44 protein-coding genes and 1 riboswitch are annotated in these 41,483 nt (G+C 67.4%); of the genes, 21 read left to right on the top strand and 23 right to left on the bottom strand.

Annotated features, from left to right (window positions below; all coding sequences use genetic code 11):
- From AWB94_RS04440 to AWB94_RS04425, 4 genes are all read right to left on the bottom strand, one after another.
- The coding region (locus AWB94_RS04440) for a transglycosylase family protein (protein WP_165605346.1) at nucleotides 1-506 on the bottom strand (506 nt) is incomplete at its 3' end.
- 9 nt (nucleotides 507-515) lie between these two features.
- Nucleotides 516-694, bottom strand: a riboswitch (cyclic di-AMP (ydaO/yuaA leader).
- 247 nt (nucleotides 695-941) lie between these two features.
- Entirely contained in the window at nucleotides 942-1,196 is a 255-nt protein-coding gene (locus AWB94_RS04435) for a MoaD/ThiS family protein (protein WP_062657551.1), read from the bottom strand.
- A gap of 1 nt (nucleotide 1,197) precedes the next feature.
- Nucleotides 1,198-2,247 (bottom strand): GTP 3',8-cyclase MoaA, encoded by a 1,050-nt coding sequence (moaA, locus tag AWB94_RS04430; RefSeq protein ID WP_062657550.1) that lies wholly within the window; start codon nucleotides 2,245-2,247, stop codon nucleotides 1,198-1,200.
- Nucleotides 2,244-2,636 (bottom strand): YccF domain-containing protein, encoded by a 393-nt coding sequence (locus AWB94_RS04425; protein ID WP_062657549.1) that lies wholly within the window; start codon nucleotides 2,634-2,636, stop codon nucleotides 2,244-2,246. Before AWB94_RS04425 ends, moaA begins: the two co-directional genes overlap by 4 nt.
- Nucleotides 2,637-2,753: 117 nt before the next feature.
- Between AWB94_RS04425 and AWB94_RS04420 the strand changes: the two genes are divergently transcribed.
- Together AWB94_RS04420 and AWB94_RS04415 are read left to right on the top strand one after the other, a co-directional pair.
- On the top strand, nucleotides 2,754-3,164 hold the full coding sequence (locus AWB94_RS04420) for a cold-shock protein (RefSeq protein WP_062657548.1): 411 nt from the start codon (nucleotides 2,754-2,756) through the stop codon (nucleotides 3,162-3,164).
- Nucleotides 3,165-3,259: 95 nt separating this feature from the next.
- The gene (locus tag AWB94_RS04415) at nucleotides 3,260-4,246 is read left to right on the top strand and encodes a glutathione S-transferase family protein (RefSeq protein WP_062657547.1); all 987 of its coding nucleotides are present in this window, start codon (nucleotides 3,260-3,262) and stop codon (nucleotides 4,244-4,246) included.
- Nucleotide 4,247: 1 nt separating this feature from the next.
- On the opposite strand, the gene AWB94_RS04410 is transcribed toward AWB94_RS04415, so the two are convergent.
- Complete coding sequence (locus AWB94_RS04410; RefSeq protein WP_062657546.1) at nucleotides 4,248-4,736, bottom strand: DUF2771 domain-containing protein; 489 nt, start codon at nucleotides 4,734-4,736, stop codon at nucleotides 4,248-4,250.
- Nucleotides 4,733-6,307, bottom strand: a complete 1,575-nt coding sequence (locus AWB94_RS04405; protein ID WP_084395236.1) for an MFS transporter — start codon at nucleotides 6,305-6,307, stop codon at nucleotides 4,733-4,735. The genes AWB94_RS04410 and AWB94_RS04405 overlap by 4 nt, the downstream gene beginning before the upstream one ends.
- A gap of 150 nt (nucleotides 6,308-6,457) precedes the next feature.
- Here AWB94_RS04405 and AWB94_RS04400 point away from each other — a divergent pair, with 150 nt between their 5' ends.
- Entirely contained in the window at nucleotides 6,458-7,318 is an 861-nt protein-coding gene (locus AWB94_RS04400) for a DUF3027 domain-containing protein (RefSeq protein ID WP_062657544.1), read from the top strand.
- On the opposite strand, the gene AWB94_RS04395 is transcribed toward AWB94_RS04400, so the two are convergent.
- Nucleotides 7,315-7,779 carry an SRPBCC family protein gene (locus AWB94_RS04395; protein WP_062657543.1) on the bottom strand — a complete coding sequence of 155 codons (465 nt, stop codon included), beginning with the start codon at nucleotides 7,777-7,779 and terminating at the stop codon, nucleotides 7,315-7,317. The two genes, AWB94_RS04400 and AWB94_RS04395, sit on opposite strands and share 4 nt — an antisense overlap.
- A gap of 9 nt (nucleotides 7,780-7,788) precedes the next feature.
- Complete coding sequence (locus tag AWB94_RS04390; RefSeq protein WP_062657542.1) at nucleotides 7,789-8,052, bottom strand: DUF2530 domain-containing protein; 264 nt, start codon at nucleotides 8,050-8,052, stop codon at nucleotides 7,789-7,791.
- Nucleotides 8,053-8,109: 57 nt separating this feature from the next.
- On the opposite strand from AWB94_RS04390, the gene AWB94_RS04385 reads away from it, so the two are divergent.
- The 3 genes from AWB94_RS04385 to AWB94_RS04375 all read left to right on the top strand — a co-directional run bounded on the left by AWB94_RS04385 (nucleotide 8,110) and on the right by AWB94_RS04375 (nucleotide 9,649).
- The gene (locus AWB94_RS04385) at nucleotides 8,110-8,547 is read left to right on the top strand and encodes an Rv0880 family HTH-type transcriptional regulator (protein WP_062657541.1); all 438 of its coding nucleotides are present in this window, start codon (nucleotides 8,110-8,112) and stop codon (nucleotides 8,545-8,547) included.
- A 104-nt stretch (nucleotides 8,548-8,651) separates the two neighbouring features.
- Nucleotides 8,652-9,356, top strand: coding sequence for a TrmH family RNA methyltransferase (locus AWB94_RS04380; RefSeq protein ID WP_234811621.1), 705 nt, complete (start codon nucleotides 8,652-8,654; stop codon nucleotides 9,354-9,356).
- The gene (locus AWB94_RS04375) at nucleotides 9,356-9,649 is read left to right on the top strand and encodes a DUF2537 domain-containing protein (RefSeq protein ID WP_062657540.1); all 294 of its coding nucleotides are present in this window, start codon (nucleotides 9,356-9,358) and stop codon (nucleotides 9,647-9,649) included. Before AWB94_RS04380 ends, AWB94_RS04375 begins: the two co-directional genes overlap by 1 nt.
- Before the next feature lie 87 nt (nucleotides 9,650-9,736).
- Here AWB94_RS04375 and sepH read toward each other — a convergent pair whose 3' ends face one another.
- The 4 genes from sepH to AWB94_RS36045 all read right to left on the bottom strand — a co-directional run bounded on the left by sepH (nucleotide 9,737) and on the right by AWB94_RS36045 (nucleotide 12,937).
- Complete coding sequence (gene sepH, locus AWB94_RS04370; protein ID WP_062657539.1) at nucleotides 9,737-10,573, bottom strand: septation protein SepH; 837 nt, start codon at nucleotides 10,571-10,573, stop codon at nucleotides 9,737-9,739.
- Nucleotides 10,574-10,649: 76 nt separating this feature from the next.
- Nucleotides 10,650-11,756, bottom strand: coding sequence for a phosphoserine transaminase (gene serC / locus AWB94_RS04365; protein ID WP_062657557.1), 1,107 nt, complete (start codon nucleotides 11,754-11,756; stop codon nucleotides 10,650-10,652).
- Nucleotides 11,757-11,805: 49 nt separating this feature from the next.
- Nucleotides 11,806-12,759: an SPFH domain-containing protein gene (locus tag AWB94_RS04360; protein ID WP_062657538.1), complete on the bottom strand. Its 954-nt coding sequence runs from the start codon at nucleotides 12,757-12,759 to the stop codon at nucleotides 11,806-11,808.
- Between the two features lie 43 nt (nucleotides 12,760-12,802).
- Nucleotides 12,803-12,937: a hypothetical protein gene (locus AWB94_RS36045; protein WP_264021029.1), complete on the bottom strand. Its 135-nt coding sequence runs from the start codon at nucleotides 12,935-12,937 to the stop codon at nucleotides 12,803-12,805.
- Nucleotides 12,938-13,091: 154 nt separating this feature from the next.
- Here AWB94_RS36045 and AWB94_RS04355 point away from each other — a divergent pair, with 154 nt between their 5' ends.
- Nucleotides 13,092-14,108 carry an AurF N-oxygenase family protein gene (locus tag AWB94_RS04355; protein ID WP_084395234.1) on the top strand — a complete coding sequence of 339 codons (1,017 nt, stop codon included), beginning with the start codon at nucleotides 13,092-13,094 and terminating at the stop codon, nucleotides 14,106-14,108.
- Nucleotides 14,109-14,125: 17 nt separating this feature from the next.
- Nucleotides 14,126-15,808, top strand: coding sequence for an FAD-dependent oxidoreductase (locus AWB94_RS04350; RefSeq protein ID WP_062657536.1), 1,683 nt, complete (start codon nucleotides 14,126-14,128; stop codon nucleotides 15,806-15,808).
- A gap of 11 nt (nucleotides 15,809-15,819) precedes the next feature.
- Here the strand turns inward: AWB94_RS04350 and AWB94_RS04345 are convergent, their stop codons facing one another.
- Entirely contained in the window at nucleotides 15,820-16,269 is a 450-nt protein-coding gene (locus tag AWB94_RS04345) for a VOC family protein (RefSeq protein ID WP_062657556.1), read from the bottom strand.
- Nucleotides 16,270-16,434: 165 nt separating this feature from the next.
- Here AWB94_RS04345 and AWB94_RS04340 point away from each other — a divergent pair, with 165 nt between their 5' ends.
- Nucleotides 16,435-17,850: a cytochrome P450 gene (locus AWB94_RS04340; protein ID WP_064961323.1), complete on the top strand. Its 1,416-nt coding sequence runs from the start codon at nucleotides 16,435-16,437 to the stop codon at nucleotides 17,848-17,850.
- A 10-nt stretch (nucleotides 17,851-17,860) separates the two neighbouring features.
- Here AWB94_RS04340 and AWB94_RS04335 read toward each other — a convergent pair whose 3' ends face one another.
- Nucleotides 17,861-18,976, bottom strand: a complete 1,116-nt coding sequence (locus AWB94_RS04335; RefSeq protein ID WP_062657535.1) for a citrate synthase 2 — start codon at nucleotides 18,974-18,976, stop codon at nucleotides 17,861-17,863.
- Nucleotides 18,977-19,079: 103 nt separating this feature from the next.
- Here AWB94_RS04335 and pdxH point away from each other — a divergent pair, with 103 nt between their 5' ends.
- The 6 genes from pdxH to AWB94_RS04305 all read left to right on the top strand — a co-directional run bounded on the left by pdxH (nucleotide 19,080) and on the right by AWB94_RS04305 (nucleotide 25,273).
- The gene (gene pdxH, locus AWB94_RS04330; RefSeq protein ID WP_062657534.1) at nucleotides 19,080-19,742 is read left to right on the top strand and encodes a pyridoxamine 5'-phosphate oxidase; all 663 of its coding nucleotides are present in this window, start codon (nucleotides 19,080-19,082) and stop codon (nucleotides 19,740-19,742) included.
- 112 nt (nucleotides 19,743-19,854) lie between these two features.
- Complete coding sequence (locus AWB94_RS04325; RefSeq protein ID WP_062657533.1) at nucleotides 19,855-21,138, top strand: MFS transporter; 1,284 nt, start codon at nucleotides 19,855-19,857, stop codon at nucleotides 21,136-21,138.
- Between the two features lie 20 nt (nucleotides 21,139-21,158).
- Entirely contained in the window at nucleotides 21,159-21,812 is a 654-nt protein-coding gene (locus AWB94_RS04320) for a TetR/AcrR family transcriptional regulator (protein ID WP_062657532.1), read from the top strand.
- Between the two features lie 185 nt (nucleotides 21,813-21,997).
- Nucleotides 21,998-23,302 (top strand): citrate synthase, encoded by a 1,305-nt coding sequence (locus tag AWB94_RS04315; RefSeq protein WP_084395233.1) that lies wholly within the window; start codon nucleotides 21,998-22,000, stop codon nucleotides 23,300-23,302.
- Between the two features lie 134 nt (nucleotides 23,303-23,436).
- Nucleotides 23,437-24,867, top strand: coding sequence for an MFS transporter (locus AWB94_RS04310; RefSeq protein WP_062657555.1), 1,431 nt, complete (start codon nucleotides 23,437-23,439; stop codon nucleotides 24,865-24,867).
- Nucleotides 24,857-25,273: a MarR family winged helix-turn-helix transcriptional regulator gene (locus AWB94_RS04305; RefSeq protein WP_062657530.1), complete on the top strand. Its 417-nt coding sequence runs from the start codon at nucleotides 24,857-24,859 to the stop codon at nucleotides 25,271-25,273. The genes AWB94_RS04310 and AWB94_RS04305 overlap by 11 nt, the downstream gene beginning before the upstream one ends.
- On the opposite strand, the gene AWB94_RS04300 is transcribed toward AWB94_RS04305, so the two are convergent.
- The gene (locus AWB94_RS04300) at nucleotides 25,262-26,809 is read right to left on the bottom strand and encodes a phytoene desaturase family protein (RefSeq protein WP_062657554.1); all 1,548 of its coding nucleotides are present in this window, start codon (nucleotides 26,807-26,809) and stop codon (nucleotides 25,262-25,264) included. The genes AWB94_RS04305 and AWB94_RS04300 overlap by 12 nt on opposite strands.
- A 16-nt stretch (nucleotides 26,810-26,825) precedes the next feature.
- Nucleotides 26,826-27,074: a DUF2630 family protein gene (locus tag AWB94_RS04295; RefSeq protein ID WP_062657529.1), complete on the bottom strand. Its 249-nt coding sequence runs from the start codon at nucleotides 27,072-27,074 to the stop codon at nucleotides 26,826-26,828.
- A gap of 32 nt (nucleotides 27,075-27,106) precedes the next feature.
- On the opposite strand from AWB94_RS04295, the gene AWB94_RS04290 reads away from it, so the two are divergent.
- The 3 genes from AWB94_RS04290 to AWB94_RS04280 all read left to right on the top strand — a co-directional run bounded on the left by AWB94_RS04290 (nucleotide 27,107) and on the right by AWB94_RS04280 (nucleotide 28,947).
- Entirely contained in the window at nucleotides 27,107-27,469 is a 363-nt protein-coding gene (locus tag AWB94_RS04290) for an FKBP-type peptidyl-prolyl cis-trans isomerase (protein WP_062657528.1), read from the top strand.
- Nucleotides 27,470-27,596: 127 nt separating this feature from the next.
- Nucleotides 27,597-28,250, top strand: coding sequence for a hypothetical protein (locus AWB94_RS04285; RefSeq protein WP_062657553.1), 654 nt, complete (start codon nucleotides 27,597-27,599; stop codon nucleotides 28,248-28,250).
- 130 nt (nucleotides 28,251-28,380) lie between these two features.
- Nucleotides 28,381-28,947, top strand: coding sequence for an LppU/SCO3897 family protein (locus tag AWB94_RS04280; RefSeq protein WP_062657527.1), 567 nt, complete (start codon nucleotides 28,381-28,383; stop codon nucleotides 28,945-28,947).
- A 3-nt stretch (nucleotides 28,948-28,950) separates the two neighbouring features.
- On the opposite strand, the gene AWB94_RS04275 is transcribed toward AWB94_RS04280, so the two are convergent.
- Nucleotides 28,951-30,321, bottom strand: a complete 1,371-nt coding sequence (locus AWB94_RS04275) for a sensor histidine kinase (RefSeq protein WP_062657526.1) — start codon at nucleotides 30,319-30,321, stop codon at nucleotides 28,951-28,953.
- Nucleotides 30,322-31,032: a two-component system response regulator PrrA gene (prrA, locus tag AWB94_RS04270; protein WP_024452022.1), complete on the bottom strand. Its 711-nt coding sequence runs from the start codon at nucleotides 31,030-31,032 to the stop codon at nucleotides 30,322-30,324. It abuts the gene before it with no gap.
- Nucleotides 31,033-31,229: 197 nt separating this feature from the next.
- Here prrA and AWB94_RS04265 point away from each other — a divergent pair, with 197 nt between their 5' ends.
- Complete coding sequence (locus tag AWB94_RS04265) at nucleotides 31,230-33,122, top strand: ABC transporter ATP-binding protein (protein ID WP_062657525.1); 1,893 nt, start codon at nucleotides 31,230-31,232, stop codon at nucleotides 33,120-33,122.
- The gene (locus tag AWB94_RS04260) at nucleotides 33,119-34,939 is read left to right on the top strand and encodes an ABC transporter ATP-binding protein (protein WP_062657524.1); all 1,821 of its coding nucleotides are present in this window, start codon (nucleotides 33,119-33,121) and stop codon (nucleotides 34,937-34,939) included. Before AWB94_RS04265 ends, AWB94_RS04260 begins: the two co-directional genes overlap by 4 nt.
- A 76-nt stretch (nucleotides 34,940-35,015) precedes the next feature.
- On the opposite strand, the gene AWB94_RS36040 is transcribed toward AWB94_RS04260, so the two are convergent.
- Both AWB94_RS36040 and AWB94_RS04255 read right to left on the bottom strand, forming a co-directional pair.
- Nucleotides 35,016-35,150: a hypothetical protein gene (locus AWB94_RS36040; RefSeq protein ID WP_264021030.1), complete on the bottom strand. Its 135-nt coding sequence runs from the start codon at nucleotides 35,148-35,150 to the stop codon at nucleotides 35,016-35,018.
- A 311-nt stretch (nucleotides 35,151-35,461) separates the two neighbouring features.
- Entirely contained in the window at nucleotides 35,462-36,124 is a 663-nt protein-coding gene (locus tag AWB94_RS04255) for an LpqN/LpqT family lipoprotein (RefSeq protein ID WP_084395232.1), read from the bottom strand.
- Nucleotides 36,125-36,923: 799 nt separating this feature from the next.
- Between AWB94_RS04255 and AWB94_RS34515 the strand changes: the two genes are divergently transcribed.
- Nucleotides 36,924-37,157, top strand: coding sequence for a hypothetical protein (locus AWB94_RS34515; protein ID WP_131805318.1), 234 nt, complete (start codon nucleotides 36,924-36,926; stop codon nucleotides 37,155-37,157).
- Nucleotides 37,158-37,206: 49 nt separating this feature from the next.
- On the opposite strand, the gene AWB94_RS04250 is transcribed toward AWB94_RS34515, so the two are convergent.
- The 3 genes from AWB94_RS04250 to AWB94_RS04240 all read right to left on the bottom strand — a co-directional run bounded on the left by AWB94_RS04250 (nucleotide 37,207) and on the right by AWB94_RS04240 (nucleotide 41,347).
- Complete coding sequence (locus tag AWB94_RS04250) at nucleotides 37,207-39,435, bottom strand: hypothetical protein (RefSeq protein WP_084395231.1); 2,229 nt, start codon at nucleotides 39,433-39,435, stop codon at nucleotides 37,207-37,209.
- 62 nt (nucleotides 39,436-39,497) lie between these two features.
- A complete protein-coding gene (locus AWB94_RS04245) occupies nucleotides 39,498-40,472 on the bottom strand; it encodes a hypothetical protein (protein ID WP_062657552.1) in 975 nt (324 codons plus the stop codon).
- 260 nt (nucleotides 40,473-40,732) lie between these two features.
- Complete coding sequence (locus AWB94_RS04240) at nucleotides 40,733-41,347, bottom strand: MspA family porin (protein WP_109762339.1); 615 nt, start codon at nucleotides 41,345-41,347, stop codon at nucleotides 40,733-40,735.
- Nucleotides 41,348-41,483: the final 136 nt, after the last annotated feature.

Here is a 41,483-nt window from a genome sequence, read left to right as displayed (position 1 = left end):
GCCTCGGGCAGTGGGGCGGCGAGCGCGTCGAAGGGGGCCGGCTCGGGAGCGGGCGGCGGCGGCAGCTCACCGTTGACCGCGGGGTTGTCGATCGGGTTGTCCAGCGCCTGCGGGGCGGGATCGTTCACCACATTGCGCGGGGTGGCGGCGCCGAGGCCGCGGCCGCATACCGGCCACGCGCCCTTACCCTGGCTGGCCAGGACGCGCTCGGCGACGGCGATCTGCTCTTCCTTGGTGGCCAGGTGTGCGGCGGGGGCGTACTCACCGCCGCCATGCGACGACCACGTGCCCGGCGAGAACTGCAGCCCGCCCTGGTACCCGTTGCCGGTGTTGATCGCCCAGTTGCCACCGGATTCACAGCGGGCGACCTGGTCCCACTGGCCGTCGGTGGCGGCGCCGGCCTGACCGGCAAGAGCGAGGCTTCCGCCGCCGAGAACCGCTCCGGTGACGGCGATCTTGGCGACGCTGACTGAGGATGACGTGGGCTTGCGGTGCCGTCCACTCATAGAAAAAAACAGTCCTCTCGTGAACGCCTACGAGGTCAGCTGTCGGGTTCGGGCTGGAGAGGTCGCCCGGCCTGCGTCGTTGCCGACGCCGGCTTCACCCCGAGGGCTCAGACTGCGAGCCCTGGTCTGCTTTCGGCGGACCGGTGGGTCCCCCGCCTCCATCCAAGGTTGTTCGTCGGTGGCAGTGCCCTGGGTGGATGGAGCTCGGCGTACTGGGCACAGCGGGCTATCTGATAGAGGTCAGATGGCTTGGGCAAGACGGTAACTGTTCGGCGCGTATGCGTCACTTCGGCCCGTCTTCGGCGTTTTCACAGGCAGCAAATCTTGTGAGAACTTTAAAGGCGCAGGACGCCCGGGCGTTTCCGCAGGTGTTTGCTGCAGTCAAACCACAGGTGGCCTCATTGTGACCGTTTCGTTATGTGACACAAATCACTGCTACCCGCCGGCGAATGGGGGTAACACATCGACCGTCTGATTTGTTTGGAGCGGTCTGTCGCGGTCGCGCACCGCGACCTCGTCGCACAAGAACGAGCAGCGTGCCAGCACTTTCGCCAGTTCCGGGCCGCGGGCCGACAGATGCCGGACCAGCCCGTCCAACGTCAAGCCTTTTTGCAGGTGCAACATTTCGGTCTCGGTTCCGGCCGCGGCCCGGGCCGCGGCGAAGTACCGCACGGTCACCGTCACGGTCATCTCAGCCGCCGATCGCGCTCATCGGCCGGGCGGGCTGGACGAAGCTCGGGTCGTTGATGCCGTGCCCGGCCGGCTTGGCCCACATCGTGCGGCGCCAGGCGGCCTCGATCTCGCCGTCGTCGGCACCGTCCCGCAGCAGCCCGCGCAGGTCGGTCTCTGCGGTGGAGAACAGGCAGCTGCGGATCTGCCCGTCGGCGGTCAGCCTGGTCCGGTCGCACGCCCCGCAGAACGCCTCGGACACCGACGCGATGATCCCGACGGTGGCCGCGCTGCCGTCCACCCGCCACAGCGCCGCCGGCGCCGAGCCCCGGGGCGCGGGGTCCGGCCGCAGATCGAAGTGCCGGCGCAGGGTGTGCAGCACCGTGTCGGCGCTGACGGCCCGATCCCGGCTCCAGACATGTCCGGCGTCCAGGGGCATTTGCTCGATGATCCGCAGCTGATAGTCGTGCTCCAGGCAGAACCGCAACAGCGGCACCACGTCGTCCAGGCCGGTGCGCGGATCCAGCACCGCATTCACCTTCACCGGCGCCAGGCCGGCGGCCGCCGCCCCGGCCAACCCGGCCAGCACGTCGTCGAGGCGGTCGCGGCGGGTGATCTCGGTGAAATGCGCGCGGTCGACGGTGTCCAGGGAAACGTTGACGCGGTCCAGCCCGGCGCGCTTGAGCCCCGCGGCCCGCGCCGCCAGCCCGATCCCGTTCGTCGTCATGGCGATCGTCGGCCGCGGCGTCAGCGCGGCCGCCGCCGCGATCACCTCTTCCAGATTCCGGGAAACCAGCGGCTCACCGCCGGTGAAGCGGACGTTGGTGATGCCGAGCCGGGTGACGGCGATCCGCAGCAACCGGCTCAGTTCTTCGGCGCTGAGCAGTTGGCTACCCGGCAGCCAGTCCAGCCCCTCGGCCGGCATGCAATAGGTGCAGCGCAGATTGCACCGGTCGGTCAGCGACACCCGCAGGTCGGTCGCAATCCGGCCGTAGGTGTCCAGCAGCGGTCCGCTGGTCGGCATGCCGGGCCGGCTGCCCAGCGTGGGCAGGCCGAGTTCGGTGACGGTCACTCAGGCACCCGCTTCGCGTCGACGGGCACGATCTCTTTGCCCAGCGGCATCAGCGACACCGGGATCATCTTCAGATTGGCCAGCGCCAGCGGGATGCCGATGATGGTGATGGCCATCGCGATGGCGCTCACCACATGTCCGATCGCCAGCCAGATCCCGGCCACGATGAGCCAGATGATGTTGCCGATCAGCGCGCCGGGACGGACCCCGGGCTTGTCGACGACGGTGTAGCCGAACGGCCACAGTGCGTACAGCGCGATGCGCAGCGCGGCGAAGCCGAACGGGATGGTGATGATGAGCACGAAGCAGATCAGGGCCGCGAGGAGATAGCCCAGCGCCAGCCACAGCCCACCGAAGATCAACCAGACGATATTCAGTACCAGTCGCATGTCTCCTCCAGCGGTCGTTACAGACTACCGAGCAACTAGTAAGCTCTTCCACATTGCGTCCTGCGCAGGCGGGACGCATTACTTATGTGATCGATGAGAACGAGCGGGTGAACAGCAGTGCCGACCGGCAAGGTTAAGTGGTACGACGCCGAGAAGGGCTTCGGCTTCCTGTCCCAGGAGGACGGCGAAGACGTCTATGTCCGGTCTTCGGCGCTGCCTTCGGGTGTTGAGGGGCTCAAGGCCGGGCAGAAGGTCGAGTTCGGTCTGGCTGCCGGGCGCCGCGGTCCGCAGGCGCTGAGCGTCAAGCTCATCGACCCGCCGCCGAGCCTGTCCCGGACGCGCCGCGAGGCCGCCGCCGCCGAGCACAAGCACAGCCCCGACGAACTGCACGGCATGATCGGTGACCTCATCACGCTGCTGGAGAACACCATCCAGCCGGAGCTGCGCAAGGGTAAGTATCCCGACCGCAAGGTGGCCCGGCGGGTGTCCGAGGTCGTCAAGGCCGTCGCTCGCGAGCTCGACGCCTGATCCTCGGCCGCGCCGAGACTGCGGTTGTTGGCGCCGATCGGCCGTTCCCGCGCCAGAAAGCGTAGTTTCGGCGCCAGAGTGGGAAGACTGTAGGCATGGCCTACGTGAATCCCCAAGGCGAGTTCAACCGCGACACCAACTACATCACCACCCGGATTACGTCGCGCACGCGAGGAGCAGAACAGGGTGAGGACGGTCGTGACGGCTATCCCGTCGAACCGGGGCGCTACCGGCTGATCGTGGCCAGGGCCTGCCCGTGGGCCAACCGCGCCATCATCGTGCGGCGCCTGCTGGGTCTGGAGGACGCGCTGTCCATCGGCTACTGCGGGCCCGTCCACGACGAGCGCAGCTGGACCTTCGACCTGGACCCGGGCGGGGTGGATCCGGTGCTGAAGATCCCGCGGCTGCAGGATGCCTACTTCAAACGCGACCCGAACTATCCCAAGGGCATCACCGTGCCCGCCATCGTCGACATCCCCACCGGTGCCGTCGTCACCAACGACTTCGCCCAGATCACCCTGGACTTCTCCACCGAATGGGCCGCCTTCCACCGCGAGGGGGCGCCGCAGCTGTACCCCGAACCGCTGCGCGACGAGATCGACGAGGTGGCGCAGCGGATCTACACCGAGATCAACAACGGGGTGTACCGATGTGGATTCGCCGGCACCCAGCAGGCCTATGACGCGGCGTATGACCGGTTGTTCACCGCGCTGGACTGGGTTTCCGAAAGGCTCAGCGGGCAAAGGTATCTGGTGGGTGACACCATCACCGAGGCCGATGTCCGGCTGTTCACCACGCTGGCCCGGTTCGACGCCGTCTACCACGGCCACTTCAAGTGCAACCGGTCCAAACTCTCCGAGATGCCGGTGCTGTGGGCCTATGCCCGTGACCTGTTCCAGACGCCCGGCTTCGGTGACACCATCGATTTCGAACAGATCAAGGCGCACTACTACATCGTGCACAAGGACATCAATCCCACCCGGATCGTCCCGAAGGGACCCGAGCTGTCCGGCTGGCACACCGCACACGGCCGGGAAGCCTTGGGCGGCAGGCCGTTCGGCGACGGCACCCCGCCCCGGTGAGCTAGTTCCAGACCGTGCGCACCGACCACTCGGCGTGCGGCAGCGGGAACTCGTTGCCCTCCTCGTCACGCACCAAGGTCGGCAACTGCACCGCGAACCCGGTCAGCCTGCCGAACCGGGGATCGACGGTGGGGATGGTGACGGCCAGCGTCGTGCCGGGCCGGAACTCCGAGACGACGGGTGTGGGTGCGTCCTCGTAGCCCCGCAGTAGCCACCACGGTGCCCGTGCGATCGCCGACGGCACCGACAGCTGCACGGGGTTGCGCGAGTTCACTGCCAAATCGCCTGTGGTTTCCGGGATTTCGCAGTTGTTCAGATCCAACACCGGGCAGAACCGGTAAGGCCCGACGCGCACCGACGCGCCATGCGAGTAGGCGCTGATCTCCGGGAAGTCGGGGTCGGCGTGCCGGCCGAGCTGCCACACCAGCAGGCCGGTGCCCACCGAGGCAACCAGCGCCACCGCCAGCAGCACCGCGGCGATGCGCTTCATCGGCGCCCCACGGGGGCGGCCAACGGGCCACCCTCGGTCTCGGCGAGCACCGGACGGTTACCGCCGAAGCCGGGTATCAGGGACGCACCGTTGTAGCTCACCAGTGTCTGGGCCAGACCGAGAATCAACACGGCCGTGATCGTAGTGAACCCGACCCACAGCTGCGGATAGATGAGCACGCCGGTGGCCCCGCCGGCCACCCAGGCCAGCTGCAACAGCGACTCGGACCGGCCGAAGGCCGACGCCCGGGACTTCTCCGGCAGGTCATCCTGCAGCGAGGCGTCCAGCGATGCCTTCGCGATGGCGCTGGCGCCGGAGGTGACCAAGGTGGCCAGCGCGGCGACCAACAGGTTGCCGGTGACGGCGGCGGCCAGCGCCATCAACGTCACCGCGATGGCGGCCCGGGTGACCAGCAGGGCGGGCCTGCCGAGTTTGAGCCGGGCGGCGGTGAAGTTGCCGACGAAGTTGCCGATACCGGCCGCGGCACCGATCAGGCCCAGGATGCGCAACTGCTCCCAGCCGCCGTCGCCGTGCGATTTCGCGACGAAGGCCGGGTACAGGAACAGGAAGCCGACCATCGCCTTGATGGTGCAGTTGCCCCACAACGAGGTGATGATGTTGCGGCCCAGCGGTTGGCGCTCCTTGGCCGGGCGGCGCAGCGCCTCGGTCTCACCACCGTGATAGCTCAACGTGGTGGGCACCTCACCGGCGGTCACCTCGACCCACTTCGGGATCCGCATCGACAGCACCGCCCCGGCCACGGTCACCGCGACCAACACATACAGCGCGCCGGGCAGCTTGGCCATGTTGAGCAGGTATTCGGCACCGGCGGCGATCGCCCCGCCGGCCATGGTGCCGCCCAGCAGACTGAACATGGTCAACCGCGAATTCACCCGGACCAGGTCGATCGTGGGCGGCAACACCCGCGGCGTCACGGCACTGCGCAGCACCGAGAAACTCTTGGACAGCACCATCATTCCGAGCGCACAGGGGTAGAGCACCCAGGACGGGTAGCTTCCGGTGGCGCCGTCGTAGTTACCGATCAACACCACGGCCAGCACGGTGCGCAGGGCGAATGACATCGCCAGCGCCACCCGGCGGCCGTGCTGCAGTCGGTCCAGCGCCGGGCCGATCAGCGGCGCGATGATCGCGAACGGCGCGATCGTGATGAGCAGGTACAGGGCCACCTTGCTCTTGCTCTCGCCGGAGGCCGCCGCGAAGAACAAGGTGTTGGCCAACGCCACCGCCATCGCCGCGTCGACCGCCGAGCTGGCCACCACCGGCCAGGTGAGTGCCGTCAGACCCGATTTGTCGGCACCGTCGGCGGTGGCGGCCCGGTGCACCAAGTCGTACATCTTGGTGCCCATCTCGCGGCTGCGCTGGGCGGCGGCGCGAGTGACGGTGACCTTCTCACCGGCCGACGATCCCACCCCGGACCGGGCCCGCGGCGGCGGTTCGGTCCGCGGCCGGGGGGACTCGTCGTCCAGTGGGGGCAGCCATCGGTTGGCGCTCGGTCCGGACGGCGGATGCTTGCGTCGGCCGATATCGCCGTCGGAGGGGTAGTTCGCCATGCCGGGGTGCTCACCGTCGGACGGCGGCCGCGGTGGGTGGTAGCGGGGATCCCGGGAAGGCACAGCTCCGATTGTCCCTTACCGAGACGGCTGCGGCGGGAAGCCCACCGGTGTGGCTCTGGTGGGCATGGTCAGGCAATATTGGACGCGATGGACACAGGAACCGACACGGTCGCCGATCTGACCGAGCAGGCAGAACCGCAGACGCAGCGCTCACCCGAGCTTGAGGCGTTGCTGCTCGGTGCGGTCGAGGCCGCCCGCGCCGCGATCGAGGAGTTCAGCGGAGCCGACGCCGTCGGTGAATATCTGGGTGCGGTGTTCGACGACCCGACCGCCGCCACCCACCGCTTCCTCGCCGTGCTGCCCGGCTATCAGGGCTGGCAGTGGGCGGTGGTGGTGGCCGGTTACCCCGGCGCCGACCACGTGACCATCAGCGAGGTGGTGCTGGTCCCCGGTCCGACGGCGCTGCTGGCGCCGCAGTGGGTGCCGTGGGAAGAGCGGGTGCGTCCCGGCGACCTGAGCCCCGGCGATCTGCTGGCACCGCCGGCCGATGACCCGCGTCTGGTGCCCGGATACCTGGCCAGCGGCGACGACGAGCTGGACGAGGTGGCCGCCGAGATCGGTCTGGGCCGCCGCCAGGTACTGAGCCTGGAGGGCCGGCTGGACGCCGCGCAGCGCTGGCATGACGGCGAGTTCGGTCCCGGCTCGGCGATGGCGCGCGCGACTCGGCGGGTATGCCGGGACTGCGGGTTCTATGTGCCGCTGGCCGGTTCGCTGGGCACGGTCTTCGGTGTGTGCGCCAACGAGATGTCCGCCGATGGCCGGGTGGTCGACGGCGAGTACGGCTGCGGGGCGCATTCGGACACCCCCGCCCCGGCCGGTACCGGCTCGCCGCTGTACGACCCGTACGACGACGGGGTGCTGGAACTCGCGGAGATCCCCGCGGCCGGCGAGGCCCCGGAGGGCGCCCCAGAGACCTCCGAAGGCTCGCCGAGCCCCGTCGGCTCCTAGCGTGTGGCGCTTTCCGCGGCGGTCTTGATCCGCTGGAGCGAGGCGTTCATCCCGGCCAGCAGTTCCTGCTCGAAGCCGGGGACGCCGCCCATGAACTTGTCCACGAGCAGGGTGGGCACGGTCTTGAAGCCCTCGGGTGCTCGGCGGCTCTCGATCACCCTGGTGCCACCACCGTCGAGCGGCTCCAGTTCGTAGCTCCACCGCATGGCGTTGAAATCGACCCGGAAGGCCAGCGAGCGCTGCGGCTCCAGCTCGGTGATGGTGCAGGTGGTCGGCCAGAACATGTTGTTGCGCCGGTTGACGTTGATCGCCTTGGCGCCCACCCGGGTGCGCCCGAGCACCTTCATGGCCCGGCATTGCGGGCTCCACTGTGGCATCCGGCGCAGGTCCGAGATCAGCGCCCACACCTCGGACACCGGTGCATCGATGTCGATCTGTGCTTGCAGTAGTGGCGAACCCATGATGCTCCTTCAGTTGACGAGGCCGCGCTGCGCGCCGCGATCGCCACGCCGGGCGGCGCGTAGCTGCAGCAGGAAGATCGAGGTACCGAGCAGTCCGACACCCAGCCCGGCGAGTGTGATGGGACGCCAGTCGTGCAGGGCCGGGACGGTGAAAGCCAGCACCACCGCGAGCAGCCAGCCGGTCGCGATCGCGATGATGACCGGCACCGGCTCCAGCAGCCGGGCCGGCAGTGCCGGCGGCTCCAGCGGCGTCTCGGCGGCGTCTTCTGACATCGCTTCACAACCTAGCCTCACCACTTCCCGGCTGTCCTCTGGGTATTCTCTTGCCCTGTGACAGACGTCGACTCCAGGTTGTCGAGTGATCTGTCGCTGGCCGTGATCAGGTTGGCCCGGCAGCTGCGGTTCCGCCGGCCTGATTCCCCGGTCTCGTTGTCTCAGCTCTCGGCGCTGGCCACGGTGGCCAAGGAAGGGCCGATGACACCGGGCGCCCTGGCCATCCGCGAACGGGTCCGCCCGCCGTCGATGACGCGGGTGATCGCGTCGCTGGTCGACCTGGGCTTCATCGACCGCACCGCCCATCCCGACGACCGGCGGCAGGTGCTGGTGTCGGTCTCGCCCGCCGGCCTCGACCTGATCGAGGCCGAACGCAAGGCCAGCCGGGAATGGCTGCAGCAGCGGCTGGCCGAACTGACCGCCGAGCAACGCCAGACCTTGCTCGAGGCCGCCGACCTCATGCTGGCCATCGTGGACGAAGGCCCGGCGAACTGACCAACGTCATCGATATCGCGGACGCGGCCGATCCGCGGCTGGACGATTTCCGCGATCTCAACAGTGTCGATCGCCGACCGGACCTGCCCAGCGGCAAAGGGCTGGTGATCGCCGAGGGTGTGCTGGTGGTGCAGCGCATGCTGGCTTCCCGGTTCGCCCCGCGCGCCCTGCTGGGCACCGATCGTCGGTTGAGTGAGCTGGCCGCCGATCTGGCGGGGGTGGACGTGCCGTACTACCGGGCCAGTGCCGAGGTGATGGCCGAGGCCATCGGGTTCCATCTCAATCGCGGTGTGCTGGCCGCCGCCCCGCGCCCGCCCGAGCTGACGGTCGCCGAGGTGCTGGCCGGCGCCCGCACCATCGCGGTGCTCGAAGGCGTCAACGACCACGAGAACCTCGGGTCCATCTTCCGCAACGCCGCCGGGCTCGGCGTCGACGCCGTGCTGTTCGGCACCGGCTGTGCCGACCCCCTGTACCGGCGGGCGGTGCGCGTCTCGATGGGGCATGCCCTGCTGGTGCCGTACGCGTGGGCGCCATCCTGGCCGGGCGATCTGAACACCTTGCGGGACAACGGTTTCCGCGTGCTGGCGATGACCCCGAATCCGGCCGCCGCGACGCTGGCCGAGGCGATGTCGGGATTGGTCGAGCACAAGGTGGCCATCCTGGTGGGAGCCGAGGGGCCGGGCCTGACCGAGCACACCATGCGGGCGGCCGACGTGCGGGTGCGCATCCCGATGGCGCGCGGCACCGACTCGCTGAACGTCGCGACGGCCGCCGCGTTGGCGTTCTACGAGCGGGCTAGGGTGAGCTGATGTCCGGCGACAGCACGCCACCGCGGGGGACGGCCCAACCCTGGGGCACCGGGTTGACCGTCGCCGGGTTCGTCGCGGCGCTGACCGCGGCCGCGATCGTCGTGCTGAGCGTCGGTCTGACGCGGGTGCATCCCCTGCTGGCCATCGGGCTGAACCTGGTGGCCGTCGGTGGGCTCGCCCCCACGGTGTGGGGCTGGCGGACCCGGCCGGTGTGGCGCTGGTTCGTCCTGGGATCCGGGATCGGGGTGGCCATCGGCTGGTTGGCCCTGATCGCCCTGCTGGTCAGCCGGTGAGTCCGCGCCGGCCTCGTTGACTCGGCGCCCAGGGCGCTCCGCACTCGGACTTTGTCGCCCTCACCGCCAAGTCAAGCGGTCATCCGCTCATCGCTGCGTGCCGGAGCGCACGCCCAGCAGCACGTCCTCCCAGGCCGGCACCGTGGCGCGGGCCTTGCGACTGCGGGCGGGCTTGGGCGCCGGCTCGGCGGCCTTCGGCTCGGGTTCTTCGGCCTTGGCGACGGTCTGAGCGACGGGAGCCGGTGCCGGCTCGGGTGTCACCGTCGGGGCGGGAGCCGGGGCCGGAGCGGGCTCGAAATCCAGCTGCGCCACCGGCGCCACCGGCCGCAGCGGGCGGGTGAAGTTCGGATCGATCAGCTCGGCCGCCCGCTCATCGAACGCCGTCACCGTGCCGCCGTGCGAACCGGGAGTGAACCGGAAATGCGCCTGCAGGTCCGACCGTCCGGCCTTCCACGACAGCTGCACCGTCCACCGGCCGTCCTCGTTGCGCCAGGCGTCCCATGTCGTGGAATCGGGATCCAGCCCACGCGAGATCATCGCCGACGTCACGGTCTCCAGCAGCGTCAGTACCGCGGGGCCGTCGGCCAGGATCGGGTGCGCGGCGGTGGCCAGCTCCGCGGCACGGGCCCGCTCCAGCAGCACGGGACTGGCGAACCGCCGCACCCGGTCGATATCGGCGCCGGTGATCGATGCGACCTGCTCGACCGATGCGCCCGCACGGATGCGGGACTGAATTTCCTTGGGACGCAACGTTGTCGGTACCTCGACCTCGATCTCGGTTTGGTTGGAAGCGGCCTTGTCACCACGCACGGCGGCGCGCAACCGGTTGTCCACCCGGATGACGAATTTTTCGCCGGCGTCCGCCGCTTCGCAGATCAGCCGCTTGCCGTCCACGTCCAGCCCGACGACCTTGAGTTCGCGCATACTGACCTCCTGCGGGGCACCCTACAGCGTTATCCGGCCGTTACCGGGCTGACACGCAGACCGGAGGGAGTCGCACTCAGATTCGCTCGACGACCCAGTCGATGCAGGCGGTCAGGGCGCTGATGTCATCGGGTTCGACGGCCGGGAACATCGCCACCCGCAACTGGTTGCGGCCCAGCTTGCGGTACGGCTCGGTGTCGACGATCCCGTTGGCGCGCAATGTTGCGGCGACAGCGCTTGCATCTACGTCATCATTGAAATCGACGGTGCCGACCACCTGCGAACGCAACGCCGGATCGGCCACGAACGGTGTCGCGAACGATGCCGCCTCGGCCCACGAGTACAGCCGCTGCGACGAGTCGGCGGTGCGCTTGACGGCCCAATCCAACCCACCGTTGCCGTTCAGCCAGTCCAGCTGCTCGACCAGCAGGATCAGCGTGCCGATGGCCGGGGTGTTGTAGGTCTGGTTCTTCAGGCTGTTCTCGACCGCGATGGGCAGCGACAGGAAGTCGGGCACCCAGCGGCCGCCGGCCGCGATCGCCTCGATCCGGGCCAACGCGGCCGGCGACAGCACCGCGATCCACAGGCCGCCGTCGCCGGCGAAGTTCTTCTGCGGCGCAAAGTAGTAGGCATCGGCGTCGCGGATGTCGACGGGCAACCCGCCGGCCGCCGAGGTGGCGTCGATGAGCACCAGGGCGTCACCGGCCGGCCGCTGCACCGGCACCGCGACCCCGGTCGAGGTCTCGTTGTGCGCCCACGCGACGACGTCGACCGACGGGTCCGAGGTCGGTTCCGGCGCACTGCCGGCGTCGGCCTTGACGACGATCGGATCGCCGACGAACGGGTTCTTGGCGACGCAGGAGGCGAACTTGGAGCTGAACTCGCCGTAGGTCAGATGCAGCGAGCGCTTGTCCACCAGCCCGAACGCGGCGGCATCCCAGAACGCCGTCGAGCCGCCGTTGCCCAGGATGACCTCGTATCCGTCGGGCAGCGTGAACAGCTGGCGCAGCCCGTCGCGTACCCGGCCGACGAGGTTCTTCACCGGGGCCTGGCGATGGGAGGTGCCGAACAGGTCACCGGCCGAGGCGAGCGCCTGCAGCTGCTCGGGGCGCACCTTCGACGGCCCACACCCGAAGCGTCCGTCGTGCGGCTTGATATCGGCGGGGATCGTCAGCTCTGCCATGGCGTTCAGATTATCGGCCCGCGCCACCGGTTAAGACGGCCGGTGTGGGTCAGGGCGCCTGGGGCACCACATAGGTGGGTTGGAACGGATTCTGGCCGTTCTCGATCGCGATGGCCCGCAGGTAGGCGTCCACGTCGGGATAGCCGGCGATCTCGGCCTGTTTCTGCAACGCACGCTGGCGGGCCAGTTCGGTCTGGGCCTGCGCGGCCGCCTTGTCCGCCTCGGCCTTCGCCTTGGCCGCGTTGGCGTCGGCGACGCCCTTGGCCTCGGCGGCCCGGGCATCGGCGATGGCCTTCTGTTCGGCGATGATGGCCTCCTTGAGGCCGTCGTCGACCGGGTCCGGTTTCATCACCGTCACCTGGAAGTTGGTGAAGAACTCGCGCCCGTCGGTGCGGGCCCGGGAGGCGCTGGGCAGCGCGTCCCGCAGCGCGTTCTGGAATTCGATGCGGACCTTCTCGTCGTTCCAGATCTCGCGCCAGGTGTACTTCTGGGCGACGCTGATGAGCACCTGTTCGGCGGGTTGGCCGACGACGTAGCGCAGCAGGTTCTTCCAGCCCTCGGTGACCAGACCCTCGTCGTCCAGCCAGCCCTGATATTTGGTGCCGAAGTCGCGGTGGAAGTCCATCAGCATGCCGCAGTCGGTGGTCAGGTCGAAGGTGATGACCACCGGCACGCGCAGTTCGGCGGGGGCGGTGGCGTTGGACACCACGATGGTGGGTTCGGCCTCGGAGTCGGGGCTGCCGGTGGCATCCCAGCTGATCTGTCGGGACGGGTAGCGGTAGGCCTTGAAGCCGCCGGGCGGATTGAACTCGGAGGTCTCCGGGTTGATGCAGCCCTCGACCTTGGGATCGGTGGGAATCAGGGCGTAGTCGTCCACCTTGACCGCTGTTTGCCCGGGGCCGATCTGGGTGGCGCAGCTGGACAGGACCGTTCCCGAGATCAGGACTCCGATCACCAGCACGGCGCCGATCCCCACAACCTTGACCTTGCGATTGATGGCCATTCCGCATCCTTAGGTCCGAGCTGTGAGACAGCTGGGAGTGTAGCTATCCGGGGCGGATCCGCGCGTCATCTGCGGTGATCGTCATCGAGATGACGCCGATGTCGATTGCTGGACGGCGGGTCACGCGCTGCGGCGCGGTGGCCGCAGGTGGCGTACCGTCGAGGGTGTCCAGCAACATCGCACGGCCGCGATTTTTGGGCCCTGAACAGGTGGTTCTGGTGAGTTGGGCCGTCGGCGGAAACGGGTATCCGAGGGTGTGGACATTTACTCGATACCTGCGGTACCGTCTAGACAAGAGGCCGTTCGTTGTAAACCTCGTGGAGGGGATTCAAGTGGCTAGGACGAAGATGATCCGGCGTTGGCGCAAGAACATGGACGTCAGCGACGATCCTCAGTACGTGGAGATGTTGACCACCCTGTCCGAGGGGTCGGTGCGACGCAACTTCAATCCGTACCAGGACATCGATTGGGACTCCCCGGAATTCGCCGTCGTGCCGAACGACGACCGCTGGATCCTGCCGGAGACCGACCCGATCGGTAACCACCCGTGGTACCGCTCGCAGTCCCGCGAACGCCAGATCGAGATCGGTATGTGGCGGCAGGCCAACGTCGCGAAGGTCGGCCTGCATTTCGAGAACATCCTGATCCGCGGCTTGATGGAGTACTCGTTCTGGGTGCCCAACGGCTCCCCGGAATACCGGTACTGCCTGCACGAGGCGGTCGAGGAGTGCAACCACACCCTGATGTTCCAGGAGATGGTGAACCGCATCGGTAAGGACGTGCCCGGTATGCCGCGCCTGCTCAAATGGCTGCAGCCCGTGATTCCGTTGGTGGCCGGTCCGCTGCCCATCCCGTTCTTCTTCGGTGTGCTCGCCGGCGAGGAGCCCATCGATCACACGCAGAAGAACGTGCTGCGCGAAGGCAAGGAACTGCACCCGATCATGGAGCGGGTGATGGCGATCCACGTTGCCGAGGAGGCTCGGCACATCTCGTTCGCCCACCAGTATCTGCACAAGCGTGTTCCGAATCTGCGCTGGCGCCAACGCTTCATGCTGTCGCTGTTCGTGCCGCTGACCATGCGGGTTCTGTGCTCGGCGATCATCGTGCCGCCGCGCGCGTTCTGGAAGGAATTCGACATCCCGCGCTCGGTGCGCAAGGAACTGTTCTTCCGGGCGCCGGCGTCGCGGCAGACGCTGCGCAACATGTTCTCCGATGTCCGGATGCTGTGCTACGACACGGGTTTGATGAACCCGTTGGCCAAGCTGATGTGGAAGATCTGCAAGATCGACGGTCCGCCCAGCCGTTACCGCAGCGAGCCGCAGCGCGAGCATCTGGTGGCCGTGGCCTGACGTAAACGACATACGCCATGCCCCATGTGATCACCCAATCGTGTTGCAGCGACGGGTCTTGCGTCTACGCATGCCCGGTGAACTGCATCCACCCGTCACCGGATGAGCCCGGCTTCGCCACCGCCGAGATGCTCTACATCGATCCCGATGCGTGTGTGGACTGCGGCGCTTGCGTCAGCGCGTGCCCGGTCGGCGCCATCGCGCCCGATTCCCGGCTGACCGAGAACCAGTTGCCGTTCATCGAGCTCAACGCCGCGTTCTATCCCAAGCGCGCGGGCAAGTTGCCGCCCACGTCGAAGCTGGCGCCGGTACTGGAAGCGCCGAAGGTGCACCCGCGTGGCGACGGGCCGCTGCGGGTGGCGATCGTGGGGTCCGGCCCGGCGGCGATGTACGCGGCCGACGAGTTGCTCACCCAGCGAGGCGTCCGGGTGAACGTGTTCGAGAAGCTACCCACGCCGTACGGCCTGGTCCGCGCCGGTGTCGCGCCGGACCACCAGAGCACCAAGCGGGTCACCCGTCTGTTCGACCGGATGGCCCAGCAGTCGGGTTTCACCTTCTTCCTGAACGTCGAAATCGGTAAGCACCTGACCCACGCCGATCTGCTCGAGCATCACCATGCCGTGTTGTACGCGGTTGGGGCGCCCAACGATCGCCGTCTCGATATCGACGGCATGGGCCTGACCGGCACCGCCACCGCGACCGAGGTGGTGGCCTGGTTCAACGGGCACCCCGATTACGTCGGCCTGCCCGTCGACCTCAGCCACGAACGGGTGGTCATCGTCGGTAACGGCAACGTCGCACTGGATGTCGCCCGCGTGCTGACCACCGACCCGGATGCCTTGGCGCGCACCGATATCGCCGACCACGCCCTGGCTGCCCTGCGACAGTCCAAGGTTCAGGAAGTGGTGATCGCCGCCCGGCGCGGACCCGCCCAGTCGGCGTTCACGCTGCCGGAGCTGATCGGCTTGACCTCGACCTGCGATGTGGTGCTGGACGCGGCCGACCACGATCTGGTGATCCGCGACCTCGCCACCGAGACCGACCCGCTGACCCGCAACAAGCTGGAGATCCTGTCCAAGCTCGATGCGGCCGAAGCCGATTCGACGCCGATCACCCGCCCGCGGATCCGGCTTGCCTACCGGCTCACGCCGCAGCGGGTGCTGGGACAGGGAACTGTGACCGGAATTCAGTTCGGGATCACCGGAACCGGCGAGACCCGCACTATCGACGCCGGCATGGTGCTGACGTCGATCGGATACCGCGGCAAGGCCATCGCCGATCTGCCGTTCGACGACGCCGCGGCCGTGGTGCCCAACGCCGGCGGCCGGGTGCTCGACGGGGACGTGCCGGTGCGCGGTGCCTATGTGGCCGGCTGGATCAAGCGCGGCCCGACCGGTTTCATCGGCACCAACAAGTCGTGTGCCGCCGAGACGGTGCACAACCTGGTGGAGGACTACAACCGTGGACGGCTCGGCGACCCGGTCCACAAGCCGGCGGCGCTGGACAAGCTGGTCCGAAGCCGTCAGCCCGCGGTCGTGGACGCGGCGGGCTTAAAGGCCATCGACGCCGCGGAGATCGCGCGTGGTGGCGAGGATCGTCCGCGGGTCAAGTTCACCGGCATCGACGAGATGCTGGCGGCCGCCGCGACGGCGCCCAAACCGACGGTCGGACAGCGACTGATGGCGGGCCTGCGGCGCTGACCGGCCGGCGCCTACTGCGCCTGCATCGCCTGGGCGATCTCCTCGGGGCTGACCTCACGCACCGGCTGGCCCAACGACCACTGGTGGCCGAACGGGTCCCTCACCATGCCGTACCGGTCGCCCCAGAACTGATCCTCCAGCGGCATCACGACCTCCGCGCCCGCCTCGACGGCCTTGGCGAACTTGGCCTCGACATCGGTGACGGTCAGGTGGATGGTGACCGGGGAGCCGCCCAGCGCTTTCGGATTCTGCGCCTTGCCGTCGTTGTACTCCGGGAAATCGTCGTTGAGCATCACGGTCGAGCCGTTGATGGTGAGCGCGGCGTGCACCAGACGGCCGTCCGGACCGGGCACCCGGCCCAGCTCGGTAGCGCCGAACGCGCGGGCGTAGAAATCGATGGCGGCGGCTGCGTCGTCGACGACGAGGTGCGGGGTCACGGCGGGAACGACTTCGATGGCCATGGGTTTCTCCTCCATGAGATGGCGGGCGGACGATGATACTGACCGGCCGCAACCGCGGATCTCATCGCGGACCGGTGCCATGAAACCACCGCGCACCGACAAGCAAACAAAGACAGGTAGTCCACTACGCTAGGGCTGCTCGGCAGACGGCAAGAAGCTGCTCATATGAGCAACGACACTGTCGAGCAGCTGCCGTTGGCGCCGCTCAATCCGCTGCCGTATCGCGAGCAGCTGCGTGCCCTGCGCAGCTTCCACACCGGCTTCGAGCTGCTACGCGACGCCGGCGGTCCGGTGACACGACTCAAGCTCGGACCGCGGTGGCTTACCGAAGAGGTCGTGGTCGTCACCTCGCCGCGCGGTGGCCGCGACATGCTCGGCCGCAGCGACCAGTACCTGGAGAAGACGTTCATGCATCGCGAGATGCAGCACGTGCTCGGCGCCAACCTGTTCGACATGATGCACGACGAGTGGTTGCCGCGCCGGCGCGCGGTGCAGCCCCTGTTCACCAAGAAACATGTACAGACGTTCGCCGGCGATATGGCCCAGGCCGCGCAGGACGTGGTGGACGGCTGGGCCGAGGGGGCGCGCGTCGACCTGGACACCGAATGCCGCCGGTTGACCATGCGAGCCCTCGGCCGCTCCGTGCTCGGCGTCGACCTGGACCGCCGGGCGGAGTCCATCGACGAACCGCTGCGCACCGTGCTCACCTATATCGCCGATCGCGCGACCTCGCCGGTCCGGTTGCCCCGTTGGGTGCCGACCCCGGGGCGCAGCCGGGCCAGGGCGGCGGCCGCGACCTTGCGGACCCTCGCCGATGATGTGCTGCGCGCCTGCCGCGCGGATCCCGATCTGGACGCACCCCTGGTGCGGGCCTTGATGGCGGCCCGGGACCCGGAGACGGGGGAGGGGCTGACCGACGCCCAGATCCGCGACGAGCTCATCGTGTTCATCGCCGCGGGGCACGACACGACGGCCACCGCACTGACCTACGCGCTGTGGCAGCTGGGCCGGTACCCGGAGATGCAGGAGAATGTCCGGGCCGAGGCCGCCGAACTCGGCGACCGCCCGCTCGGGCCCGACGATCTCGACCGGCTCGAGTACACCGGGCAGGTGCTGCGGGAGGCGCTGCGGCTGTGCCCGCCCGCCCCCGGCGTGTCCCGGGTGGCGGTGCAGGATCTCGAGGTCGACGGTCACCGGATCAAGGCGGGCACCCTGTTGTTGTTCGGAACCTATGCGGTGCAACGGGATCCGACGCTGTGGGAATGGCCGCAGGTCTTCGATCCGCAGCGGTTCCGGCCGGAGGCGTTGAAGTCCATGGACCGCTGGCAGTACCTGCCGTTCGGCGCCGGGCCGCGGTCCTGCATCGGCGATCACTTCGCCATGTTGGAGGCCACCCTGGCCCTGGCCACCATCGTGCGGAACACCGAGATACGCTCCGCCGAAGACGATTTCCCCATGGCGACGCCGTTCACCATGGTGGCCGGTGCGCCCATCTGGGCCAGGGTGTCCTGGCAGCGCGGCATCGTCAGGGGTGGTGGCGGTGTCGGGCTGTGCTTGGGTAACCGAGAAATTTGTGGGTAGCGCGGCGCGGTCAGGCGGTGTGGACGCGGTCCCAGCCCGGCACCGATTCCGGTGACCGCGGATCGGGGCCGACGTAGATCGCGGCCGGACGCACCAGCTTGCCGAGGTGCTTCTGCTCCAGGATGTGTGCACACCAGCCCGCGGTACGCCCGCAGGTGAACATGGCGGGCATCATCCGGCTGGGCACCTGCGCGAAGTCCAGGATGACCGCCGCCCAGAACTCCACGTTGGTCTCGATGGCGCGGTCGGGCCGGCGCTCACGCAGTTCGGCCAGTGCGGCCTGCTCCAGCGCCGAGGCCACCTCGAAGCGCGGCGCACCCAGGCGTTGCGCCGTCGCCCTCAGCACCCGCGCCCGCGGATCTTCGGCGCGGTACACCCGGTGCCCGAAGCCCATCAGCTTCTCGTTGCGATCCAAGATGCCGCGGACCACCGCCCGGGCGTCGCCGGTCCGCTCGGCCTCCTCGATCATCGGCAGCACCCGGGCCGGCGCGCCACCGTGCAGCGGCCCGCTCATCGCACCCACCGCGCCCGACAGCGACGCGGCCACGTCGGCGCCGGTGGAGGCGATCACCCGGGCGGTGAACGTCGACGCGTTCATGCCGTGTTCGGCGGCGGTCACCCAGTACGCGTCGATCGCCTCGACGTGCCGGGGATCGGGGTCGCCCTGCCACCGGGTCATGAATCGTGCTGTGACGGTGGGGCATTCGTCGATGGTGCGCTGCGACACCGCGGGCCGGCCGATACCGCGGGCGGACTGCGCGACATACGACAGCGCCATCACCGAGGCGCGCGCGAGCTGCTCGCGGGCGGTCTGGTCGTCGATGTCCAACAGCGGGGCGTATCCCCAGATCGGGGCGAGCATGGCCAGCCCGGCCTGCACGTCCACTCGCACATCGCCGGAGTGGATGGGCAGCGGGAACGGTTCGGCCGGGGCGAGGCCGTGCCCGAACTCGCCGTCGACCAGCAGGCCCCACACGTCGCCGAAGGTGACACGCCTGGCCACCAGATCTTCGATGTCGACGCCGCGGTAGCGCAGCGCCCCGCCGTCTTTGTCCGGCTCGGCGATTTCGGTGGTGAAGGCGACGACGCCCTCCAGCCCGGCAACGAAGTTTTCCGGAACGGTCATGCGCGAATTGTCGCACCCGGGCCGGGACCGGCCACATGCCGGTGACCGTCGGCTGGCGTAGCGTTATCGCGTGAGCAGCACGGGTGATCAGGATCTTGCCAGGATGCGGGTCGAGTACGGATCCGTCGAGAAGGATGGCAGCCCGGACCTGGACGCCGACTGGCTCGGCCCCGACCCCTCGACCGGCTGGCTGACCCTCCTGCGCAGCTGGATCGCCGACGCCTGGGCGGCCGGGGTGCCCGAGGCCAATGCCATGGTGGTGGCCACCGTCGACGACCGGGGAAGGCCCGTCACAAGGACGGTGTTGTGCAAAAGCGTGGATGAATCCGGGATCAGCTTCTACACCAATTACGACTCTGCCAAGGGTGAGCAGCTGGCCGCGACCCCGTACGCGTCGGCCACGTTCCCCTGGTACGGCCTGGGACGACAGGTGCATGTCCGGGGCCCGGTGACCAAAGTGTCCGCCGAGGCCACCGCCGACTACTGGAGCAAGCGGCCGCGCGGTTCTCAGCTCGGGGCGTGGGCGTCGCACCAGTCCCAGCCCATCGCGAGCCGGCGCGCACTGCTCGATCAGCTCGACGAGGTGACGGCCCGGTTCGCCGATCAGGAGGTGGTGCCGGTACCGCCACACTGGGGCGGGTACTTGATCGCGCCCGAGGTCCTCGAGTTCTGGCAGGGCCGGGAGAACCGGGTGCACAACAGGATTCGGGTGACCGCCGGAGCCGCTCCGGCGGCGACATTCACTGTCGAGCGGTTGCAGCCGTGACCGTCGCTTCGCCCGCCCTGGTGACATTCCCCGTCGCTTCGCTCGCCCTGGTGACATTCCCCGTCGCTTCGCTCGCCCTGGTGACATTCCCCGTCGCTTCGCTCGCCCTGCTGTGAGAAAGCTGTTCGCCGACACCACACCGCTGAAGACCCCGGACTTTCGGCGGTTGTGGCTGGCCGGCATCGTCACCGTCATCGGCGGGAACCTGACCATCTTCGCGGTTCCCGTCCAGCTCTACGCCCTCACCGAGAGCTCCGCGTACGTAGGGTTGGCCGGCCTGTTCGCCCTCGTCCCGCTGATCGTCTTCGGTCTGTGGGGCGGCGCCTTGGCCGACGCCATGGACCGGCGGCTGCTGCTGATCATCACCGCCGTCGGGCTCGCCGTGGCGTCGGTGCTGCTGTGGCTGCAGGCCGCGCTCGCCCTGAACAACGTCTGGGTGGTGCTGTGCCTGCTGTCGGTGCAGCAGGTGTTCTACGCCGTCAACTCGCCCACCCGGGCGGCCGCTATCCCGCGCATGCTGCCGGCCGAGCAGCTGCCCGCGGCCAACTCGCTGAACATGACGGTCATGCAGTTCGGCGCCATCGTCGGGCCGCTGCTGGCGGGGGTGCTGCTGCATTTCGTCGACCTGTCGACGCTGTACCTGATCGACGCCATCACCTGCATTACCCCGATCTGGGCGACGGTGCGGCTGGCGAAGATGCCGCCGACCGGCGCCGGCGACGGGGCGAGCAAGTTCGGGTTCCGCGCCGTGCTCGAGGGGTTCCGCTACCTGGCCGGCAACCAGGTGGTGCTGCTGTCGTTCGTCGTCGACCTGATCGCGATGATCTTCGGCATGCCGCGGGCGCTGTTCCCGCAGATGGCCCACGAGAGCTTCGGCGGGCCGGTCGAGGGCGGCACCACCATGGCGCTGCTGTCGGCGGCCATGTCGGTCGGCGCGGTCGCCGGTGGGGTGTTCTCCGGCTGGCTGCCCAGGATCCGCCGGCAAGGCCTGACGGTGGTGATGGCCATCGTGGTGTGGGGTGTGGCGATGCTCGGGTTCGGGCTGGCCGCCGGAGCCGCGCACGGCACGGCCGGGCTGATGCTGTGGCTGGCGCTGGGCTTCCTGGCGCTCGGCGGCGCGGCGGACATGGTGTCGGCGGCGTTCCGGTCGACCATCTTGCAAGAGGCGGCCTCCGACGACCTGCGCGGTCGGTTGCAGGGAGTGTTCACGGTGGTGGTGGCCGGCGGCCCGCGGATCGCGGACGTGGCCCACGGCGCGGCCGCCGCCGCTGTCGGGACGACGGTCGCTGCGGCAGGCGGCGGTCTGTTGGTGGTGATCGGCGTGGTGCTGGCCGCGTTGGCGGGGCCGGCATTCGTGCGTTATCGGGTCCGGGCGTATAGCCAAGATGAGCGGTGACCGAGAGTTACCATCCAGTAATGGCTGATGCCGCGGGGGCTGCCGATCTCGGCCTGCGTGAACGCAAGAAACAACGAACCCGCGCGACACTTGTCGACGCCGCGCTCGAGCTGTGCTTGCGCCAGGGCTACGAGCACACCACAGTCGAACAGATCGCTGCGCAGGCCGAGGTGTCTGCGCGCACCTTCAGCCGGTATTTTGCGACGAAGGAGGCCGTCTTCCTCACCCTCATCGAGGATCTCGCCGACGAGATCGCCGATGAGATCACCCGGCTGCCACCGCATCTGGGCCCGGTGGAGGCCCTGCGCTCCGCGCACGTCGAGGTGCTCACCCGCGTGGACGGCCAGACCGTCGGCCGGCTCACCAAGGACCGCATCGTGCTGATGTTGCGCATCATCAACGGTTCGGACGCCTTGCGCCACGGCGCCTTCGAGTTCCGCCACCCCAGAGTGCTTGCCCTGCTTGCCGATCGCATGGGCGTGCCGATCGACGATCGCCGGCTGTGCCTGGGGGTGTCGATGTTCTCGTCGATCATGGTGGCCGCCTGCGGCGACCTGGTCGCCGATACCGCCGATGCCCGGCTGGGCCCGCTGCTGATGGTGCAGCGGCTCAACGAGGCCTGTACCCACGCGGCCGAGTTCGTGGCCGGCCTCGACATGGCAGCGCATGTCTGATCGCACCGGTTCCGGACCTCCGGCCGGTACTGGTCGATCGAGTCGGCGGAGGGGTGCACACCCCGTCGGCGATGGTCGAGCGGTTGCGGCAATCCCGGCAGCCGGTACCCCACGCAAGCGCGCCGCACCGTTAGCGACTACCGTCCAGTAGTGACGCGTAGCCGACGACCACAGAAGGGGTTCCAGTGGCCGAAAACTCCAGCCCTGAACAAGTAGCGACCCTTAGCTATCCGGGTGGCTCAGTGGACCTGGATATCGTCCACGCCACCGAGGGGTCCGACGGCATCGCGCTGGGATCACTGCTGGCCAAGACGGGTTACACCACCTTCGACGGCGGGTTCGTCAACACCGCGTCCACCAAGTCCGCGATCACCTACATCGACGGTGACGCCGGCATCTTGCGCTACCGCGGCTACCCGATCGAGCAGCTGGCCGAGAAGTCGACCTTCATCGAGGTGAGCTACCTGCTCATCTACGGCGAACTGCCCACCGCCGAGCAGCTGGAGAAGTTCACCACCCAGATCCAGCGGCACACCCTGCTGCACGAGGACCTCAAGCGGTTCTTCGACGGCTTCCCGCGTAACGCGCACCCCATGCCGGTGCTGTCCTCGGCGGCCAACGCCCTGAGCGCCTACTACCAGGATTCGCTGGACCCGTTGGACAACGAGCAGGTCGAACTGTCCACCATCCGGCTGCTGGCCAAGCTGCCGACCATCGCGGCGTACGCCTACAAGAAGTCGGTGGGCCAGCCGTTCCTGTACCCGGACAACTCGCTGACCCTGGTCGAGAACTTCCTGCGGATGACGTTCGGCTTCCCGGCCGAGCCGTATGAGGTCGACCCCGAAATTGTTCGCGCCTTGGACATGCTTTTGATCCTGCACGCCGACCACGAGCAGAACTGCTCGACCTCGACCGTGCGCCTGGTCGGCTCGTCACAGGCCAACTTGTTCACCTCCATCTCCGGCGGCATCAACGCGCTGTGGGGCCCGCTGCACGGCGGCGCGAACCAGGCCGTGCTGGAGATGCTGGAAAAGATCCGCACCGGCGACGACGATGTACAGACCTTCGTCAAGAAGGTGAAGAACCGCGAAGACGGTGTGAAGCTGATGGGCTTCGGGCACCGCGTGTACAAGAACTACGACCCGCGGGCGCGCATCGTCAAGGAGCAGGCCGACAAGATCCTGGGCAAGCTCGGTGGCGACGACGAGCTGCTGGACATCGCCAAGCAGCTCGAAGAGATCGCCCTGACCGACGACTTCTTCATCGAGCGCAAGCTCTACCCGAACGTCGACTACTACACCGGCGTCATCTACCGGGCGATGGGCTTCCCCACCCGCATGTTCACCGTGCTGTTCGCGCTCGGCCGGCTGCCCGGCTGGATCGCGCACTGGCGTGAGATGCATTCCGAGCCCGGCAAGATCGGCCGACCCCGCCAGATCTACACCGGCTACACCGAGCGCGACTACGCCGGCATCGACACCCGCGCCTAGCGGTCCCACGAACAGACATAGAACTCCCGCCCTTGCAGCGAAAGGGCGGGAGTTTTACGTCTGGCGACTGACAGCGTTTGCATAGCTAAAGGTTGTAGTTCCACAATGGTTGTGTGAATGACACCATCGACACGCTGACGCCGCGGCGCAAGGCCATCGTGCTGGTGTCCTGTTGCCTGAGCCTGCTCATCGTGTCGATGGACGCCACCATCGTCAACGTGGCCATCCCGTCCATCCGCGCCGACCTCGGCGCCAGCCCCGCGCAATTGCAGTGGGTGGTGGACATCTACACCCTGGTGCTGGCCTCGCTGCTGATGCTGTCGGGTGCCATGGGCGACCGGTTCGGCCGCCGCCGCGTCTTCCAGATCGGGCTGACCGTGTTCGCCCTCGGTTCGCTGCTGTGCAGCCTGGCACCCGGTATCGACACCCTGATCGCGGCCCGGCTGTTGCAGGGCATCGGCGGATCGATGCTCAATCCCGTTGCGCTGTCCATCATCTCGCAGGTGTTCACCGGCCGGGTGGAACGCGCCCGGGCGCTGGGCTTCTGGGGCGCGGTGATCGGCATCTCGATGGCGCTGGGGCCGACGGTGGGCGGTCTGCTCATCGAGTACGTGAGCTGGCGCGCGGTGTTCTGGATCAATCTGCCCATCTGCGCGGCCGCGATCATCCTCACCGCGATCTTCGTGCCGGAAACCAAATCGGCGACCATGCGCAATGTCGACCCGATCGGTCAGGGCCTGGCCGTGCTGTTCCTCTTCGGCGTGGTGTACACGCTGATCGAGGGCCCGGCGCTGGGCTGGGGCCATCCCCGCGTCCTCATCACGGCCGGTGTCGCGGTGGCCGCGTTCACGGCGTTCCTGCGGTTCGAGTCCCGCCGCCACGACCCGTTCATCGACCTGCGGTTCTTCCGCAGCGTCCCGTTCGCATCGGCGACCGTCATCGCCGTCAGCGCCTTCGCCACCTGGGGCGCGTTCCTGTTCATGATGTCGCTGTACCTGCAGAACGAGCGCGGTTATTCGGCGATGCACACCGGGCTGATCTACCTGCCCATCGCCATCGGCGGCTTGGTGTTCTCGCCACTGTCGGGCCGGTTGGTGGGCCGCTACGGCGCACGGCCGTCACTGCTGACCGCCGGGGTGCTCATCACGACGGTGTCGTTGATGTTGACCTTCTTGACGGCGACGACGCCGGTGTGGGCGCTGCTGGTGGTGTTCGCCGTGTTCGGCATGGGCTTTTCCATGGTCAACGCCCCGATCACCAACGCGGCGGTCAGCGGCATGCCGCTGGATCGTGCCGGTGCGGCGTCCGCGGTGACCAGCACCAGTCGCCAGATCGGGGTCAGTATCGGTGTGGCGCTGTGCGGTTCGGTCATCGGGACGTCGCTGCCGTCCACCGGCCTGGACTTCATGCGCGCGGCCCGGCCGCTGTGGTTCACGTCCGTCGGTCTCGGGGTGGTGATCATCGTGCTGGGCTTCGTGTCCACCGCCCCGCGGGCGCTGGCCTCGGCACAGCGGCTGGCGCCGCTGATCGAGGGGCGCCAGGAGGCGCCCGTCCATGTCGGATAACCCGCTCGCCGACGAGGTGTGGCAGCGGATGGCCGCCCTCGTGCACGAGAACCGCGGCGACTGGAAGCGTGCGGTGATCGAACGGTCCGGCCTGCCGTTCAGCCGGATCCGGGTGCTGCGTCGGCTGGCGCGTACCCCGATGACGGTCAAGGAACTGGCCGAGGCGGCCACCCTGGACGCGCCCGCGGCGACGGTGGCGGTCAACGATCTGGAGGAACGCGGGCTGGTGCTGCGTCAGACCAACCCGGCCAACCGGCGCTGCAAGGTCGTGTCGCTCACCGACGAGGGGCAGGCGCTGGCGGCCGCCGTCGAGGCGGTGCAGGATCCCGCACCCGCCGCGCTCGCCGGCCTCGATGAAGCGGATCTGCGTGCGCTGCAGACGGTTCTGCGCAAACTAGCCCTCTAGAACCGCCATGGCGGCGTTGTGCCCGCCGATACCCGACACCGCACCGCCGCGTCGTGACCCCGACCCGCACAACAGGATCCGCGGATGTGCGGTGGCGACGCCCCAGCGCCGGGCGGGTGTGTCCAGTGGCTCGTCGTCTTCGGCGAACGGCCAGCTCAACCCGCCGTGGAAGATGTTGCCCGCGGTCATACCCAGGGTGTGGTCCAGGTCGACGGTGGTCTTGGCCTCGATGCACAGCCGGCCCGCGGCGTCTTCCATGATGACGTCCTGAATCGGTTCGGCCAGAACGGAATTCAGCGAGTCCAAGGCGGCCGACGTGAGCCGGTCCCTGACCCGGTCCGGATCGCCGCCGGCGGACAGGCTGTGCGGGGTGTGCAGCCCGAACACCGTCAGGGTCTGCGCCCCACTCTCGCGCAACGCCGGGGACAGGATGCTGGGATCGGTCAGGGAATGGCAGTAGATCTCGCAGGGCAGCGGATCGGGGACGTGGCCGCCTGCGGCGGTGGTGTAGGCGGTCTCCAGCTGGGTGAGCGTCTCGTTGATGTGGAAGGTGCCGCCGAATGCCTGCTCGGCGGACACCGAGGTGTCCCGCAGGCGGGGGAGGCGGCGCAGCATCAGGTTGACCTTGATCTGTGCCCCCGGCGCCGCGGCTGGTGCCGGCTCGCCCAGCAACCCGGCCAGCACCGTGGGCGTCACGCCCGCCAGCACCACGGCGCCGGACACGACGTGCTCGGCGCCGCCGTGCCGGTAGTGCACCTCGCCGTCCGGGGTGATCGCAAAAACCTCTGCGCCGGTGCTGATCTCGGCGCCGAATCCGCTCGCGGCGGCGCTCAGGGCCCCGGTGACCGCGCCCATTCCGCCGATCGGCACGTCCCAGTCGCCGGTGCCGCCGCCGATCAGGTGGTACAGGAAGCACACGTTCTGCAGCAGTGCCGGGTCGTCGGTGGAGGCGAAGGTACCGATCAGGGCGTCGGTGGCGACCACCCCGCGGACCAGGTCGTTGCGCACGGCCGCCGTGATGGCGTGCCCGATCGGCTGTTCCACGATGTCTCGCCACGCGGTGGCGGCGTCGACTCCGCCCGCCAGTACCCGCCGCCGCGCCGCCGACCTGGTTTCCAGTGGCTGCAGCAGCGTCGGCCACAGGGCCTTGGTCAGCGCACCGGTGCGGCGGTAGAACTCCGCGAACCCCGCGGCGTCCGACGCCGCACCGATCGCCTCGAAGGTGTTCTGCGGACCCAGCAGCAGCCCGGTGGATCCACCGGTTCCGGGGTCCGGGCTGTACGACGAGTACCGCCGGCGGGCCAGCCGGATCCGGGCGCCCAGATCGTCGATGATCCGCCGTGGCAGCAGGCTGACCAGGTACGAGTAGCGCGACAGCCGGGCGTCGACGCCGTCGAAGGCGTGCGCGGACACCGCTGCGCCGCCCACGTGGTCGAGCTGTTCCAACAGCCGCACCCGCCGTCCCGCGCGAGCCAGATAGGCGGCGGCCACCAGTCCGTTGTGTCCGCCCCCGACGATGACGACGTCGAACTGCATCGGGGCCACGCCGCGGTCAGCCGAGGTAGCCCTCGACCTCATCGGCGGGGCGCGCGGTCGCCTGATCGGGATCGCCACCGGATTCGCGCAGGGCCCGGCGCTGGCGCAGCAGATCCCAGCACTGGTCGAGTTGCACCTCGATGGAGCGCAGCCGCTGGTGTTCGGTCGATTCGTCGATCTCACGGTGCTGCAGCGCGGAGCGCAGCTCCTGCTCTTCGGCGACGAGTTTGTTGACTTCGGCGAGGATGTCCGCATCGGTGGCCATGGACCTAGTGTGCCCGACTACGGTGGGCAAGCGTGGCTACAAAACCTGAGATCGAATTTCCGGATGGCCCCGCCCCCACGGAGCTGGTCATCGAAGACGTGACCGTCGGCGACGGGGAAGAAGCGGTGCCCGGCGGCACCGTCGAGGTGCATTACGTCGGCGTCGAGTACGACACCGGCGAGGAGTTCGACAGCTCGTGGAATCGCGGCGAGTCGATCACCTTCCCGCTGCGCGGCCTGATCCAAGGTTGGCAGGACGGCATTCCCGGGATGCGGGTGGGCGGCCGGCGCAAGCTCACCATCCCGCCGGAGCAGGCCTACGGCCCCGTCGGTGGCGGTCACCGGTTGTCCGGCAAGACGCTCATTTTCGTCATCGACCTGCTGGGTGCGCGCTGACGTAACTTCGTCAGGTTGCCGTGACCTAGATCACCGTTCGGTTTCGGGCTCGGTTCCCGACTACACCTTGTAGATGCGCGTCATCGGTTGACGGGCGGGATGTGTTTGCAGGGGGGAGGTGTCGGCGATGATCCGACGCCGCGCCGCCGACGCTTTCGAAGCCGGACTGTTCCTGCCCGCCAGGATGACGGTGTCCTTTCCCCAGCTACTCATCGACTACGCGAGCTGCGAAGCGTTGCAGCCGTACCTGCCCGCCGACGCCGGGCACTGGGATGCCGATCGGCACTTGCTCGACGCGGAGGCTGCCCGGCTCGACCGGGAGCGGGTGGCAGCCGAGATCGCTCGTTTCCATGCGACGCGACGGGAAGCCTCGATGCTGGCGATGATCAACATCGCACTGCCGTTGGGCGACAGCGCGACACTGACCGACGGGCAGAACTATCTCCTGCGGGTCGCACGCGACGAACGCAACGAACTCGGCCGACCGTCGGTACCCGAGCTGTCTCGGGCCGGCACGGCGGTGCGCGACCTGATCTGCGCGAAACTCGGTGTCCTGCTTGCTGACTCGGTGACCGTAGCCGCAGACGGTGACACGCTGATCAACGGCGACGGCTCCACTGCCGCGGTGCTCGGGCGACTGTGCCCGACGTGCTGGTACGCCACCCGAGCCGCGCTGGCCCAGCGAGTCATCGACAACGGCCCGACTCCGGTATTGGGGCAGGGCCTGGTGGATCCCGTGTCGGTTGCGATCCTCTACACCCTGGGACTCATCGACTTCTGACGGCCGTAGCCGAGGAAAGTGCGCCGTGGCGTAGATCACGGTCCTACGGCGTTCGGATCGCCCGATCTTCCGCGACTACATCTGCATATGCCCGGAACGCGGGCGCTCAAGCAAGCGAAGGACGAACGTCATGACCGATCTGCAACCCCCTGCTGCGCCTCCGGTGGCCAAAACGCGTTGGTGGCGGACCAAAAAGGCCCGACTGGCCTTCACCATCATCGGTGTGTCGCTGATCCTGCTGGCCAAGTTCAGCCTGGCCGAGAAGCACCAAGTGCAGCAGGCGACCACCGCCGCGAAGCAGGAGATCACCAGTTTCCTTGTCGGAGACTGTGTTGCGCTCGGTGCTGACGGAAAAGACGTGCACCGCACCGACTGTGGTGTGGACCCCAGCTTCACCGTCGGCGCCGTACTGGACAGCGACCGCGCATGCGCCAACGCCAACTACATCAGCTATGACTGGACTTTGGACCACCGCGCGGTCGGCCGGTTGTGCCTCGTCGAGAACCTCACCGCCGGGCACTGCTATCACCCCACCGCGGACGGCAAGAACCTCGAACAAACCGATTGCACCACCACCGATGACAAGGCCTACAAGGTGATCCAGCGATTCGACTCCGCCGCCGCCCAGTGCCCGGCCGACGCCACCACCTACAGCTACCCCGAGCCGGTGCGGACCTACTGCCTGACGGCTCCCTGAGCGTCAGCTCGGCTGGGGCACCGGCCCGGGCAGGCGCAGCAGCAGTCGCGTCCCGCCCAGCGGGCTGGCCTCCAACGATGCAGTGCCACCGTGCAATTCGGCCTGCTGAGCGACCAGTGCCAAGCCCAGCCCCGACCCGGAATGTGATGCCGTCGAGCCGCGCGAGAACCGCTCGAACACCCGGGTGCGCTCATCCTCGGGAACGCCGACCCCGTCGTCGTCCACGGCGATCTCCACCCCGGCGCGTGAGCTGACCGCCGACAGCTGCACCCGGGTGGCGTTACCGTGCTTGACGGCGTTGGCTATGGCGTTGTCCACCGCCAGTCGCAACCCGGCGGGCAGCCCGAGGATCAGCACCGTCGGGGCGGGCACCAGCGACACGTCCAGATCGGGATACACCCGCATCGCGTCGTGGGCGGCGCGGTCGAGCAGTTCGGTGATGTCCACCGGAACGTGGTCGTCGGCGGTGGTCAGTTCGCCCTGGGCCAGTCGCTCCAGCGCCGTCAGCGTCGCCTCGATCCGGGATTGGGTGCGGATGACGTCCCCGAGCACCTCCTTGCGCTGCTCGTCGGGCATGTCCAGGGTGTCGAGCACCTCGAGATTGGTGCGCATCGCGGTCAGCGGGGTGCGCAGCTCGTGTGAGGCGACGGCCGCGAAATCGCGGGCCGATTCCAGGGCGGCCTTGGTGCGCTGCTGCTCGTCGCCGATGCGGGCCAGCATGCCTTCCACGGCCTCGGCGATCTCGGTGGCCTCCCACACCCCGCGCACCTGGATCGCTTCGGGTTTGGACTGGGCGTTGATGGCCCGGGCCTGCTGGGCCAGCCGCCGGAACGGGGTGATCATGATGGCCGAGATGATCCAGCCGACGATGGCGGTGCCGCCGACGACGCCACCACCGATCAGCAGCACCCGCCGGTGTTGGGCGTCGATCTGGTGCTCGGTCTCGGTGGTGGGCGCTCCCAGCGCCACGGACGCCTGCCCCGCGCTGAAGGTGCGCACCCGGTAGTCGACGCCGTTGATGGTGGTGGTGGCGAAGCCGTCGGGGAATTCGGGCAGCACGATGTCGTCCGGCGTCGAGACGGTGGATCCGGCGATGCGAGCGGTGCGCACCAGGCCGCCGTTGGCCGTGGGCTCATCGGCGTGATCGTTGAGGGCGCTGCTGAGCAGGGTGGTCACGTCGCCGAGGCTGCCGATCGAGTCGAGCCGACGGTCCAGCTGGCTGTATTGCTCGTTGGTGATGCCGATCCACACCCAGGTGCAGATGGTGATGGCGGTGGCCACCACACCGAACGATGCCGCGAGCACGATGGTGCGCAGCGACAGCGCCCGCTTGGGGAGTCCCAGCAGCCGGTAGAGACGGTCGTTCAGGTCCATCTACTGCTGCCTGAGCACAAACCCCACGCCGCGGACGGTGTGCAGCAACCGGGGTGCACCACCGGCCTCCAGCTTGCGGCGCAGATAGCCGATGAACACGTCCACGACGTTGGTGTCGGCGGCGAAGTCGTACCCCCACACCAGCTCGAGCAGCTGCGCCCGGGACAGCACGGCGGTCTTGTGCTCGGCGAGCACGGCCAGCAGGTCGAACTCGCGCTTGGTCAGGTCGACGTCGGCACCGTTGACCCTGGCTCGCCGGCCGGGGATGTCCACTTCGAGCGGACCGACCGAGATGGTCTCCGAGGAGAACGTCGCGGTCGACCCGCGGCGGCGCAACAACGCCTTGACCCGCGCGACCAGTTCCTGCAGCACGAACGGTTTGACCAGGTAGTCGTCGGCGCCGGCTTCCAGGCCGGCCACTCTGTCGTCCACCGAGCTGCGGGCCGACAGCACGCATACCGGCACGTCGTTGTCCATGGCGCGCAACGCGGTGACCACGCTGACGCCGTCCAGCACGGGCATGTTGATATCCAGCACGATGGCGTCGGGCCGGGTCTCGGTGGCGCTGCGCAGGGCCTCGGCACCGTCGACCGCCGTGGCGACCTCGAATCCGGACAGCCGCAGGCCGCGCTCCAACGACGCCAGTACGTCGGGATCATCGTCGACGACGAGGACCCGGGGTGAGACTGCTCCACTGGCTCCGCTTTCCATACGGCCATCTTGCCTGATGGACGACCACGATTGCGGCAGGCTGGCGCCGCGGCCCGGAATTGAATTGACCTCAATAATTGTTGAGGTTCTAGCGTCAGGTTATTCGGTTGTCCGGCGTGGGAATATCAGAGTCGGGGGGGTCCCACAGCGACATGGATGTCGGTGCCATGAGTTAGACAGTCTCAGTGGGGAGTGCAATGCAAACGGAGGGTAGCGGGCTGCGCTCGACGCCGGCCATCGCGCCGCCACCGCGGCGCATCCGCTCGTCGTCGGACATCATCCGGCTGTTGCCGTACCTCAAGCCCTACCGGATGCGTTGGACCGTCATGGTGGTCGCGGCGTTCGCGAGCCTCGGCGCCACCGTCGCCATCCCACTGCTGACCAAGGCGGTGATCGACGGACCGGTGCGCCACCAGGATGAACGCGGCCTGTGGATCTTGGGCCTGGCCGCCACGGCCGTCGGCGTCAGCGAAGCGGTGCTGTGGTTCATCCGCCGGTGGCTGGTCGCCCGCGCCACCATGGGAGTCGAGGCCGATATCCGCAAGGACCTCTACGCGCGGCTACAGATCCTGCCGATGAACTTCCACGGCCAGTGGCAGTCCGGCCAGTTGCTCTCCCGGGTGATGAACGATCTCAGCACCATCCGGCAGTTCCTGTCCTTCGGGCTGCTGTTCCTGATGCTCAACATCGTCCAGATCATCGTGGTGACGGCACTGCTGCTGAGCATGTACTGGCCGCTCGGCGTCGTGGTGGTGGTGTCCATCGTGCCCATCACGCTCACCGTGCTGCATTTCCAGCGTGAGTTCACCCGGCTGTCGCGGCTGTCGCAGGACCAGTCCGGCAACGTCGCCACGCATGTCGAGGAAGCCGCGCTGGGGCTGCGGGTGATCAAGTCGTTCGGCCGCGAGCGGTACGCCTACCACCGCTTCGACGAGCGGGCGACGGGCCTGTACGGCACCGAGATCAACAAGGTGTCGGTGTCCGCGAAGTTCTGGACGCTGCTGGAGGTCATCCCGAACATCACGCTGATCATCGTGCTGGGCTTCGGCGCGTACGCGGCCGGGCACGGTCTGGTCAGCATGGGCACCCTGGTCGCGTTCATCACCATGATGCTGTCGCTGGTCTGGCCCATCGCCTCGCTGGGCTATCTGCTGTCGATGACGCAGGAGGCCATGACCGCGGCCAACAGGGTCACCGAGATCTTCGACGCGCCGCGGGAGATCGTCGACGGTCCGGTCCGTGCGACCCCGCGCGGCGGGCGGCTTGAGCTCGTTGACGTCGGCTTTCGATTTGCCGATTCCGAGGCGTGGGCTCTGCGGTACGTGAACCTGACCGTCGAGCCGGGGGAGACCGTGGCCCTGGTCGGTGCCACCGGGTCGGGCAAGTCGGTGCTGGCCGCGCTGCTGTCCCGGCTGTACGACGTCACCGAGGGGAGGATCCTGCTGGACGGCAAGGATATTCGCGACCTCTCGCTGCCTGCGCTGCGGCAGGCGGTGGCCACCGCCTTCGAGGACCCGACGCTGTTCTCCATGTCGGTGCGGGAAAACCTGCAGCTGGGCAACCCGGACGCGAGTGCGGACCAGCTGGCCGAGGCCATAAGCGTCGCCTCGGCCGACTTCGTCTACGACCTGCCGTTCGGGCTGGACACCCGCATCGGGGAGCAGGGCATCAGCCTGTCCGGCGGTCAGCGGCAACGGCTTTCGCTGGCCCGCGCCATCCTGGCCGACCCGTCGGTGCTGGTGCTCGACGACACGCTGTCCGCGCTGGACGTGCACACCGAGGCCGTCGTCACCGAGGCGCTGCGCCGGGTGCTGCGCAACGTCACCGGCATCGTGGTGGCCCACCGCGCCTCGACGGTGCTGCTGGCCGACCGGGTGGCGCTGCTGCAGGACGGCACCATCATCGCCATCGGCACGCACAGTGAGCTGTTGGCGTCGGTGGCCGAGTACCGGTACCTGCTGGCCGCCGACGACGAGCTCGACGACGGCGCCGAACGGGTCTGCGACTGGGAGGACGACGAGTGCCGGGCCCAGCTGGACCGGCTGCGCCTGGAGGACGAGGCGCTGTCGTGGAAGGCCCAGCAGTCATGAGTGTCACGGACTGGCGCGGGCGCAAGGTCGACGACCACGACGACGATCTGCCGATCGACGAATCCATCTCGCGGCGGCGCGAGGCCCGCCACCTGTTGTTCGATCTGCTGCGGCCCTACCGCACGATGATCGCCCTCCTCGCGATCATCGTGGTGGTCGAGAACGCGGCCCGGTTGTCGGTGCCGATCCTGGTGCAGCGCGGCATCGACCACGGCATCCCGCCCATCGTGAATGGTGGCTCGGCGCGTGAGCTGGTGGTCATCCTCGCGGTGCTGTGCGGGGTGGTGGTCGTCCAGGGCGGCAGTCGGATGGTGTTCCTGCGGCGGTCGGGCCGGATGGGGCAGGACGTGCTGCTGGAGTTGCGGCGCAGGCTGTTCCGGCATTTCCAGCGCCTCGATGTGGCCTTCCACGATCGCTACACCTCGGGCCGGGTGGTTGCCCGGTCGACCAATGACATCGAGGCCATCCAGGACATGCTGGCCACCGGGTTCGACGGGTTGATCACCGCCGTGCTGACGATGTGCGGCACCGCGGTGCTGCTGGTCGTACTGGACTGGCGGCTGGGCCTGATGTGCTTGTGCGCCTTCCCCATTCTGGTGGCGCTGGTGATGTGGTTCCGCTCGGAGTCGTCTCGCACCTACCTCAAGGTGCGGGAAGCCGCTGCATTGGTGATCGTCCAGTTCGTCGAAACCATGACCGGGATCAAGGCCGTGCAGGCCTACCGGCGCGAGCCGCGCAACCAGGAGATCTTCGAAGACGTTGCCGACCAGTACAAGTCGATCAACGAGCGGGCCTTCAAACTGCTTGCGATCTTCATGCCCAGCGTGCGGCTGGTCGGCAACCTCGCCACAGGTGTGGTGTTGCTCTACGGCGGTTACCGGGTTCTCGGCGGGCAGATGACGCTGGGCACGCTCACCGCGTTCCTGCTGTATCTGCGCATCTTCTTCGAGCCGATGCAGGAGATCTCGCAGTTCTTCAACACCTTCCAGTCGGCGTCGGCGGCGCTGGAGAAGATCTCCGGGGTGCTGGCCACCGAGCCCGGGATCCGTGACCCGGAGCATCCGGTGGCGCTGCCGGTGGTGCGCGGCGAGGTCGTGTTCCGTGGCGTGCGATTCGAGTACGTGCCGGGCCGTCCGGTGCTGCCGGACCTGTCGCTGCATGTCCCGGCCGGGCAGACGGTCGCGCTGGTTGGCACCACCGGTGCCGGAAAGACCACCATCGCCAAACTGATCGCCCGGTTTTACGACCCGGTGGCCGGGACGGTCAGCCTGGACGGGGTCGATCTGCGCGATATCGAACAGGCCGAGCTGCGCCGGCATGTGGTGATGGTGACCCAGGAGAACTTCATGTTCGAGGGCACCGTCGCCGACAACATCCGGTTCGGCCGGCCCTCGGCCACCGACGCCGAGGTGCGCGCCGCGGCGGTGGCCGTCGGCGCCGACCGGTTCATCGACGCGCTGCCCGACGGGTACGACACCGACGTCGCCAAGCGCGGCGGTCGGCTGTCCGCCGGGCAGCGGCAGCTGATCGCGTTCGCCCGCGCGTTCCTGGCCGATCCGGCGGTGCTGATTCTGGATGAGGCGACGTCGTCGCTGGACGTGCCCAGTGAGCGGTTGGTGCAGAAGGCGTTGGTGACGGTGCTGGCCGACCGGACCGCGGTGGTCATCGCGCACCGGCTGTCCACGGTGCTCAGCGCGGACCGGGTGCTGGTGCTGGAGCACGGGCGCATCATCGAGGACGGACCACCGGGCGAATTGATCGATGCCGGTGGGCATTTCGCCGGGTTACATCAGGCCTGGGTGGACTCGTTGGCGTGATACGCCGACGCGACTGTGGGCCGTACGTACGCCTCATCGTGATCTGGCGTGCATACGGCCCACAGTCGGCGCTGCGCTACTTGCCGTAGACCTTCCACAGCAGGGACTCGGCATTGTTCATGCCGGCGGGCAGGCCGCTCTGCCGGTCGCTTTCGAGCACATCGAAGCCGCCGCGCGGATCCTTGGTGACCAGAATCATCACGTGGGACATGTCGGTGCCTGTCCGCTGTTCGGGTTGCGACAGGGGAAGCCGCGTCCTCCTCCCCCCGGATTGGGCGACGGGGCGGCTTACGCGAATGACTGGCGGCGTGCCGAAAGTTTGGTTCGATGTATCGTACTTCTTACGCTGCAACGGTTTTGGATCTTCGGGCTAGCCGTACACAGAGCCGATGCCGGCGAAATGGTTGGTCCAGCACTGGTAGTGCTGGACCAATCAAGTAGCACTACTTGCCTGGTACCCAATCGACGGGAGCTGACACGTTCTCGCTGGCGGATACTCCCTGCAGATGGGACCAAGACACATTATTGGGAGGAGCCGTGACCGGGCAGAATGAGCTGAAAGTTGTTCAGAATGGCCTGTTTACCGGCGTTGTAAGCCGGATTGTCCGGTTCGGCGGTTTGCACAGTCAGGGTTGCGGCCCATACTTTCGGCCCGTCCGCTGCTGCGGTGATCAGCGCCGTCACCGAGTGGCCTAGAAGCGTGTACGTGATCGTTGTACTCGGGTGTCCGCAGACGGTCCCTGGTATTCGGCTCGTGACGGCGATTCCGTTCTGCGCGATGCTGGAGAGCTCAGCATCGATGCCTTGCTCGGTATTGCGGACCTTGCCGGTCAGGTCTTCGAGGGTCACTACTGCGTTCGGGGTGAAGTCGTTGGCCCGCAGGCCTACGTTGGCAACGAACCCGCGGATGATCGGTGAGTTCATCGATGCGGAGTAGACCCACCCCGATGGGGTGGGAAGTGCCAGTGTGGGCTCGTCGGCCGCCTTGGGCTCCAAGGTAGTGAGCGGGACATCACTGGCGGTGCATCCCGCCGCGCTGACGGCTACCGATGATAGCGGTGCCGTTGTCGCAGCGGCCGCCGAGCTTGACGCCGATGGCGAAGGCTGGTGGGAAGCGCATCCGACCGCAGCCGCGGCTACAATTACGCCGTATATAGCTCTTGAAATTCGGCGATGATTATTCATCTGATACTATTTTCCATTTCTATGTGCCAGCGTTCATTACGTATCATGCTCATTGCGACTCTTGAAATAAGTGCCTCAGAATTGAGCGCTTTTGCAGCCGTTTCATTGCCGTGCGGCATACATCGATGCACTGCCATAACCGCGTAAATGGGAGTTTCAAATTTAGCCGTAGGTGGCCGTGGAGGAGGTAATAGGAAGGGTGCAGCAAGGTCGGCGGGAATCGACGACGTCCGGGCGACTGACTCCTGTCTTTATGAATCTTTCTTCCGGTTTAGTACTTGAAAGGCCGTGGCCGCGCTATTTTGAGTCGATACCAGGAAGAGCAAGACTGTTGATTACCTCAGCCCTGGTCATGACGGGCCAGGCGCGGACAAGGAAGTGTAACGGTACTTTGTCAGCCGAACGATGCCTACAAAAATCACCAAGGCGCTGCATAAAGTGCCAATCTTTAGCGTTTGTGAGTGCACTAACGAGTACAGGCCAACAGTAGTCGCTGTCAGAAAAACGACACAGCTCGTGGCCAGGTAGACGATGTGTGCCAGCGGCATATGCACCCTTAACCGAAAGCTCGCAAGCATGACAACCAGCCCGGTGAATCCGACCACCACCGTCATTACTGTAAGCATTAACCGCCCCCCCGTCCCTGTTAAATGAGAGTCGCTATCGGATGTTTCGCAAGCATTTTCAGTGTCGTTAATTGCTTCCATCGGGACTATCCTTCTTCTTCTTTTCGTATCTATTTGTCTTTTTTGGCGTATATCCTATGCGCTGCGCGATCCGATTGGATAATTTCTTCTGGATGCCAGTTGTGAAGAAGATCGCGATAGCCCTGAATCCTAGTGTGATACTTACGCAACCAAATGCTATTGCAGGGTTTGGTGCCACCACAAAAAAGAGCAGTGATGTACAAATCGGCAATATCCATGACTTCTTCGGCGGCACAGTTTTATGGAAGTCACTTTTGAAGATGAAAGCTATAGCGGCAATCATGTTGATGATTAATACAATCGCGAAAGCGCCCGTCATGCTATGATCACTGCTATTCATAACATCCCTCACCTAAAGCGTTTGAGTAGATCTTGTCACCAACCAAGGAAGCCTCCTACAGCGCTCGCTGCCGACGATAATGCCGATCCGGCGGACCGCGCTGCTCCGCCGAGCGCTTCTCCTGCAGCGGAACCAAAGCCACTACCGAGGAACCCGCCCACGACGCCGCCCACGACGGCCCCGACAACGTTTCCAGGCCCGGGAAGGAAGGACCCGATCGCAGCTCCCGCCAGCGCACCCGCCTCGGCTCCACCCCAAGCTCCCAACAGGGACCCCGCAGTCTTGCCGACAGTCTCAGGCACAGGAGCGCCGTTGGCTAACTCTGCAGCAGCCTGTCCCGCTTCCAGCACTCGGCCAATATTCGTGAATCTCTTTCCTGCTTTTGCGAGCGTTTCTGCAGTTTCCTTGGTCAAGGCTCCAACGTTCTTTGCGTTATCTCCCCAGTGAGCACCGGTAGGGCTGTACTCCGCACGGGCCGTTAGGCCGTCACCGAGTTGCCCCATGTGGAAATCGGCAGGGAACTGATCGCCGGGTTCTGCAGCCTGTTCGGCGCCGCGTTCACCGGCTTGGGTGGCCTGCTGCGTCCCTTGTGTGCTTTGTTGGGTGGCCTGTTGCGTCGCTTGTGTGCTTTGTTGCGCTCCTTGTTGTCCTGCTTGTTGTGACCCGCGGCGGGTGGCGGCTGCGGCTAGGTCGGTCGGGTCGACGGGGGTGTTTGGGTCCTTCTGTGGTGTGGTGGGTTTCTGGTTCTGCGGCTGCTGTTGAACTTGTTGGGTGGACTGCTCGTTGGTCGGATCTTGTGGTTGCTGCTGGCTCGGTTGTCCTTGTTGAGGGGGTTGGTTCGGCTGGCCGGGTTGCGGCTGACCTTCGGGTGGCTGCGCCGGTTGTTGTGGTGCTTGTGCAGGCTGCTGGCCCGGGCCTTGCTGGGGCCCGGCAGGGGTCTGTTGTTGCGGGGCGGACGGTGCCTGCTGAGGCACGGAAGCCTGAGCCGGGGCATCATAATTCGGCGGCTGGCTGCCGTTGGCGGGGACTTCCTGACCTGCCGGTGCCGTCTGTTGCGGTGCAGGGGCCTGCAGGGGGGCGTCGTAGTTGGGTGGCTGGACGCCGTTGGCGGGCGGGCCGGGTTGACCTTGGGAGGGGTATTGGGGGTAGCCGCCCTGTGTCGGGCCGCCCTGGCCGGTGGCGGGGTTGTAGATGGATATGCCGTTTGCCTGGTCGGGGCCGGGGTATCCGGAGTTGGCGCCGCCCTGGTATTGCCCTGGCGGATTGGGCATTTGGGGCGGCTGGAATTGCGATGGGTCGGGTCCGGACGAGCCCGATCCACCACCGCCACCGCAGTCCGGTGGGCAATCAGCACGGGCCCGGGGCATCGCGCCGGGCCCGGTGTAGGAGTCTGGGACCGCCAGCCCGAACGCGGTCGCCGAGAACCACAGCAGCGCCACAACCCCGGCGCCGGCGTACATCTGGCCCATCGGGGTGGTGCCACTGCCGGGGGTGTGTGGGCGATGTGCCCAGGCCCACCATCCGGACAGGGCTCCCCACCACCAGGTGTTCGCCAACAATCCCAGGGTCAGGATCACCGTGATCGCGGCGAACGCTGCCTTCGGGTCACCGCCCAGTAGCCAATCCGATATCCGGCGCAAGAGATAGCCGGACAGCACGACCAGGGCGGCGGCGCCGGCCAGCAGCATCACCCCCAGCCCCGGACGCGAGGACCACCAGGATGCCCACCGATCAGCGCCCCGGCGGGCGCTGGTGGCCAGCCCGAACGCCGACACCAGCGTTGTGGCGCCGCCGAACAACAATGCTCCGGCGGCAGCGATGATCGCGACCTGCACCAGTGCCGAGAGGAGCGTCCAGCCGGCGGCAGTGCCGGTGGAATGCGCCCACCAGAGGGCGGCATGTCCGCGTAACACCCACCAGATGCCCACGGCGCCAACAATCATTCCTGTCATCGCCCGCACCAGTGCCGGAACTCCGGACATCGCCATGGTCGCAGCTGCGATGATCGGGGCGATTGCGCGCTGGACGAGGGTGATGCCTTTACCCAGTGCGGTGAACGCGGCGAGCAGCAGCGCCACCGCCCCCACCGACAGGCTGCCGCCCGGTGCGAGGACGTGCAGACCCCACACCCCAGCGACAAGCAGTGCGGCCCCGGTAATCCCGGCGGCGAAACCGGTCAGCGGTGGTGCAGGCGGGACCGTGGACATCGGCTCGGTGAGCGGTTCGCCACGATCGTGGCCAGGGTCGATGATGGTATTGCTCATGTTCTAGTCCTTCGTGCAGGCAGGAGAACCCGGGGAAGCTGCAGTGCTGACGTACGTTGTGGTCATTCGGGCCCGCCGGTCATGTTCGCTTTAGCCCATGCCACTTCGTCGGAGGCAGCCCGGATACACCCGTCGTAGTCCTGGCCTGTAGATCCGAAGATCACGACGCATTGAGCGGACATGTTGGCCAGCAGCCGGGCATTGCAGGAGTCGACGCTCGTCTGTGCGGGAGTGCTTGCCAGACAGAGCTGTTGGGTTTGGCATGACGCGACGAAGTCTGCGGTCCGGCCATCGGCGGCGGCGTACTGGTTTGGGCCTCCTTGGCAGTTTCCGGAGTGCCGCTGCGCGTACAGCGTGGGGTCAACACCGTCGGGCCGGTGGGCGCCGGTGGGGTCGGCGACATAGTCAACCGGCTTTGGAATGATGTCGATCGGGGTGCGGGTACCCGGCGGTAGGCCGGCCCAGTCCGGGGCCGGCGCGCCGGTGGTCGGGATGTCCGAGGCCCGGTACGACAGCGTGATGGTGACGGGGAACGCGAATACGTTGGCCGGCCCGAGATCGATGGTCAGGTTGGATTGTCCGGGCGGGAAACCGGGCCCCAACGTCGGTGTGACCGACAGCGGCGCCTGCTTGGCGTCGGTGGCGGTCGGGATGCTGAACGTGCCGATCACCCGGGACGGATTCGCCGGTGCGGGATCGGTTTCGACCAGCACGGCGTTGGTGCCTTGACGCAGATGCGTTGCGGCGGGAAGTTTGATCCCGATCGGGTAGGTGCTACCCGAGAACACGCTCCTACGGGTGATCACCACGTCGGCCCCACCACCGGCGAACGGGATCACCTGGTAGTCGACGTCGTTGGAGCCGTACACGGCACCACCGTCAGGGGTCCAGGCAGCCGGCGCCAGACTGAGCTCGCCGGGTAGGTGAATCGCGATCTGCCGGTTGGGGTCTGCAGTCGGGGCGAAGATGCCGTCTTTGGCCCACATCGGTACTGTCACCGCGCCACGTTCAGCTTGGGCGGCCAGTGGACGTTCCATGCCGGCTGTCTCCCCCCGCGGAGTGCTCGAAGAGATCCGTGCCCCGCCAATCGGATTGATCCGTGCAGGGTCTTCGGGCATGGGCCGCTGGACCGGCAGCGGCACAGCAGGACGGTAAGGGTCGGTCGAGGCGGGGTCCGCGCCGGCGGTGCCGACGACACCGCCGGTGTTACCGATCATCAGCAGCATCGCTGCGGTGACCACAGCGCGCCGACAGACGGACCGCCGCTGGTGTCCTGAACGCAATGCGGTTGCCACGATCACAAGTCCTTGGGTTCGCCGTAGAGGGTTTGGGTGTCGTTGCCGTTATCTGTGCGCACCCGGATCGTGGTGTAGGACTGGATCTTCACCTGGCCGCCGCATCCGTCGGCTTCGATGTTCTGATCCCGTAGATTGGACACCGCATGCATGCTGCGCAGGCTGATCCGGTCCAATGGAACCTGCGCTAGGCCACCAGGTTTCAGCAACACCCGGATATGCCCACCCAGATGCTCCTGCACCCCCAACGTCGCGCCGCCCGACGCCCCGCCGAACCCACCGCCCTGACCACCACCGGAACCACCGCCGCCGTACCCGCCGCCATAGACCTGACCATTGACCTGCTGATACGGATCGATCCCGGCATCCACACCGACCTCCACTCCTGGGGAGGAATCGGTGCGGCACCCCACGAAATAGCCCGATTCGAGCTGCGCGTCCTGAATCACCGCACCACCAGAGCCACCAATGCGGGCTTCCGAGCGCAATGTCACCCGTGCTTGCCACGAATTCGATGCACCCGCCAGATTGTCGATGTGATCGATCACCTCATTGGTGGTGTTCACATCCACCACCCAGCCGTCATCAGTAACGAACTGCGTCCACTGATCCGGCATCACCTGCGGATCAGCCCCCGCTCCCGGCGCGGCAATCAGGCACGACACTGCAAGAACAACCTTCCGCGTCAGAGATCGGTAACCAGGACTCGGTTTTAATTCTCCGCATTTTTGCTGGTTCGATCACCGGACCGGA

Origin of the sequence: Mycolicibacterium canariasense (genome assembly GCF_002101555.1) — a bacterium.
Classification (GTDB): Bacteria; Actinomycetota; Actinomycetes; order Mycobacteriales; family Mycobacteriaceae; genus Mycobacterium; species Mycobacterium canariasense.
This window is presented reverse-complemented; position numbering and strand designations above follow the sequence as displayed.

What these genes read in the sequence shown, in the direction of transcription:
- AWB94_RS04435 (WP_062657551.1), bottom strand. Translation starts at nt 1,196, where the DNA reads ATGACCGTGACGGTGACCGTGCGGTACTTCGCCGCGGCCCGGGCCGCG.
- AWB94_RS04425 (WP_062657549.1), bottom strand. Translation starts at nt 2,636, where the DNA reads ATGCGACTGGTACTGAATATCGTCTGGTTGATCTTCGGTGGGCTGTGG.
- AWB94_RS04415 (WP_062657547.1), top strand. Translation starts at nt 3,260, where the DNA reads ATGGCCTACGTGAATCCCCAAGGCGAGTTCAACCGCGACACCAACTAC.
- AWB94_RS04410 (WP_062657546.1), bottom strand. Translation starts at nt 4,736, where the DNA reads ATGAAGCGCATCGCCGCGGTGCTGCTGGCGGTGGCGCTGGTTGCCTCG.
- AWB94_RS04405 (WP_084395236.1), bottom strand. Translation starts at nt 6,307, where the DNA reads ATGGCGAACTACCCCTCCGACGGCGATATCGGCCGACGCAAGCATCCG.
- AWB94_RS04400 (WP_062657544.1), top strand. Translation starts at nt 6,458, where the DNA reads ATGGACACAGGAACCGACACGGTCGCCGATCTGACCGAGCAGGCAGAA.
- AWB94_RS04395 (WP_062657543.1), bottom strand. Translation starts at nt 7,779, where the DNA reads ATGGGTTCGCCACTACTGCAAGCACAGATCGACATCGATGCACCGGTG.
- AWB94_RS04390 (WP_062657542.1), bottom strand. Translation starts at nt 8,052, where the DNA reads ATGTCAGAAGACGCCGCCGAGACGCCGCTGGAGCCGCCGGCACTGCCG.
- AWB94_RS04375 (WP_062657540.1), top strand. Translation starts at nt 9,356, where the DNA reads ATGTCCGGCGACAGCACGCCACCGCGGGGGACGGCCCAACCCTGGGGC.
- sepH (WP_062657539.1), bottom strand. Translation starts at nt 10,573, where the DNA reads ATGCGCGAACTCAAGGTCGTCGGGCTGGACGTGGACGGCAAGCGGCTG.
- serC (WP_062657557.1), bottom strand. Translation starts at nt 11,756, where the DNA reads ATGGCAGAGCTGACGATCCCCGCCGATATCAAGCCGCACGACGGACGC.
- AWB94_RS04360 (WP_062657538.1), bottom strand. Translation starts at nt 12,759, where the DNA reads ATGGCCATCAATCGCAAGGTCAAGGTTGTGGGGATCGGCGCCGTGCTG.
- AWB94_RS36045 (WP_264021029.1), bottom strand. Translation starts at nt 12,937, where the DNA reads ATGTTGCTGGACACCCTCGACGGTACGCCACCTGCGGCCACCGCGCCG.
- AWB94_RS04350 (WP_062657536.1), top strand. Translation starts at nt 14,126, where the DNA reads ATGCCCCATGTGATCACCCAATCGTGTTGCAGCGACGGGTCTTGCGTC.
- AWB94_RS04345 (WP_062657556.1), bottom strand. Translation starts at nt 16,269, where the DNA reads ATGGCCATCGAAGTCGTTCCCGCCGTGACCCCGCACCTCGTCGTCGAC.
- AWB94_RS04340 (WP_064961323.1), top strand. Translation starts at nt 16,435, where the DNA reads ATGAGCAACGACACTGTCGAGCAGCTGCCGTTGGCGCCGCTCAATCCG.
- AWB94_RS04335 (WP_062657535.1), bottom strand. Translation starts at nt 18,976, where the DNA reads ATGACCGTTCCGGAAAACTTCGTTGCCGGGCTGGAGGGCGTCGTCGCC.
- pdxH (WP_062657534.1), top strand. Translation starts at nt 19,080, where the DNA reads ATGCGGGTCGAGTACGGATCCGTCGAGAAGGATGGCAGCCCGGACCTG.
- AWB94_RS04320 (WP_062657532.1), top strand. Translation starts at nt 21,159, where the DNA reads ATGGCTGATGCCGCGGGGGCTGCCGATCTCGGCCTGCGTGAACGCAAG.
- AWB94_RS04305 (WP_062657530.1), top strand. Translation starts at nt 24,857, where the DNA reads ATGTCGGATAACCCGCTCGCCGACGAGGTGTGGCAGCGGATGGCCGCC.
- AWB94_RS04300 (WP_062657554.1), bottom strand. Translation starts at nt 26,809, where the DNA reads ATGCAGTTCGACGTCGTCATCGTCGGGGGCGGACACAACGGACTGGTG.
- AWB94_RS04295 (WP_062657529.1), bottom strand. Translation starts at nt 27,074, where the DNA reads ATGGCCACCGATGCGGACATCCTCGCCGAAGTCAACAAACTCGTCGCC.
- AWB94_RS04285 (WP_062657553.1), top strand. Translation starts at nt 27,597, where the DNA reads ATGATCCGACGCCGCGCCGCCGACGCTTTCGAAGCCGGACTGTTCCTG.
- AWB94_RS04280 (WP_062657527.1), top strand. Translation starts at nt 28,381, where the DNA reads ATGACCGATCTGCAACCCCCTGCTGCGCCTCCGGTGGCCAAAACGCGT.
- AWB94_RS04275 (WP_062657526.1), bottom strand. Translation starts at nt 30,321, where the DNA reads ATGGACCTGAACGACCGTCTCTACCGGCTGCTGGGACTCCCCAAGCGG.
- prrA (WP_024452022.1), bottom strand. Translation starts at nt 31,032, where the DNA reads ATGGAAAGCGGAGCCAGTGGAGCAGTCTCACCCCGGGTCCTCGTCGTC.
- AWB94_RS04265 (WP_062657525.1), top strand. Translation starts at nt 31,230, where the DNA reads ATGCAAACGGAGGGTAGCGGGCTGCGCTCGACGCCGGCCATCGCGCCG.
- AWB94_RS04260 (WP_062657524.1), top strand. Translation starts at nt 33,119, where the DNA reads ATGAGTGTCACGGACTGGCGCGGGCGCAAGGTCGACGACCACGACGAC.
- AWB94_RS36040 (WP_264021030.1), bottom strand. Translation starts at nt 35,150, where the DNA reads ATGTCCCACGTGATGATTCTGGTCACCAAGGATCCGCGCGGCGGCTTC.
- AWB94_RS04255 (WP_084395232.1), bottom strand. Translation starts at nt 36,124, where the DNA reads ATGAATAATCATCGCCGAATTTCAAGAGCTATATACGGCGTAATTGTA.
- AWB94_RS34515 (WP_131805318.1), top strand. Translation starts at nt 36,924, where the DNA reads ATGCCAGTTGTGAAGAAGATCGCGATAGCCCTGAATCCTAGTGTGATA.
- AWB94_RS04250 (WP_084395231.1), bottom strand. Translation starts at nt 39,435, where the DNA reads ATGAGCAATACCATCATCGACCCTGGCCACGATCGTGGCGAACCGCTC.
- AWB94_RS04245 (WP_062657552.1), bottom strand. Translation starts at nt 40,472, where the DNA reads ATGGAACGTCCACTGGCCGCCCAAGCTGAACGTGGCGCGGTGACAGTA.
- AWB94_RS04240 (WP_109762339.1), bottom strand. Translation starts at nt 41,347, where the DNA reads ATGCCGGATCAGTGGACGCAGTTCGTTACTGATGACGGCTGGGTGGTG.